This window comes from Actinomycetota bacterium, from assembly GCA_004297305.1.
GTDB lineage: Bacteria > Actinomycetota > Actinomycetes > S36-B12 > FW305-bin1 > FW305-bin1.
Genome location: SCTR01000007.1, coordinates 230687 through 288357, shown reverse-complemented (window position 1 = coordinate 288357; position 57671 = coordinate 230687). Strand labels below are relative to the sequence as shown.

Here is a 57671-nt window from a genome sequence, read left to right as displayed (position 1 = left end):
CGGACGGCCCCACAGGCAGCCGATCCCGGTGGGGCCCAGCATCTTGTGCCCACTCCACGCCACGAAGTCCACGCCGAGTGCCGCGACGTCGATCGGATGGTGCGGGACCGACTGGCACGCGTCGAGCAGCACCAGCGCGCCCACCTCGCGGGCGCGGGCCACGATCGCATCGAGCGGATTGATAGTGCCGAGAATGTTGGACTGATGCACCACCGCGACGATCTTGGTGCGCGGGCCGATGACGGAGCCGACGTCGGACAGGTCGAGGCGGCCGGAGTCGGTGAGGCCGAACCACTTCAGGGTCGCGCCGGTCTTCAGCGCCAGTTCCTGCCAGGGTACGAGATTGGCGTGGTGCTCCATCTCGGTGACGACGATCTCGTCACCTTCGCGCAGCGCGAACCGGTCCGCCCCGTCCGGCAACGCGGCGCGGTGTCGGGCCTTGTCGGTGGTGTTGGAGAACGCGTACGCGACCAGGTTGATCGACTCCGTGGCGTTCTTGGTGAACACGATCTCGTCCTCGGCCGCACCGACGAACGCCGCGACGCGGCGCCGCGCGGACTCGTAGGCCTCGGTGGCCTCTTCGGCCAACTGGTGAGCGCCGCGGTGAGCGGCGGCATTGTGCTGCTCGTAGAAGGCACGCTCGGCGTCGAGGACCTGCCGCGGCTTCTGCGACGTCGCGCCGGAGTCCAGGTAGACCAGCCGGCGGTCACCGCGCACCGTCCTGGCCAGCAGCGGGAAATCGCGCCGCAGCCGCTCGACGTCGAGCAGCCGGCCGGCGGCCGCGGTGGTGGCGGTCATGCCGGCGCTCGCAGGTAGCGCTCGTAGCCTTCGGCCTCCAGCCGGTCCGCCAGTTCCGGGCCGCCTTCCTCGACGATGCGGCCGTCGACGAACACGTGGACGAAGTCCGGCTGGATGTAGCGCAGGATCCGGGTGTAGTGGGTGATCAGCAGCGTGCCGGTCGTCCCGGTCGCCCGGACCCGGTTCACCCCTTCGCTCACCGCGCGCAACGCGTCGACGTCCAGCCCGGAGTCGGTCTCGTCCAGGATGGCGATGCCGGGGCGCAGCAGTTCCAGCTGCAGGATCTCGTGCCGCTTCTTCTCCCCGCCGGAGAAACCCTCGTTGACGTTGCGCTCGGCGAACTGGGCGTCGACCCCGAGCTCGTCCATCGCGGCCTTCATCTCCTTGACCCACAAGCGCAGCTTCGGCGCCTCGCCGCGGACCGCGGTGACCGAGGTGCGCAGGAAGTTGGAGACCGACACCCCCGGGACCTCGACCGGATACTGCATCGCCAGGAAGATCCCGGCCCGCGCCCGGGCATCGACGCTCATCGCCAGGACGTCGGCACCGTCGAGCGTGACCGATCCGCCGGTGACGGTGTACTTCGGATGTCCGGCAACCGAATACGCCAGCGTGGACTTGCCCGAACCGTTGGGTCCCATGATCGCGTGCGTCTCGCCGGCGCCGACGGTGAGGTCGACACCCCGGAGGATCTCGCGCGGACCCGTCTCGGTCGAGACCGTGACGTGCAGGTCGCGGATCTGCAGGGTGGACATCGAATCTCCTCAGTACGTGGATCGGCGCGGGCTTCCGGCCGTGGGTCAGTCGGTCAGGGGGTCCGGCCGGTCGTCGCCGGCTGCTGCGGCCGGGTCGGGTCCGAACCGCCCGAGCCGGTCGTCGACGTTGCGCAGCAGCCGATCCCGCAGGCCGTCGTCGCCGATCCGGGCGATGATGTCGGCGAAGAAGCCGTGCACCACCAGCCGACGGGCGACGTTCTCCGGAATGCCGCGGGCCTGCAGGTAGAACAGTTGCTCGTCGTCGAACCTTCCCGTGGCACTGGCGTGACCGGCGCCGACGATCTCGCCGGTCTCGATCTCCAGGTTCGGTACCGAGTCCGCGCGAGCGCCGTCGGTGAGCAACAGGTTGCGGTTCATCTCGTACGTCGAGGTGCCGACGGCTGACGCGCGGATCAGTACGTCGCCGACCCAGACGGTGCGGGCCTTCGCACCCTGCAGGGCGCCCTTGTACAGCACGTCGCTGCGGCAGTGCGGTACGGCGTGATCGACCAACAGCCGATGCTCCAGATGCTGCCCGGCGTCGGCGAAGCAGACCCCGAGCAGGTTCGCCTCGCCGCCGGGTCCGGCGTACCGGACGCTCGTGGTGACGCGCACCAGGTCGCCACCGAGGGAGACCACCACGTGCCGCAGCCGGGCGTCGCGACCGATCAGCGCCGCGTGCGCGAGGACATGGCTGCTGCCTTCGTCCCAGTCCTGGATGCTGACCACGGTGAGGTCCGCACCGTCGCCGACGGCGATCTCGACGTTGCCGCCGACGGTGCCCGCACCGGTGTGGTCGAGCACGACCAGACCGCTGGCGTGGGCCCCGGCCTCGATCAGCACGTGGGTGTACTGCACGCCGCCGGTGCCCCGCAGCGCCACCAGGGCGGAGGCGCCGGTCGCCTCTCGGGGGATGCGGGCCGCCAGCACCGAGCCGGCCCGCTCGTACGCCACAGCGGACGCGCGATCGGCAGGGGTGAGGACGGCCCCGAACGCCGGGTCGTCGCGCCGCACGGTCGCCACCGACGCGCCATCGGCCTGCCAGCTGACGTCCGGCTCGCCGTCAGCGGGCTGACCGTCCAGCAGCGGCCGCAGCCGGGACGTCGGGGTGAACCGCCAGTCCTCCTCCCGGCCGGAGGGGACCGGGTGGTCGGCGAGCTGGGCCGATACGACCCGGGTGGCCTTGGTCGCCGGCGGCGTCATGGTGGAAACCGACATCAGCCGACCGCACCTTCCATCTGCAGCTCGATGAGGCGGTTCAGCTCCAGGGCGTACTCCATCGGCAGTTCGCGGGCGATCGGTTCGATGAAGCCGCGCACGATCATCGCCATCGCCTCGTCCTCGGTCAGGCCGCGCGACATGAGGTAGAAGAGCTGGTCCTCGCTCACCTTCGACACCGACGCCTCGTGCCCCATCGACACGTCGTCCTCCCGGACGTCGACGTACGGGTAGGTGTCGGACCGGCTCACGTCGTCGACCAGCAGCGCGTCGCAGCGCACCGTGCTGCGGGAGCCGTGTGCCCCGGGCTGGACCTGGACCAGCCCGCGGTACGACGTCCGCCCTCCCCCGCGGGCCACCGACTTCGACACGATCGACGAGGAGGTGTTCGGCGCGGCGTGGACCATCTTCGAGCCGGCGTCCTGGTGCTGCCCCTCGCCGGCGAAGGCGATCGACAGGGTCTCGCCCTTGGCGTGCTCACCCATCAGCCACACCGCCGGGTACTTCATGGTGACCTTCGAGCCGAGGTTCCCGTCGATCCACTCCATCGTCGCGCCGGCGTGGGCGAACGCCCGCTTGGTGACGAGGTTGTAGACGTTGTTCGACCAGTTCTGGATGGTCGTGTAGCGGCAGCGGGCACCCTTCTTGACGATGATCTCGACGACCGCCGAGTGCAGCGAGTCGCTGGAGTAGATCGGTGCGGTACAGCCTTCGACGTAGTGCACGTACGCGCCCTCGTCGACGATGATCAGCGTCCGTTCGAACTGGCCCATGTTCTCGGTGTTGATCCGGAAGTACGCCTGCAGCGGGATCTCGACCTGCACACCCTTGGGTACGTAGATGAACGAACCGCCCGACCACACCGCGGTGTTCAGTGCCGAGAACTTGTTGTCGCCCGCCGGGATCACCGACCCGAAGTTCTCCCGGAACACGTCCTCGTGCTCGCGCAACCCGGTGTCGGTGTCGAGGAACAGCACGCCCTGCTCCTCGAGGTCCTCCCGGATCTTGTGGTAGACGACCTCGGATTCGTACTGTGCCGCAACGCCGGCGACGAGGCGCTGCTTCTCGGCCTCGGGGATCCCGAGCCGGTCGTACGTGTTCTTGATGTCCGCCGGCAGGTCCTCCCAGGAGGCGGCCTGCGACTCGGTGGAACGCACGAAGTACTTGATGGTGTCGAAGTGAATCCCCGACAGGTCCCCACCCCAGGCCGGCATGGGCTTGCGCTCGAAGATGCGCAGACCCTTCAGGCGCATCTGGAGCATCCACTCCGGCTCGCCCTTCTTGGCGCTGATGTCGCGGACGACCTCCTCGGACAGCCCGCGCCGCGCCGATGCCCCGGCGGTGTCGGTGTCGCTCCAGCCGTACTCGTAGCGGCCGAGGCCCTCGAGATCCTGCGATGCGGTCATGACGACGTGACCCTTCGACGTGGTGGAGCAGTACCGGCCTGGACGTGGGTGGTGCAGACACCGTCGCCGTGCGCGATCGTGGCCAACCGCAGCACGCGGGTGCCCAGCAGGCGCTCGAAGGCCTCGGTCTCGGCTTCGCACAACTGCGGGAACTCAGCGGCGACGTGCTCGACCGGGCAGTGATGCTGGCACAACTGGGCGCCTGCTCCCCCGACGTGAGCGACCGCGGCCGCCGCGTAGCCGTCGGCGCTGAGCAACTCGGCGAGGGTCTCGGCGCGTTCGATCGGATCGGCGACGGCGGCCAGCCGGGCCGCATAGCGGCGTTCCAGCTCGGCCACCCGGTGGCGGGCGAAGCCGGCGACGGCCTCGTCGCCGGCGGTCTCGGCCAGGTAGCGCAGCGCGCCGACCGCGAGGTCGTCGTACGCCTGGTCGAATGCCTCGCGACCGGCCGGCGTGAGCGAGTAGACCCGGGCTGGCCGGCCCCGGCCTCGTGACGGCGCCGGTCCGTACGGCGCCCGATCCCCGACATCGGCGTAGCCCTCGGCCACGAGCACGTCGAGGTGCCGACGCACCGCTGCGGCGGTCAGCTCGAGTCGCTCCGCGAGCGCAGCAGCGGTCGCCGGGCCCCCGTCCAACAGGACGCGGGCGACCCGGGCGGGTGCGCCGGCGAGGATTTTCACAACGCAAGTATGACCTAAATCCCGGTGAGGCGGGCCGCCGGGGGCGATCGGCCCGGCACAGAACGGGCACGGGCACCGAGTGAGCCCGGGCACCGAACGAGCCCGGGCACCGAACGAAGCGGCCCCTAGACTCGACCGCCGTGACCGACGGCCCCGCTGTCCGGGTGACCGGCCTGGTGAAGAGCTACGGCGACCGCGAGGTGCTGCGCGGGCTGTCGTTCACCGCGCCCCGAGGTGCGGTCACCGCGTTGCTCGGGCCCAACGGCGCGGGCAAGTCGACCGCCATCGAGGTGTGTGTGGGTCTTCGCCGGGCCGACGCGGGCTCGGTCAGCGTGCTCGACCGCGACCCGCAGCACGACGGCGCGCAGCTGCGGCCGCGGGTCGGGATGATGCTGCAGGCCGGCGGGATCCCCAGCGGCGCGCGCGCAGCTGAGTTCGTCGGGCATGTGGCGTCGTTGTACGCCGACCCGCTCGCGGCCGGCCCGCTGTTGCGCGTGCTGGAGCTGGACCGGCTCGGCCGTACGACGTTCCGCCGGATGAGCGGTGGCGAGCAGGCGCGGCTGCGGCTGGCCTGCGCGATCGTCGGCCGGCCGGAACTGGTCTTCCTCGACGAGCCCACCGCCGGGCTCGATCCGGAAGGACGAGACCTGGTGTGGGAGTTGGTGTTGGCGCTGCGGGCGGCGGGTGTCTCGGTCGTGCTGTGCACCCATCACCTGGACGAGGCCGAGCGGCTGGCCGACCACGTCGTGATCGTCGACGGCGGGGTCACAGCGGCTACCGGCGCCACGGCCGAGCTGACAGGCGCCGCGGCCACCGACTCCCTCAGCTTCCGGGCCGGCGCGCACCTGGACGTCGCCGGACTGGAACGGGCGCTGCCGGCCGGCCACGCCGTCCGTGAGACCGCCGTCGGTAGCTACCGCGTCGACGGTCACGTCGATCCGCAGACGCTGGCGGCCGTCACCGCCTGGTGCGCGCAGCACGGCGTGATGGCCGCGGACCTGCGCATCGGACGGCGCAGCCTCGAGGACGTGTACCGGGCCGCGACCGGCGGGACGCTGCCGTGACGGCCGGCTCGATGCCGGGGATGGGGTCGCTGCAGCCGTCACCCGGTGCCGCCCCCGCGGGCCGGATGGTGTGGTCGCAGGCGAGGTTCGAGCTGCGGCTGCTGCTGCGCAACGGCGAACAGGTGCTGCTGACCCTCGTCATCCCGCTGGTCCTGCTGGTCGTGCTGTCCAACGTCGGTGTCGTCGACCTCGGCGCGCCGGGCACCGGTCGCCGCGTGGACGTGGTGACCCCGGGGATCCTCGCGCTGGCGGTGATCTCGACGGCCTTCACCGCCCAGGCGATCGCGCTGGGCTTCGACCGGCGGTCGGGGGTGCTGCGGCTGCTGGCGACGACGCCGCTGCCGCGCTGGGCGCTGGTCGGCGGCCGCACGCTGGCGGTCCTGGCGATCGAATGCCTGCAGGTCGCCGTAATCGTCGTGGTCGCCTTGCTGCTCGGCTGGCATCCGCAGGGCTCACCGGTGGCCGTCGTCGGCCTCCTGGTGGCCGGCACCGCGGCGTTCAGTGCCTGGGGCATTGCCCTGGCCGGCCTGCTGCGGGCCGAGGCGACGCTGGCCGTCGCCAATGCCGTGTACCTGGTGTTCCTCTTGGGCGGGGCCACGGTGATCCCGTTGGCCAGCCTGCCGGCCGGCCTGGCGAACGTCGTTCGCTGGCTGCCGTCCGCCGCCCTCGGCGACGGGTTGCGCGAGGTGCTCGTCTTCGGCAATCCGGCCACTGCGCAGATCGGGCTGCTGCTGTTGTGGGCGGCCGGCGGAGCGCTGCTGGCGGCCCGCACCTTCCGGTGGGACTGACGGCCCGGTGGGACTGCGGGCCCGGCGGGACTGAGGGCCCGGTGGGACTGCGGGCCCGGCGGGACTGAGGGGCGGTCGGAGGCGGCGGGCCGGGCGGCGCGGGCCCGGGTGTGCTGTGCCGCCTACGATTCGGGCCGTGACTGCCAGCGACGTACGACCTCGCACTGCCCCGGTCGTCGTCGGGCCGGTCACCGCGGCCGTCCGCTGGATCTTCGTCGCGAACCTGGTGGCGCAGATCGCCATCGTGGTCACCGGCGGCGTGGTCCGGCTGACCGGATCGGGACTGGGGTGCCCGACCTGGCCCGCCTGCGTCGAGGGTTCCTACGTCCCGACGAACCGGCCCGAGGTCGGCTGGCACGAGTACATCGAGTTCGGCAATCGGACGCTCACGTTCGTCCTCGGCCTGCTCGCTCTGGCAGCGATCGCCGGGGTCGCCGTCGATGCGCGTCGCCGGCGACGGGCCGGTCTGCCGGCCCGGCCCGCGTTGATCGCCCTGGCCTGCGCACCGCTGCTCGGTTCGGTGGCCCAGGCAGTCCTCGGCGGCATCGTCGTGCTGACCGGGCTGCACCCGACGTTGGTGGCGATGCACCTGCTGGTGTCGATGGTCATCGTGGCGGCCTGTGCGGTGCTGGTCCAGCGAGCCGGTGAGCCCGGCGATCGGCCGGTCGTGGTCGTCGTCGTTCCGGCGGTCCGCTGGTTGGTGCGCGCCACGGTCGTGGTCGCCGCGGTCGTCGTGGTGCTGGGTACGGCGGTCACCGGCAGTGGCCCGCACTCCGGCGACGACGCCGCCGAGCACCGGTTCTCGTTCGACCCCCGGACGGTCGCGTGGCTGCACGCCGACCTCGTGCTGCTGCTGGTCGGCTTGACGATCGGCGTGCTGGTCGCGGCGTACGCCCTCGGCGGACCCGCCCCGCTTCGCCGGCGTGCCTGGCTGTTGGCCGCGGCGCTGCTGGCCAACGGCGCCATCGGCTACACCCAGTACTTCACCGGCCTCCCCTGGGCGCTGGTGGCCTGTCATCTGCTGGGGGCTTCGCTGGTGTGGTTGTGCGTCGTACGGCTCACGCTGGCGACCCGGACGCGCGGGGTCCGGTCGGCCTAGCGAGCGGCCCAGCGCGCGTGCCGCCACCGCAAGGCGTCGGTGACACGGAACGTCGGTACGCCGCCCTCGCAGCGGCAGGTGACCTCGGACCGCGAGTCGTCGGAATCCTGCGGCCGGAAACCGACCCGGACCGCCGAGGCGGACGTCTCGCGATCGGTCAACCGCCAGCCCGGCCGTGGATTCACGGTGCGCAGTGCCGGCCGGTCGCCCTGGCAGGACACCGTGACCGAACCCTGGGTGGTGGTGCGCGACAGCACGATCGTGCGCGGCGTGGCTGACCCGGCCGGGGCTGGGGCGCTCGGCGTGGCCGACGCGGTCGGGCTCCCGCTGGACTGCCCCGGGCCCGGCCCGCTGCTGCCGGACGCACTCGGGCTGGTCGGCTGGCTGGGCGTCGGCACCGGCGAGACGAACGCCCGGGTCGGCGTCGGCGACACGCCCGCCGGGGACTGTGCCGGGCTGCCGGCGGTCGCGGCCGGCGTCGGGGCCGGTCCGGCGCTGGTCGAAGCCGCAGTCGCCCCGGACAACGGTCCCGACGCACCGGGACCGGCGGCCTGGTGATCCTTGCCGGATCCCGGCTCGGACGGGCCGGCTGTCAGCTGCCCGCTGGTGGGTCCGGGGCTCGGCGATCCGTCAGCCGCATCGGTGGCCGCGGCACCCGAGGCGCGCAGGTCCCGGTCGTCGACCATCGGCAGGGGCGAGGGCGGCGGCGCGTCGCCGCGCAGCGCCGCATCGACCTGGGTCCCGGTCAGGACCTGGACCGCGCCGTCGGAGACCGCACCGCGGACGACGCCGACCGCGGCCAGCCCGACCCCGGTCGCCAAGAGGGCACACGCCACCCAGACCGCGAGCAGGGTGGTCGGCCGGCGCACGGCAGCATTCTCCCCGGCCGAGCCGCGCGGACCTGGCTAAGACGTCGATAAGCCGCCGCAAGCTCGCCGGCATGCGGTCGCCGCACCGCGGTGCCCGCACCGCTGTCGCCGCACCGCTGTCGCGGCACTGCCGTCGCCGGTCGTCGGCGGCCCGCGGTCGCAGGCACGGCGATCCCTGACCCGGAGGTACTAGGCCGGCAGGGTTATCGATCCGCGCTGTCATCGACGTGGCGGTGTCGCCGGGATGGCCGCGATGCCCTGTCCCACTACCGTGCTCCCATGGCGTCGCTGCTGCTGGTCGAGGACGATCCCGGCATCCGCAGCGCCCTCATCCGCGCGCTCGGTGAACGTGGCCACGTCGTCACCTCGGCGCCCACCGCCCTCACCGGACTGCAGGCCGCGATGGGCGGTGGCCCGGACCTGGTGATCCTCGATCTGGGTCTGCCGGACCTCGACGGCGTCGAGCTGCTGCGGATGCTCCGGGCGGTCAGCCGGGTCCCGGTGATCGTCGCCACAGCGCGCGACGACGACCCCACCGTGGTGCGCGCGCTGGACGCCGGCGCCGACGACTACGTCGTCAAGCCGTTCTCGGCGGCGACGATGGACGCCCGGGTCCGGGCCGTGCTGCGACGGTCCGGGCCCGAAGCCGAGGAGCGCCTGGTGCTGCGCGTCGGCGGCCTGGTGATCGACGTACCGGCGCGCGAAGCGGTCCTCGACGACCAGGTCCTGGAACTCAGCCCCCGGGAGTTCGACCTGCTGGTGTACCTGGCCGCCCGCCCTGGCGACGTGGTGACCAAACGGGAACTGCTGGCCGAGGTATGGCGGCTGCCGTACGGCGGCGCCGACAAGACCGTCGACGTGCACCTGTCGTGGTTGCGCCGCAAGCTGGGCGAGACGGCCCAGGAGCCGCGGTACCTGCTGACCATCCGCGGGGTCGGCGTGAAGCTCGTCGCGCCAGCGTGACCAGGCGGATCATCCTCACCCTCACGGCGTCCGTGCTGCTCGTCGTGGTCGCGTTCGTGGCGCCGCTGTGGATCTTCATCGGCGAGTTCGCCGTGGACCGGGCGCAGCGCCAGGCGGTGCTGCAGGCCCAATCGCTGGTCTCCGCGGTCAGTGTGGCGCCGCCGGCCGCGGTGGCCGCCACCGTCGACGACTTCGTCGCCTCACACCCGGGCACCGGCTACCAGGTGACGGTGTACCTGTCCGACGGCGCCCGCGTCGGCACCGACCGGCCGGCCGACAGCGTCGTCGGACTGGCCGAACGCGGCGGCGCCTTCTTCGCCGAAGCCGCCGGCGGCCGGGATCTGGTCATCCCCGCCGTGGACGGCGACGGCCGGACGGTCGTGGTCCGGCTGTTCGTCCCCGACGAGTTGTTGTCGCGCAACGTGACCCCGGCCCGGCTCGTCCTGCTGGGACTGGGTGCGGGGTTGCTCGCACTCGCCGTGGTGGTCGGGCTGCTGCTGGCCCGGTCCTTCCTGCGCCCGGTCCGGGCGCTGTCCACGGCAGCCGCCGCACTCGCCTCCGGTGACCTCGGCGCCCGCGTCGCGCCCGAAGGGCCGTCGGAGTTGCAGGCGGTGGCCGTGCAGCTGAATCGGCTGGCGTCGCGGGTCAGCGAGTTGCTGCGCGGCGAGCGCGAGGAGGTCGCCGACCTGGCCCACCGGCTCCGGACGCCGGTCAGCGCGCTGCGGCTGGACGTGGAGGCCATGCGGGACCCCGACGACCGGGAGCGGATCGGCGCCGACGTCGACCGGCTCGAGCGGATGGTCGACGACGTCATCCGCGAAGCGCGCCGCCCGGTCCGGGAAGGTGTCGAGGCCAGCTGTGACGCCGCCGCGGTAGTCCGGGACCGGCTGGAGTTCTGGCGCGTCCTCGCCGAGGACCAGGGACGCTCCGTCGCGTCATCGGTACCCGACGACGCGGTCCCGGTGCGGGCGACTGCCGCGGACCTCGGCGACGCGCTGGATGCTTTGCTGGGCAACGTGTTCTCGCACACCCCGGAAGGGGCGTCGTACGCGGTCACGGTGACAGCGACAGAGCCGACCGGGGCGCTGCTCACCGTCGACGACGAAGGGCCCGGCCTGCCGTCGACCGACGTGGTGGCCCGGGGGCGTTCGGAGAGCGGGTCCACCGGGCTCGGGCTCGACATCGCCCGCCGTACGGCGGAGTCCAGCGGGGGCCGGCTGATCGTCGCGCGCTCACCGATGGGTGGCGCGCGGGTCCGGTTGCTGCTCGGTGGGCCGGCCGTCGGCGGCGAGGCCGACGTCAGAAGTGCAGCAAGGGGTCGATCGCGACGGCGAGGAAGAGCAGCGACAGATACGTGATCGACCAGTGGAACAGCCGCATCGGCCGCAGGTCGGCTTCGCGCCGGCGTACCCGGCCGCGCAGTCCGTGGGCCTCGGCCAGGAACGCTGCACCCAGGACGACCGCGGCCACCGCGTAGCACCAGCCCATCGGCGCGACCGGGATCAACAGCAGTGACATGGCGACCATCGCCCAGCTGTAGCGGACGATCTGCCGGGTGACGACCGACGGCGCGGCGACCACCGGGAGCATCGGCACGCCGGCCGCGGCGTAGTCGGCGCGGAAGCGGAACGACAGCGGCCAGTAGTGCGGCGGCGTCCACAGGAAGATCACACCGAACAGGATGACCGGGGTCAGCGACAGGCTCCCGGTCACCGCGGACCAGCCGATGAGCACCGGCATACAGCCGGCAGCCCCGCCCCAGACGATGTTCTGGGCGGTACGGCGTTTGAGCGTGAGGGTGTAGACGACGACGTAGAAGAAGATGGCCGCCGCCGCCAGCGCCCCGGCCAGCGCGTTGGTGGTCACCGCGAGTTCGACGACGGCGACGACCGACAGTGCGAGGCCGAAGATCAGGGCACCCCGGGGCGACACGAGGCCGGTGACCAGCGGGCGATGACCGGTGCGGACCATGAGCCGGTCGATGTCGCGGTCGAAGTAGCAGTTGAGCGTGTTCGCGCCGCCGGCCGCCAGGGCGCCGCCCACGAGGGTCGCCAGCACGGTCCACAGCGGGGGCAGTCCCCCGGCCGCCAGGACCATCGTCGGCACCGTGGTGACCAGCAGCAGCTCGATGATGCGGGGCTTGGTCAGCGAGACGTAGGCGCGCAGCACGGTGACCGCGCTCCGACCCGCCGGGCGCTCGCCGTCCCCGGGGGCACCTGTGGTGGCACCGGCAGCGGCGACCGGGAGCGGACGCGGGTCGACAGCGGTCACGCGCACCTTCCGGCTTGACCTTGGAGCGAACGGCCTGGCGACGGGAGCCACCGAGCACCCGGAGTCTACTGTCCGCCGGCGGCGTGCCCCGGGCGGTCTGCCGCCGGCCGTCCAGAGTGTCGAACCTGCTGGGCAGCAGGCGGTCTGGCGACGCGGCGACCCGCCGGTCGGCGGTACGCCGGTGCGCCGGGCGCCATCGGGTGACTCGGGTGGCGCGGGCGGCGAGCTTGCCAGCCGCCCGGCGGCGGCCCTGTGCCGGCACTAGGCTCGCGCGCGGCTGCCCGCGCCCGATGCGGGGCCACCCGGTCATGGTCGGCTGGACCGATCTGCGGGGCCGATCGAGCGGCAGATGCGCGGCATTCTCCGGAGGAACGACTGTGACCACGAAGCTGGCCTGGACCGACCTCGACCGCCGGGCGGTCGACACGGTGCGGGTGCTGGCGATGGACGCCGTGCAGAAGGTCGGCAACGGCCACCCGGGTACGGCGATGAGCCTGGCGCCGGCGGCGTACCTGCTCTTCCAGCAGTTCCTGCAGCACGATCCGGCGGACCCGTCCTGGGTCGGCCGGGACCGGTTCGTGCTGTCCAACGGGCACAGCAGCCTGACGCTCTACATCCAGCTCTACCTGTCCGGTTACGGCCTGCAGCTGTCGGACCTGGAGTCGTTCCGCACGTGGGGCAGCCTCACCCCCGGGCATCCCGAGCACGGCCACACCGTCGGCGTCGAGACCACCACCGGACCGCTCGGACAGGGGCTGGCGACTGCGGTCGGGATGGCGATGGCGACCCGGTTCACCCGGGGTCTGCTGGACGCGTCGGCGGCGCCGGGCAGCAGCGTGTTCGACCACACCGTGTGGGTGTTCGCCGGTGACGGGTGCCTGCAGGAAGGCATCACGTCGGAGGCCAGTTCGCTGGCCGGCCACCAGCAGCTGGGCAACCTCGTCGTGCTGTACGACGACAACCACATCTCCATCGAAGGCGACACGGCCGTGTCGTTCAGCGAGGACGTGCTGGCCCGGTACGCCGCCTACGGCTGGGAGGTCCTGCACGTCGACCTGGCCGCCAACGGCGACCTCGACGTCGCCAGCCTCGCCGACGTCCTGAGCACCGCGCAGGCCATCACCGACCGACCGGTGATCATCCGGGTCAGGTCGATCATCGGCTGGCCGGCGCCGACCAAGCAGAACACCGGCGCGGCGCACGGGTCGGCGCTCGGCGACGCCGAAGTGGCCGCCACCAAGAAGATCCTCGGGTTCGATCCCGCCCTCACCTTCCAGGTCGACCCCGCTGTGCTCGAGCACGCCCGGGAGGTCGCGGCGCGCGGCGCGGCGGCTCACGCGGCCTGGGACGAGCGATTCGCCGAGTGGCGCGGCACTCACCCGGACTCCGCGGCGCTGTTCGACCGGCTGGTGGCCGGCGACCTGCCGGCCGGCTGGACCGACGTCCTGCCGAGCTTCCCGGCCGGTACCCCGGTGTCGACCCGCAACGCCTCGGGCAAGGTCATCAACGCGCTGGCGGGCGTGCTGCCGGAACTGTGGGGTGGCTCGGCCGACCTGGCCGAGTCCAACATCACCACCATCGAGGGGGGGATGTCGTTCCTGCCGGAGAGTTCGCGGGTCCCGCAGCGGTCGGCGTACGGGCGGATCCTGCACTTCGGCATCCGTGAGCACGCCATGGGCGCGGTCCTCAATGGCATTGCGCTGCACGGCTTGACGCGGGTGTTCGGCGGGACGTTCTTCGTCTTCTCCGACTACATGCGTGGCGCGGTCCGGATCGCGGCGATCATGCAGACCGACGTCGTCTACGTGTGGACCCACGACTCGATCGGTGTCGGCGAGGACGGGCCGACGCACCAGCCGGTCGAGCACCTGTGGGCACTGCGCGCCATCCCCGGCCTGTCGATCGTGCGGCCGGCGGACGCGAACGAGACCGCCGTGGCCTGGCGGGAGGCGCTGCGCCGCGGCGGCCCGGTGGGCCTGGTGCTGTCCCGGCAGAACCTGCCCACGGTCGACCGCGACCGGCTGGCGTCGGCGGACGGCCTGGCGCGCGGTGCCTACGTGCTGGCCGAGGCCGCGGCCACCGGGCCGCAGGTGATCCTGCTGGCCACCGGATCGGAGGTCTCGGTCGCGCTGGCCGCGCGGGACCTGCTGGAGGACGAGGGCATCGGCACCCGGGTGGTGTCCGCGCCCTGCCTGGAATGGTTCGAGGAGCAGGACGAGGCGTACCGCACCGCGGTGCTGCCCCCGGCGGTGCGCGCCCGGGTCTCGGTCGAAGCCGGGATCGCCCAGGGCTGGTGGAAGTACCTCGGCGACGCCGGCCGCGCCGTCTCGCTGGAGCACTTCGGGGCGTCGGCGGCGGCCGCGACGCTGTTCACCGAGTTCGGCTTCACCCCCGACCGGGTGGTGGCGCAGGCCAAGGAAAGCCTGGCCGCCGCGATCCGGTGAACATCAGGTGACCGCACCGGTCGATCGCGCCGCGACCGCGCACGGCGGTTAGGGTCGAGCCCTTGGGAGGTGCAGCTATGTCCGATCGCCTGCGCACGCTGTCCGACGCCGGGGTCTCGATCTGGCTCGACGATCTGGACCGCGGCCGGTTGCAGTCCGGTGGCCTGGCGGCCCTGGTACGCGACGACTCCGTGGTCGGCGTCACCACCAATCCGACGATCTTCGCCAAGGCCGTCTCGTCCGGTGCCGCCGAGTACGCCGAGCAGCTGGCCGGCCTGGCCGAGCGGGGCGTCAGTGTGGAAGAGGCGGTCCGGGCGCTGACGACGTACGACGTGCGCTGGGCCTGCGACGTGCTGCGCGAGGTGTGGGAGTCCACCGGCGGTGTCGACGGCCGGGTCTCCATCGAGGTCGACCCGCGGCTGGCGCGGCGTACGGCGGCCACCGTCGCGGAGGCCCAGTTCCTGGCGTGGGCGGTCGACCGGCCCAACGCGCTGGTGAAGATCCCGGCCACCCAGGAGGGCCTGCCGGCCATCACCAGCGTGCTCGGTGACGGCATCAGCGTGAACGTGACGTTGATCTTCAGCGTGGAGCGCTACCGCGGCGTCCTGGAGGCGTGGCTCGCCGGGCTGGAACGGGCCGACGCCGCCGGCCACGACCTGGCCACGATCGAGTCGGTCGCCTCCTTCTTCGTCAGCCGGGTCGACACCGAGGTGGACAAGCGGCTGACCGCCCTGGGCACCCCGGAGGCACTGGCGCTCAAGGGTGTCGCGGCCATCGCCAACGCCCGCCACGCGTGGTCGGCGTACCAGGAGGTTCTGGCGTCAGACCGCTGGAAAGCGCTGCAGGACAAGGGGGCTCATCCGCAGCGGCCGCTGTGGGCCTCGACCGGGGTCAAGGATCCGGCGTACCCCGACACCCGCTACGTCGTCGACCTCGTCGTCCCCGGCACCGTCAACACGATGCCGGAGGCCACCCTGCGCGCCGTCGCCGACCACGGCGAGGCCACCGGCGACCAGGTGACGCCCCACCAGGCGGCGGCCGCCGAACAACTGGCCGCGATCGGCCGCGCCGGTGTCGACCTGGCCGACGTCTACCGGGTGCTGGAGGACGAGGGTGTCGAGAAGTTCGACGCGTCCTGGCAGGAGCTCCTGCAGACGGTCGCCAAGGCGCTCGACGAGCGGCGGGGATAGCCGGCGGGCCACCGGCCGGAGGACGACGTGACCAATCCGCTGCGGGATCCGCGCGACCGCCGGTTGCCCCGCGTCGCCGGACCGTGCGGGCTGGTGATGTTCGGCGTGACCGGGGACCTCGCCCGCAAGAAGCTGATGCCGGCGGTCTACGACCTGGCCAATCGGGGGCTGCTGCCGCCCGGCTTCTCGTTCGTCGGCTTCGCCCGCCGTGACTGGGCCGACGAGGACTTCGCCGAGGTGGTCCACGCCGCGGTACGCGAGCACGCCCGGACGCCGTTCCGGGAGGACGTCTGGCGGACGCTGGCGCAGGGAATGCGTTTCGTGGCAGGTGATATCGCCGACGACGGCGCGTACGACGAACTGGCGCGGGTGGTGACCGACCTGGACCGGGTCCGCGGTACCCAGGGCAACCACGCGTTCTACTTGTCGGTGCCGCCGAAGATGTTCCCGGTGGTCATCTCCCAGTTGCGGCGGTCCGGCCTGTCGGCCACCGACGGTCACAACTGGCGGCGCGTGGTCGTGGAGAAGCCGTTCGGCCACGACCTGAACAGTGCGCGCGAACTGAACCGCATCGTCGACGAGGTCTTCCCACCCGGTGCGGTCTTCCGCATCGACCACTACCTGGGGAAGGAGACCGTCCAGAACATGATGGCGATCCGCTTCTCCAACAACCTGTTCGAGCCGGTGTGGAGCAGTCACTACGTCGACAGCGTCCAGATCACGATGGCGGAGGACATCGGTATCGGCGGCAGGGCCGGCTACTACGACGGCATCGGCGCGGCGCGCGACGTGATCCAGAATCATCTGCTCCAGCTGCTGGCGCTCACCGCGATGGAGGAACCGGTCTCGTTCCAGGCCGAGCATGTCCGGCAGGAGAAGGAGAAGGTGCTGTCCGCGGTCGTCCTGCCGCGCGACCTGGCCTCGCACACCTCCCGCGGGCAGTACTGCGAGGGGTGGCAGGGCGGGGTGCCGGTGCTGGGCTACCTGCAGGAGGAGGGCATCCCCGCCGACTCCACCACCGAGACCTTCGCTGCGATCAAGGTCGAGATCGACACTCGCCGCTGGGCGGGCGTGCCGTTCTACCTGCGTACCGGCAAGCGCCTGGGCCGCCGGGTGACCGAAGTCGCGATCATCTTCAAGCGCGCGCCACACCTGCCCTTCGCGGCGACCGCCACCGAGGAACTCGGCCAGAACGCCCTGGTGTTCCGGATCCAGCCGGACGAGGGCGTCACGATGCGGTTCGGCGCCAAGGTTCCCGGGACGGCCATGGAAGTACGCGACGTGTCGATGGACTTCGCGTACGGCGATTCGTTCACCGAGTCCAGCCCCGAGGCGTACGAGCGGCTCATCCTCGACGTCCTGCTGGGAGATCCGCCGCTGTTCCCCCGGCACGAGGAGGTCGAACTGTCGTGGCGCATCCTCGACCCGGTGCTCGACCACTGGGCGAGCAAGGGCCAGCCTGAGCAGTACGCCCCCGGCAACTGGGGACCGGCCTCCGCGCACGACATGCTGGCCCGCGACGGGCGCGTCTGGCGGCGGCCATGACGATCCGGCTCGACGACACCACGGCCGGTGCCGTCCAGTCGGCCATCCAGCGGGAGCGGCAGCGACTGGGGGCCACCGCCACCGGCATGGTGCTGACGCTGCTGATCGTCGCCGACGAGGACTCGCAGGCCGACGCGATGGCCACCGCCGTGGCGTCCGCCCGGGAGCATCCGATGCGGATCCTGGGACTGGTGCCGCGGCCGGGCCGCAGCGGGACGCCGGCGCGGCTCGACGCGGAGATCAGCGTCGGCGGGGACGAGGGTCCCGGCGAGGTGGCGCTGCTGCGGCTGCGCGGGCCACTGGCCAAGCACACCGACAGCGTCGTGGTCCCGCTGCTGCTGCCGGATACCCCGGTGGTCGCCTGGTGGCCGGCGGCCGCGCCCGCCGTGCCGGCCAGCGACCCGATCGGAGCGCTGGCGACCCGCCGGATCACCGACGCCGCCGCCTCGGGGCGGCCGGGCGCAGCGCTGGGCGTGCGGCGGCTGGGCTACCGCCCCGGCGATACCGACCTCGCCTGGACCCGGCTCACCCAGTGGCGCACGTTGCTCGCCGCGGCCCTGGATCAGCCGTACGACCCGATCCTGTCGGCCGAGGTCAGCGCGCAGCGGTCGAATCCCTCGGCGACGCTGCTGGCCGCGTGGCTGCAACGCAGCCTCGGCGTCCCGGTGCGCGCGGTGACCAGCCGCGGGCCGGGGGTCACCGGGGTCACGCTGCAGACCGAGCGGGGGGTCATCGACATCGCCCGGCCCGACGGGCGGCTGGCGACCATCGCTCGGCCCGGCTGGACGGCCCGCGACATCGCGCTGCCGCGCCGGGTCCGGCAGGAGTTGCTCAGCGAGGAACTGCGGCGGCTGGATCCGGACGAGGTGTATGGCGAGACCCTGGACTCGCTGACCGAGCTGGGGGCCGACGAGCCCGCCACGACGGGGGCCAGCGGATGACCGAGCTGGGGGCCGACGAGCCGGCCGCGTCGGGCGCCGGCCGATGAGCGTGCCCGAGGTCGTGGTCTTCCACGACGCCGCCGAGCTGGCCGCAGCGGCGGCCGGCCGGCTCGTCGTGAGCCTCGTCGAGGCGCAGGCGGCGCGCGAGGTCGCCCACGTGGTGCTGACTGGCGGTGGCATCGGTACGGCGACGCTCGCCGCCGTACGCGACACCGCCGCCAGCGACGCCGTCGACTGGAGCCGGGTCGAGGTCTGGTGGGGCGACGAGCGGTTCCTGCCGGCCGGCCATCCGGACCGCAACGAGACCGGCGCGCGCTCGGCGCTGCTGGACCACGTGGGTGTCGCGCCGCAGCGGGTTCACCCGATGCCGGCCAGCGACGGTCCGGACGGTGACGACGTCGCGGCGGCAGCGGCGCGGTACGCCGAGCTCCTGCGGGCCGCCGCGGTCGCGTCGGGCGGCGGCGACCAAGCGCCGGTCCCCCGGTTCGACGTCCTGCTGCTCGGGGTGGGCCCGGATGCCCACGTGGCGTCGCTGTTTCCCGAGCTGCCGGCGTTGCACGACACCCGTTCGGTCTGCGCCGTGCACGGGGCGCCGAAGCCGCCACCGACCCGGATCACGCTGACCGCACCCAGCATCCGGGCAGCCGCGGAGGTCTGGCTGCTGGCCGCCGGTGAGTCGAAGGCCACCGCGATGCGGTTGGCGCTGTCGGCGGACGCCGGCGAGTTCCAGGTGCCGGCGGCCGGCGCGCGGGGCGCCGTGCGGACGCTGGCCCTGCTGGACGCCGCGGCAGCGCGGCTGATCCCGCGGACCCTGCCGCGGCCGGCGTCCCCCTGACCGGGCGCGACCTGCCGCGGCCTGCCTCCCCCTGAGGGGGCGCGACGTCAGGGGCGGACGGCCCGGAGCCGCTCGAGTGCCTCGGTGAGGATCGCCTCGCCGTCGTCGTGGGAGCGTCGCTCCTTCACGTACGCCAGGTGTGTCTTGTACGGCTCGATCTTCGGCGGCGACGGCGGGTTGTGCTCGTCCTGGCCGGCCGGCCAGCCGCAACGCGGGCAGTCCCAGGAGTCCGGGACGGCGGCGTCCGAGGCGAAGCTCGGCCGGGTCTCGTGACCCTTGGCGCACCAGAACGACACCCGGAGCCGGGGTGCGGCATCGCCCCGCTCGGCCTCCCCCATGGGACCGGCACCGACGCGGCTCCCGCGAATTGCGCTTCCACCGGCCACGTCCGGCTCCTCTCCTCGTCGCCGGGCCTCGCCCGGCGGTCGACCTCGACGGCGTTCAGCCGGTGACGTTGGCCTTCAGCAGCAGGCCCAGGGCCACGATGTCGGCGGCCCAGACCAGCCCCACGGCGACCGTGATCCGGTCGAGGTTGCGCTCGGCGACGGAGGAACCGCCGACCGACGTGCTGATCCCGCCACCGAACATGTCCGACAGGCCACCGCCCTTGCCGCGGTGCAGCAGCACCAGCAGCACCAACAGCAGACTGGTGATGACCAGGAGGATTTCCAGCACCACCGTCACTGCAGGCACCCGCTCCCGGTCGTCGTCGGCCGTCGCCGGGCAACTCCCGGCAACGTGGCGAGGATACGCGACACCGGCACCGGATCAGCTCCCCGCGACCAGCTGCTGGAAGCGGCAGATCGCGACGAACTCGGCCGGATCGAGGCTGGCCCCGCCGACCAGCGCCCCGTCGACGTCGGCCTCCGCCATGATCGATGCGACGTTGGACGACTTCACCGAGCCGCCGTACAGGACGCGAACGGCGTCACCGACGCCGGGCCCGAATCGCTCGGCCAGCCGACCGCGGATCGCACCGCACACCTCCTGGGCGTCGGCCGGCGTCGCGACCTCGCCGGTGCCGATGGCCCAGACCGGCTCGTAGGCCACGACGATCGTCGCGGCCTGCTCGGCGGTCGTCTCGGCCAGGGCGGCGTCCAGCTGGGCCAGCGTGTGCGTCACGTGATCGCCGGCCTGCCGCACGTCCAGCCCCTCGCCGACGCAGAGGATCGGGGTGAGGCCGTGACCCAGCGCCGCGGCGACCTTGGCGGCCACCACGGCGTCGTCCTCGCCGTGGTACTGCCGCCGCTCGCTGTGCCCGACCACGACGTACGTGCAGCCGAGCTTGGCCAGCATCGAACCGGAGACCTCGCCGGTGTACGCACCGGACGGGTGACGGGACAGGTCCTGCCCGCCGTACGCGAGGTCGTACTTGTCGCCGGTGACCAGCGTCTGCACCGACCGCAGGTCGGTGAACGGCGGCAGCACCGCGACCTCGACGGCCGCCAGGTCGTCCTTGGACAACGCGTAGGCCAGCTTCTGGACCAAGGCGATGGCCTCGAGGTGGTTCAGGTTCATCTTCCAGTTGCCGGCCATCAGGGGGCGGCGTACGACAGCGGCCACGCGCGTCAGTTCTCCTCGAGCACGGCGATACCGGGCAGGGTCTTGCCTTCGAGGAACTCCAGGCTCGCCCCACCGCCGGTGGAGATGTGGCTGAAGCCGTCCTCGGGCAGGCCGAGCAGCCGTACGGCCGCCGCACTGTCCCCGCCGCCGACGACGGTCGTGCCGTCGACGGCGATGATCGCGACCGCCACCGCCCGGGTGCCCTCGGCGTACGGCGCCAACTCGAACACGCCCATCGGACCGTTCCAGACCACGGTGCGGGCGTCGGCGAGCTTCGCGGTGAACAGGTCGATCGTCGCCGGGCCGATGTCCAGGCCCATCCAGCCGTCGTCGATGTCGGTCACCGGAACCGCCTTGTGCTCGGCGTCGGCGGAGAACGCCGTCGCGACGACGACGTCGACCGGCAACACGAGATCGACACCGCGGTCGGCGGCGGTCTGCAGGAACCCCTTGACCGTGTCGACCTGGTCGGCCTCCAGCAGCGAGGCGCCGACGCCGTGTCCCTGCGCGGCCAGGAAGGTGAAACACATCCCGCCGCCGACCAGCAGCCGGTCGACCCGGTCGAGCAGGTGGGCGATGACGCCGAGCTTGTCCGACACCTTCGAACCGCCGAGGACCACGACGTACGGCCGGTCGGGATCGTCGAGCACCTTGCGGAAGACCGTGACCTCGGCGAACACCAGATCCCCCGCCGCGTTGGGAAGCAGCCGAGGCAGGTCGGTCACGCTCGCCTGCTCGCGGTGCACCACGCCGAACCCGTCGGACACGTACAGGTCGGCCAGATCGGCGTACTCGGCGGCCAGCGCGGCCCGAGCCGCCGGATCCTTGCTGTCCTCGCGCCCGTCGTAGCGCACGTTCTCCAGCAGCAGCACCGTGCCCGGTTGCAGCGCAGCGGCTTTCGCGCGCGCGTCCGGGCCGGTCACGTCGGCCGCCAGGGTCACCGGTACGCCGAGCAGCTCGGCCAGCCGCGCGGCCACCGGTGCCAGCGACAACTCCGGCTTCGGCTGGCCCTTCGGGCGGCCGAGGTGCGCGGCGACGATGACCTTGGCACCGGCGGCGATCAGCCGGGCGATGGTCGGCACGCTGGCCACGATGCGGCCGTCGTCGGTGATGCGGGCGGAGCCGTCCGGTGCGGACTCCAGGGGGACGTTGAGGTCGGCGCGGACGAAGACGGCCTTGCCGGCGACGTCGAGGTCGTCGAGCGAACGCACCCCGGCGCCTAGAGCTTCTCGGCGACGAAGACGGTGATGTCGACCAGCCGGTTGGAGTAGCCCCACTCGTTGTCGTACCAGCCGAGGATCTTCACCAGTTCGCCGGACACGTTGGTCATCGACGCGTCGAAGATGCACGAGGACGGATCGGTGACGATGTCGGCGGAGACGATCGGGTCCTCGGTGTAGGTGAGGATGCCCTTGAGGGGGCCTTCGGCAGCGGCCTTGAACGCCGCGTTGACCGACGCCTTGTCCGCCGGCCGGGTGACCACGGCCGTCAGGTCGGTCGCCGAACCGGTGGGCACCGGCACCCGCATGGAGAAGCCGTCGAGCTTGCCCTTCAGCTCCGGCAGCACCAGGCCGATCGCCTTCGCCGCGCCCGTGGTCGTGGGGATCATCGACAGCGTGGCGGCGCGGGCCCGGCGCAGGTCCGAGTGCGGCGCGTCGTGGATCCGCTGGTCGCCGGTGTACGCGTGGATGGTGGTCATCAGGCCGCGGGCGATCCCGAACTCGTCGTTGAGCACCTTCGCCATCGGGCCCAGACAGTTCGTGGTGCAGGAGGCGTTGGAGATGATCGTGTGCTTCGCCGGGTCGTACTGGTCCTGGTTGACGCCCATGACGATGGTGATGTCCTCGTCGGACGCCGGCGCCGAGATGATGACCTTCTTGGCGCCGCCCTCGACGTGCTTGACCGCCGCGGACGCCTTGGTGAAGAAGCCCGTGGACTCGATGACGATGTCGACCCCGAGGTCGCCCCACGGCAAGGCCGCCGGGTCGCGTTCGGCGAGCACCTTGATCGGGTGACCGTCGACGACGATCGCGTCGTCGGTGTGCTCCACAGTGCCGGGGAACCGGCCCAGGATGCTGTCGTACTTCAGCAGGTGGGCCAGGGTCTTGGTGTCGGTCAGGTCGTTGACGGCCACGACCTCGAGGTCGGCGCCCTGGGCTACCAGGGACCGGAAGTAGTTGCGGCCGATACGGCCGAACCCGTTGATGCCCACGCGGATGGTCACGAATGCTCTCCTGGGTGAGTCGGGGGCGGCGGTCGGCCACCCCGAGGTCGCCGTGACGACCCTACCGAAGGCGGTACGGCGTTCGCCGGGTCACGGAACTTCGAGCATCTCGGGAGTGAGCCCCGACTCCGTGTTGGGGATGCCGAGGTCCTCGGCACGCTTGTCGGCCAGGGCAAGCAGCCGGCGGATCCGGCCGGCGATGGCGTCCTTGGTCATCGGCGGATCGGACAGCGCGCCGAGTTCCTCGAGGCTGGCCTGCTTGTGTTCGATCCGCAGCTGGCCGGCCACGGCCAGGTGGGTGGGGACGTCGTCGCCGAGGATCTCCAGGGCTCGCTGCACCCGGGCACCCGCGGCGACGGCGGCACGCGCGGAGCGGCGCAGGTTCGCGTCGTCGAAGTTGGCCAGCCGGTTGGCGGTCGCGCGGACCTCGCGGCGCATCCGCCGCTCCTCCCAGGCCAGCACCGACTCGTGGGCACCCAGCCGCGTCAGCACCGCGGCGATCGCGTCGCCGTCGCGGATCACCACCCGGTCGACACCGCGGACCTCCCGGGCCTTGGCGGCGATACCCATCCGGCGCGCGGCGCCGACCAGCGCCAGCGCGGCCTCCGGACCGGGGCAGGTGATCTCCAGCGCCGAGGAGCGGCCCGGTTCGGTCAGCGAGCCGTGGGCGAGGAAGGCGCCGCGCCACGCCGCGATCGCGTCGCACACCGACCCGGCCACCACGTGCGGCGGCAGGCCGCGCACCGGCCGGCCGCTGGCGTCCACCAGTCCGGTCTGCCGCGCCAACGCCTCGCCGTCGGCCACTACCCGCACCAGGTAGCGGTTGCCCTTGCGTAGGCCGTTGGGGTGCACCACCGCAAGGTCACTGGTCTGGCCGAACACCTCGCCGATGTCCTTGCGCAGCCGGCGGGCGGTCGCCCCGGTGTCGACCTCGGCCTCGATGACGATGCGGCCGCCCACGATGTGAAGACCGCCGGCGAAGCGAAGCACCGCGGAGACCTCGGCCTTGCGGCAGCAGGGCTTGGTGATCTCGAGGCGGCTCAGTTCGTCCTTCACCGTCGACGTCATCGCCATGGCGCGATCCTGCCACGGTCGAGCACGTCACCGAATGCGGCGGCGAGCAGATCCGGGTCGTGACGGGACGCGTCGCGGGAGTCGGCCAGTCGCTCCAGCACCAGCGTCGCCCCGACCCCGCTGCAGGCGGCCTGCAGGGCCGCGACATCGGGCACCTGGGCGCGGTCGGCCAGCACGGTGTCGATCTTGACGTCGGGAAACTGGGCGGCCAGGACCTCCAGGTGGGTCTCCGGGGCGAAGCCGGACGTCTCTCCCACCTGTTCACCCAGGTTGAGCACCAGGATCCGCGTGGCGGTCGACCGGACGAGCGCCTCGCCGATCTCCGGCACCAGCAGGTGCGGCAGCACGCTGGTGAACCAGGAGCCCGGGCCCAGCACCACGACGTCGGCCTGCTCCACCGCCTGGACAGCTTCCGGGCAGCCGGGCGGCCGGTCCGGTTGCAGCCGCAACGCCACGACCTCGCCCGCGGTGGTCGCGACCTGCACCTGACCGCGGACCTCGACCACCTCGGCCGGCCGATCCGGCCGCGTGCCGCGGACGTCGGCCACGATCTCCAGCGGCACCGTGGACAGCGGCAGGACGCGGCCGTGGGCGCCGAGCAGCGCGGCGACCCAGTCCAGACCGGCGACCGGGTCTGCGGTCTGCTCCCACAACGCGGTGATGAGCAGGTTGCCCAGCGAATGGCCGGCGAGGTCGCCGTCACCGGTGAACCGGTGCTGCACGACGCGGGCCCAGGTCCGCCCCCACGAGTCGTCGCCGCACAGCGCCGCCAGCGCCATCCGCAGGTCGCCTGGGGGCAGCACCCCGAACTCCTCGCGCAGCCGGCCGCTGGAACCGCCGTTGTCGGCGACGCCGACCACGGCGGTCAGCCGGTCGGTGACGCGGCGCAGCGCCCGCAGACTGACCGCGAGGCCGTGCCCGCCGCCGAGCGCCACGACACGGGGTCCCGAGCCAGGCGCGTCGCGGTGGGTCCGCGCGCTCACTCCGTCCCCAGATCGCGGTGCAGCACCAGCGTTTCCACGCCGGCCTTGACCAGCCGTACGGCGAGGTTCTCGGCCATCGCGACGCTGCGGTGCTTGCCACCGGTGCACCCGACGGCGACGGTCACGTACCGCTTGCCTTCCCGCAGATAGCCGTCGGCGACGAGGTCGAGCAGTTGCGTGTACCGGTCCAGGAACATCCGGGCAGCCGGGTCGTCGAGGACGTAGTCGTTGACGTCGGCGTCCAGGCCGGTGTGGGGCCGCAACTGCGGGACCCAGTGCGGGTTGGGCAGGAAGCGGACGTCGGCCACCAGGTCGGCGTCGACCGGGATGCCGTACTTGAAGCCGAACGAGATGACGGTGGCGCGCAACTGGATCCGCTCGACGTCGTGGAACGCGGCGTCCACCTTGCGGCGCAGGTCGTGGACGTTCAGCGTCGAGGTGTCGATCACGAGGTCCGCCGAGCCGCGCAGCTCGGCCACCAGGCTGCGCTCGATGGCGAGACCGTCGAGCAGCCTGCCATTGCCCTGCAACGGATGCGGCCGTCGGCTGCTCTCGAACCGCCGGACCAGGACCTCGTCGGCGGCCTCCAGGAACAGGATCCGCAGGTCGACCTGGCGGGCCCTGACCCCGTCCAGCGCGTGCTGCAGCGCGTCGAAGAACACCCCCCCGCGGGCGTCGACCACGACTGCGAGCCGGGCCACGTCGCTGCGGGTGGCCATGAGGTCGACCAGGGTCGTCAGCATCGACGGCGGCAGGTTGTCCACGACGAACCAGCCGAGGTCCTCCAGCGCCCGGGCCGCGGTGCTGCGGCCGGCACCGGACATCCCGGTGAGCAGCACGAGTTCGAGGTCGGGCGCGGTCACGATCCTGCTCCGGTCACCGGGTGCACCCGGTCATCGTCGCCGAGGACCTCGCCGGTCGTCAGGTTGACGGCCCGGTCGGGTGACGCGTCGGTCAGAGCGGCCAGGACGGCGGTCGCCGTGGCCGGACCGACTCCGGGGACCGCGGCGATCTGCGCCACCGATGCCTGCCGGAGCCGTCGCAGCGAACCGAACTCCCGCAGCAGGGCCGCCTTGCGGACCGACCCGAGACCCGGGATGTCGTCCAGCACGCTGCGGGTGAGCCGGGCCGATCGGCGCTGCCGGTGGTAGGCGATGGCGAACCGGTGCGCCTCATCCCGGACCCGTTGCAGCAGATACAGACCTTCACTGGACCGCGGCAGCACGATCGGGTCCGCCTCACCGGGCAGCCATACCTCCTCCAGCCGCTTGGCCAGGCCGCACACCGCGATGTCGTCGATGCCGAGTGCGTCCATCGCGCGACGCGCGGCGGCTACCTGGGGCGGGCCGCCGTCGACGACGACCAGCTGGGGCGGGTAGGCGAACTTGCGAGGCCGGCCGCTGTCGGCGTCCAGCCCGAAGTCGGGGCCGCCGTCGTCGGACTGCTCCTCGAGGTAGCGCCGGAACCGGCGGGTCAGCACCTCCGCGAGCGCCCGGACGTCGTCCTGGCCCTCGACGTTCTTGATCGCGAACCGGCGGTACTCGGACTTGCGTGCCAGGCCGTCCTCGAACACCACCATCGACGCCACGACGTCGGTGCCCTGCAGGTTGGACACGTCGTAGCACTCGATCCGCAGGGGCGCCTCTCGCAGGTCCAGCGCTTCCTGCAGTTCCTGCAATGCCTGGCTGCGAGCCGTGAGGTCGCCGGCGCGCTTGGTCTTGTGCAGCGTCAACGCCTGGGATGCGTTGCGCGCCACCGTTTCCAGCAGGGCACGCTTGTCGCCCCGCTGCGGTACTCGCAGGTCGACGTGCGAGCCGCGCAGGCTGTCCAGCCAGGCGCCGGCCAGGGCCGGGTCGCCGGGGAGCTGCGAGACCAGCACCTCCCGCGGGACCGGCTCGCCGGCCGGTCCGCCGTACAGCTGCTGCAACAGGTCCTCGACCAGGTCGCCGGCGTCGACGTCCTCGACCTTCTCCACGACGAAGCCGCGCTGTCCGGTCACCCGGCCGCCCCGGACGTGGAAGACCTGGACCGCGGCCTCCAAGGGGTCGTCGGCCAGGGCGATGACGTCGGCGTCGGTGCCGTCGCCGAACACCACCGCGGTGCGTTCCAGGGCCCGGTCGAGCGCCTTGAGGTCGTCGCGCAGCCGCGCGGCCCGCTCGTAGTCGAGTTCGGCTGCGGCCTCACGCATCTGTCGTTCGATCCGCCGCAGGTAGGTGGCGGTGTTGCCGGCCAGGAAGGCGCAGAAGTCCTCCGCCAGGGCGCGATGGTCCGCCTCACTGATCCGCTCCACGCACGGCGCACTGCACTTGCCGATGTAGCCCAGCAGGCAGGGCCGGCCGACCTGCGCGGCGCGCTTGAACACCCCGGCCGAACAGGTCCGGACGGGGAAGACCCGCAGCAGCAGGTCGACGGTCTCCCGGATCGCCCAGGCGTGCGCGTACGGGCCGAAGTAGCGCACCCCGGGCCGTTTGGCTCCCCGCATCACGGTCACCCGGGGCACCGGCTCGCCGAGGGTCACCGCGAGGTAGGGATAGGACTTGTCGTCGCGGTACCGGACGTTGAACCGGGGGTCGTACTCCTTGATCCAGGAGTACTCCAGCTGCAGCGCCTCCACCTCGGTGTCGACGACGACCCAGTCCACCGCCGCAGCTGTGGTGACCATGGCCTGGGTGCGCGGGTGCAGCGTCGCCGGCTCGGCGAAGTACGACGACAGCCGCTGCCGCAGGCTCTTGGCCTTCCCGACGTACACCACCCGGCCGCGAGGGTCCCGAAAGCGGTAGACCCCCGGGGCGTCCGGGATCGTCCCCGGCGCCGGTCGGTAGCTCGAAGGGTCGGCCACTCCGAAACCCTACTGAGCACGTCGGACAGCGACGCCCGACGAGGTGACCGGCCTGGCCGACGAACCCGGTTCAGCTGCTGGTGCGTGACGTCTGCCGCGTCGGGGGCGGCTACTGCTTGACGACCTGACCGCCGGATACGGCCACCGCGATCTCCGCCAGAGCGCGGGGGGCCGGGCCCATCACGACCGCGCCGGTGGCCGCGTCGTAGCGGGATCCGTGATGCAGGCAGATGATCTGGCCGTCCTGCACGCGGCCGACCGTGAACCCCTGGTGCGTGCACACCGCGGTGAAGGCCTTGATCGTCCCGGCGGTCGGCTGCGTGACGACGATCTCGGCGTCGGTGAGCACGACCCCACCGCCGACCGGGACGTCGGCCACCGCGACCAGTCCTTTCGCCGTCGCCGTTGCCGGTCCGCTCGACGTGGTCCCCGACGACGATGTGGCACCCGCCGAGGACGGGGACCTGCTCGAGCCGGCCGAACTCGAGGCCGCTGAACTCGAGGCCGCCGAACTCGAGGACGCGGGGCCGGCCGCGGTCGAGCCGCCGCACGCGGCGAGCGCGCCGGTGGCGCAGACGCCGCAGACCCCGGCCAGCACGGCGCGGCGTGACACGCCCCCGGTGGCGGCCGGTGGGAGCGGCGGAGCGGGCGGCGCTGTCGACGGTGCGGTCACCGGTCCTCCTGGAATCGTCGGACGTGCTGCGGTAATCGTCGGACGTGCTGCGGTGGGCGGAGCGGCTAGGCCACCGGTCGCGCCCGGCGCTTGCGTGCCGCGGTGCGCCCGGCCGGTCGTGTCGCCGCTGGCCGTGTCGCCGCGGCGGCGGGCCGGTCGGCCAGCGAGTCGCGGAGAAACGATCCCGTGTGACTGGAGCCGACGAGTGCGACCTGCTCCGGAGTTCCCGTCGCCACCACGAGTCCTCCCCCGGAGCCGCCCTCCGGGCCCATGTCGACAATCCAGTCCGCAGTCTTGATCACGTCGAGATTGTGCTCGATGACGATCACGGTGTTGCCGGCGTCGACGAGCCGGCCCAGCACGCCGAGCAGTTTGCGGATGTCCTCGAAGTGCAGCCCGGTGGTGGGTTCGTCGAGCACGTAGACGGTCCGGCCGGTCGACCGCTTCTGCAGTTCGGCGGACAGCTTCACCCGCTGCGCCTCGCCGCCGGACAGCGTCGGTGCCGACTGCCCCATCCGGACGTAACCCAGCCCGACCTCGACCAGGGTCCGCAGATGACGGGCGATCGGCGGGATGTGTTCGAAGAAGTCCAGGGCCTCCTCGATGGGCATGTCGAGGACCTCGGAGATCGTGCGGCCCTTGTAGTGCACCTCGAGGGTCTCGCGGTTGTAACGGGCGCCGTGGCAGACCTCGCACGGCACGTAGACGTCCGGCAAGAAGTTCATCTCGATCTTGATCGTGCCGTCGCCGGCGCAGGCCTCGCAGCGGCCGCCCTTGACGTTGAAGGAGAACCGGCCGGGCAGGTAGCCGCGGACCTTGGCCTCCTGGGTCTCGGCGAACAGCCGCCGGATGTGGTCGAAGACGCCGGTGTACGTCGCCGGGTTGGATCGCGGCGTACGGCCGATCGGGCTCTGGTCGACGTGGACCACCTTGTCCACGTGCTGCAGTCCGGTCACGCGGGTATGGCGGCCCGGCACCGTGCGGGCGCCGTTGAGCTCCCGCGCCAGGACGTTGTAGAGCACGTCGTTGACCAGGGTGGACTTCCCCGACCCGCTCACCCCGGTGACCGCGACGAAGCAGCCGAGCGGGAGTTCGACGTCGATGTCGCGCAGGTTGTGCTCCCGCGCGCCCTTGATCGCGAGGCTGCGCCCGGGGGTCGGCGGCCGGCGTACGGCGGGTACCTCGATCGACCTCCGGCCGCTGAGGTAGTCGCCGGTGAGCGAGCCGGTGGCGGCCAGCAGATCGTCGACGGTGCCGCTCACCACGACCTGCCCGCCGTGCTCGCCGGCGCCGGGCCCAATGTCGACGATCCAGTCGGCAGCGCGGATGGTGTCCTCGTCGTGTTCGACCACGATCAGCGTGTTCCCGATGTCGCGCAGCCGGATCAGCGTCTCGATGAGCCGCCGGTTGTCACGCTGGTGCAGGCCGATGCTCGGTTCGTCCAGGACGTACAGCACGCCGACCAGCCCGGAGCCGATCTGGGTTGCCAACCGGATCCGCTGCGCCTCGCCGCCGGCGAGGGTGCCCGCCGCCCGGTCGAGGGTCAGGTAGTGCAGGCCCACGTCGACGAGGAACCGCAGCCGCTCGTGGACCTCCTTGAGGACCCGTTCGGCGATCTGCTTCTCCCGGGTGCTCAGGTCCAGGTCACCCAGGAACTGCGAGCACTCGCCGATCGGCAGCGCCGCGACCTGCGCGATCGAGCGACCGCCGATGGTGACCGCGAGGCTGATCGGCTTCAGCCGCGATCCCCCGCAGGCGGGGCAGGGCACCTCCCGCATGAACCCCTCGACCCGTTCCCTGCTGGTGTCGGACTCCGCCTCGGCGTACCGGCGGGTCAGGAACGGGATCACGCCCTCGAACGACGTGTAGTACGACCGCTCCCGGCCGTACCGGTTGCGGTAGCGGACGTGCACCTGGGTGGAGTGCCCGTGCAGCACGGCCTTGCGGACCTTGGCCGGCAACTGTCGCCACGGGGTTGCCAGGTCCGCACCCAGGTCGTCGCACAGCGCTTCGAGCAGACGTCCGAAGTACTCCGCGGTCGCTCCGCTCGACCACGGCGCGATGGCCCCGTCGAGCAGACTGCGGTCCGGGTCCGGGACGACAAGGTCCGGGTCGACCTCCATCCGCATCCCCAGCCCGGTGCACTCCGGGCACGCCCCGAACGGGGAGTTGAACGAGAACGACCGCGGTTCGAGCTCCTCGAAGGACAGGTCGTCGTAGAGGCAGGCCAGGTGCTCGCTGAACATCCGTTCGCGGTGCGGGTCGTCGTCGGGCAGGTCGACGAAGTCCAGCGTGACCAGTCCGCCGGACAGTCGTAGCGCCGTCTCGACGGAGTCGGTGAGCCGTTGCCGCGCATCGGGTTTGACGGCCAATCGGTCGACCACGACCTCGATGGTGTGCTTCTCCTGCTTGCGCAGCCGGGGCGGGTCGGCCAGCGGATGAACCGTGCCGTCGACGCGCGCGCGTGAATAGCCTTGGGCCTGCAGGCTGCGGAAGAGCTCGGCGTACTCGCCCTTGCGTTCCCGGACCACCGGGGCCAGCACCTGAAAGCGTGCGCCTTCGTCCAGCTCAAGGACCCGGTCGACGATCTGCTGCGGCGTCTGGCGGGCGATGGGCCGACCGCAGATCGGGCAGTGCGGGTGACCGATCCGGGCGTAGAGCAGCCGCAGATAGTCGTAGACCTCGGTGATCGTGCCGACCGTCGAGCGCGGGTTGCGCGACGTCGACTTCTGGTCGATCGAGACCGCCGGCGACAGGCCGTCGATGAAGTCGACGTCGGGCTTGTCCATCTGGCCGAGGAACTGCCGGGCGTACGCCGACAGGCTCTCGACGTACCGGCGCTGGCCCTCGGCGAAGATGGTGTCGAACGCGAGGCTGGACTTGCCCGAGCCGGACAGTCCGGTGAAGACCACCAGGGCATCCCGGGGCAGATCGAGGCCCACGTCCTTGAGGTTGTGCTCGCGGGCGCCACGGACGACGAGGCGGTCAGCCACAGGGGTTCCTTGTCGGGCTCGGGGGGAAGCTCGTGGGTGCGGTGGGACTCGGTGGGTGCGGCCGCGCGGCTGGCGGGAAGCAGACCCGTCGCGGCCACGCCAAGGCTAACCGCGGGGTCCGACAGCGGCCGGCCGGTCGCCAGGACAGCGGGTAGCCTGCCGCAGGTGACGTACCACGGTGCCGTCCACGTCGGCGGGCCTGCACAGGTCCGGGAGTTGACCGCGCTGACGGTCTCCAAACTGGCCGTCGGACCGTACGACAACAACGTCTACCTGCTGCGCTGCCGGGATTCCGGCGACCAGCTGCTCATCGACGCCGCGGCCGAGCCCGGCCGGGTACTGGACCTGATCGGCGCGGGTGGCCTCGCGACGGTCGTGACGACCCACCGGCACCCGGACCACTGGCAGGCCCTCGCGCCGGTCGTCGCCGCTACCGGCGCCCGCACGGTGGCCCATCCCGTCGATGCTCCCGAGATCCCGGTCGCGACCCGGACGGAGGTGCGCGACGGCGACGAGATCGCGGTGGGCGCCGTCACCCTGCGGGTGATCCACCTGACCGGCCATACCCCGGGCTCGATCGCCCTGGTGTACGACGACCCGACGGGGCACCCGCACGTCTTCACCGGCGACTGCCTGTTCCCGGGCGGCGTGGGGCGCACCACGAACCCCGCCGAGTTCGCGTCGTTGTACGACGGCGTGGTCGCCCGGCTGTTCGACGCGTTGCCGGACGAGACCTGGGTGTACCCCGGCCACGGCAACGACACGACGCTGGGCGCCGAGCGTCCGCACCTGGCGCAGTGGCGCGAGCGGGGCTGGTGAGCGACCCGGCGGCGACGGATCCGCGGGCCCGGCTGGACGCGGCGATCGCCGCGGTCCGCTCCGACGTCGTCGCCCGGCAGCGCGAGGTCGACGGCATCGTCGAGGCCGCGCGCGACTCGAACGCCGACGACGAGCACGATCCGGAGGGCGCGACGATCGCCTTCGAGCGCGAGCAAGCCCGAGCGCAGCTGGACCTCTCCCGGACGCGGCTGGCCGAGCTGGACCGGGCCGTCGAGCGGCTCAGGGCGGGTCACTACGGGGTCTGCGAGACCTGTCGGCAGCCCATCGCCGCCGACCGCCTTATCGCCCGGCCGGAAGCCCGGCAGTGTGTGGCCTGTGCCAGCAGAGCAGCGGGGCGCTGAGGCCCTCCCGACTCCCCTACTCCTCGGGCCGGTCGGCTCGGTGGGTGGCGTCATAGCCGCGCAGCCGCTGCAGTTCCTCCCCGTCGTGTGCCGCAGCCTCGCGAGCGGCGTCGGCCGCCATCCCCACATGCGACACCGCGGACGGGTCGCGGCTCACCTTGATCAGGCTCGCGACGGTGGTGATGATCAGGACCCCGATGATCACCGCCAGCGACACGCCGATCGAGACCTCGGGGACGTCCAACGACGTCGTCTCGTGAATCGCGTGGAGCACCAGCTTGACGCCGATGAACGCCAGGATGACCGCGAGGCCGATCGACAGGTACACCAGCCGGTCGAGCAGGCCGCGGACGAGGAAGAAGAGCTGCCGGAGGCCCATCAGGGCGAAGGCGTTCGCGGTGAAGACCAGGAACGGCTCGTGGGTGAGGCCGAAGATCGCCGGGATCGAGTCGAGGGCGAACAGGACGTCGGTCGTCCCGATGGCGATCATCACCAGCAGCATCGGCGTGGCCAGGCGCCGGCCGTCGATGCGGGTGAACAGCCGGGATCCGTCGTACGTGCGGGTCGTGGGGATCACGCGCTCGGCCAGCCGGAGCAAGGGGTTGTTGCCCGGCTCGGGTGTCTCGTTCCTGCTGCGGAGGAGTTGGACGGCGGTGAACAGCAGCAGCGCGCCGAAGAGGTAGAACGTTACGGCGAAACGCTCGATCGCCGCGGCGCCCACCACGATCAGCACCGCGCGCAGGACCAGGGCGATGACGACACCGAACAGCAGCACGCGGTGCTGCTGTTCGAGCGGCACCGCGAACGTCGCCATGATCACGATGAAGACGAACAGGTTGTCGACGCTGAGGCTGTACTCGGTGATGTAGCCGGCGAAGAACTCACCGGCGTACTGCGAGCCCGCCCAGATCCAGATCCCGATCCCGAACGCCACCGCCAAGGCGACGTACACCAGGACCCAGCGGGTCGCCTCCTTCACTCCGAACGAATGCGGGTGGCTGTCCACCAGGATCAGGTCGATGGCGATGATCGCCACCAGGCCGACGAGGGTCGCGACCCAGAGCCAGACGGGCACGTTCACGGTGAGGGAGCCTCCGGGATGCGGCGGGAGTGGGTCGGGTCCTCCACGTTACGGGTTCCTGAGAACGCTGCCGAACCGACGGCCGGCCCGTCCGCCGCGCCACGGCGCCGAGGCCCGGCGGCTCCCGAATGGTGAGCGCGCGTCGACGAGTCAGCCGACGCCGGCAGCGCGCATCCCGCGCAACTCCTTCTTCAACTCCGCAACCTCGTCGCGGTACCGCGCAGCGAGCTCGAACTGCAGTTCGCCGGCCGCTGCGTGCATCTGGGTGGTCAGCTCGGCGATGAGCGCCGCCAGGTCGGCCGCGGGCATCGACCCTTCGCCCCGGCCGGCACCGCCGGACCCTCGTGATCCCATGCCCGGCACCGGTGCCTTGCCGCGGGACTGCGCCCGGCCCGAGCCCCCCAGCAGTTCCGCGGTGTCCGCGTCCTCCCGGGCGATGAGGTCGGTGATGTCGGCGATCTTCTTGCGGAGGGGCTGCGGATCGACCCCCCGCTCACGGTTGTAGGCCACCTGCTTGGCGCGGCGGCGATTGGTCTCGTCGATCGCCGACGCCATGGACGGCGTCACGGTGTCGGCGTACATGTGCACCTGGCCGGACACGTTGCGGGCGGCACGGCCGATGGTCTGGATCAGCGACGTCCCCGAACGCAGGAAGCCCTCCTTGTCCGCGTCGAGAATGCTCACCAGCGAGACTTCCGGCAGGTCGAGACCCTCCCGCAGCAGGTTGATCCCGACGAGGACGTCGAACGTCCCCAGCCGGAGCTCGCGCAGCAGCTCGACCCGGCGCAGTGTGTCGACCTCCGAATGCAGGTAGCGCACCCGGATCCCGTGTTCGAGCAGGTAGTCGGTGAGGTCCTCGGCCATCTTCTTGGTCAGCGTGGTGACCAGGACGCGCTCGTCCCGGTCGGTCCTCGTCCGGATCTCGGCCATGAGGTCGTCGATCTGGCCCTTGGTGGGCTTCAGCACGATCTCCGGGTCGACCAGGCCGGTCGGCCGGATGACCTGCTCGACCACGTCGCCGCCGACCCGGCCCAGCTCGTACGCGCCCGGCGTGGCCGACAGGTAGACCGTCTGGCCGATCCGGTCGAGGAACTCCTCCCACCGCAACGGCCGGTTGTCCATCGCGCTGGGAAGCCGGAATCCGAAGTCGACCAGGTTGCGCTTGCGGCTCATGTCGCCTTCGTACATGCCGCCGATCTGCGGCACGGTGGCGTGCGACTCGTCGATGACCAGCAGGAAGTCGTCGGGGAAGTAGTCCAGCAGGCAGTGCGGTGGCGTCCCGGGCGCGCGACCGTCGATGTGCCGGGAGTAGTTCTCGATACCGGAGCAGAAGCCGACCTGCCGCATCATCTCGACGTCGTAGCTGGTCCGCATCCGCAGCCGCTGCGCTTCCAGCAACTTGCCCTGCCGTTCGAGCTCAGCGAGCCGCTGCTCCAACTCGGCCTCGATAGTCGTGATCGCGCGCGCCATCGGCTCGGGCCCGGCGACGTAGTGCGTGGCGGGGAAGACGTACACCTCCTGGTGCTCCTCGAGCACCTCGCCGGTCACCGGATGGAGCGTCAGCAACTGCTCGACCTCGTCGCCGAACATCTCCACCCGGATCGGATGCTCCTGGTAGACCGGGAAGATCTCCACGGTGTCGCCGCGCACCCGGAAGGTGCCGCGCTGGAACGCCAGGTCGTTGCGGGCGTACTGCACCGAGACGAGGTGACGCAGCATCGCGTCGCGGTCGGTGGACTCGCCGACTTTCAGGCGCAGCATGCGGTCGAGGTACGCCGCCGGGGCGCCGAGGCCGTAGATGCACGAGACGGTCGCCACGACCAGCACGTCGCGGCGGGTCACCAGGGAACTGGTGGCCGAGTGCCGGAGCCGTTCGACCTCCTCGTTGATCGAGGAGTCCTTCTCGATGTAGGTGTCGGTCTGCGCGATGTACGCCTCGGGCTGGTAGTAGTCGTAGTACGAGACGAAGTACTCCACCGCGTTGTGCGGCAACAACTCTCGGAACTCGTTGGCCAGCTGGGCGGCCAGCGTCTTGTTGTGTGCCATGACCAGCGTCGGGCGTTGCAGCCGCTCCACCAGCCACGCCGTGGTGGCACTCTTGCCCGTGCCGGTGGCTCCCAACAGCACCGCGTCGCGGGCGCCCCCCTGGATCCGCCGGGCCAGCTCCTCGATCGCGGCGGGCTGGTCGCCGGAGGGCTGGAACTCCGACACGACCTGGAAGGGATGGACGGCCCGCAGGTGCGGGTTGACCGGGCGCGGCATGCCGACCACGGTACGACGCCGGACCGACAGCCTTCGTCCGCGGCCGCAGGGGCCGCAGCGGGAGGGTCGGCCGGAACCGGACAGCGGCAGTGGTCAGCGCAGATGTCACTCCGGCCCGGTCAGCGGCGGTCGTCAGTCCGGAAGTCATTCCGGCCCGGTCAGCGGTGGTGGTGGCCGGCCCGGTCAGCGGGCCGTGGTCAGCTCTGCCCAGACCTCGTCGACCCGCCGTCGCAGGTCAGCCGGCTCACCGCTGTTGTCGATGACGATGTCCGCAAGCGCGATCAGGTCCGCCCTGTCCGGCTGCGACGCCATCCGCGCTGTCGCGTCCGCACGGGCCAGGCCGCGGCCCGCCAGTCGTTGCAGCCGCGCCTCCTCCGGTGCATCGACCACGACGACGACGTCGAATCGAGCCGCGGACTCCGGTGCGAGCAGGGGCACGTCGTACACCAGGACGGCGTCCGGTGACGCTGCCGCGGCCAACTCGTCGCTGCGCGCCACGATCCGCGGGTGGGTGATCGCGTTCAGCTTGGCCAGCCGGGCACGGTCGGCGAAGACGATCGCTGCCAGCGCGGCGCGATCGAGCCGGCCGTCCGGGCCGACGACCTCGGGGCCGAACTCCGTGACGATCTCGGCGAGCGCCGGCTGGCCGGGCTCGACGACCTCCCGCGCCACGGCGTCAGCGTCGATCACCGCCGCCCCCAACTCGGCGAACCGCCGGGCGACCGAACTCTTGCCCGAGCCGATGCCTCCGGTCAGCGCCACTCGCAGCACGGGGTCACCCTAGGCGGCCGGTCCGGCAGGCTCCGAGAGGCGCATGCCGGACCGGGGTGTCTGAGGGCGGTACCAGGCGCTTTGAGCGCATTGCGCCCGACAGCAAACGAGGAGCCCCGGACCATCAGGTCCGGGGCTCCTCGTCGTGCTGGTCGACCGTCAGGCGTCGCCGGTCAGCTTCTCCCGCAGCGCCTGCAGCGCTTCGTCGGATGCCAGCGTGCCCGACGCGCCGGGGGCCTCCGACGAGTACGAGGACGGAGCAGCGTCGCCGGCAGCCGCGGCGTCGGCGGCTGCCGCCTCCGCGATCTGCTTCTTGTGAGCCTCCCAGCGCGCGTGGGCTTCGGCGTACTGCTTCTCCCACGTCGCCCGCTCGGCGTCGAAGCCTTCCTTCCACTCCCCTGTCTCGGCGTCGAAGCCTTCCGGCCCGATGTAGCCGCCGGCGTCGTCGTACGACGGAGCCATGCCGTACAGGTAGGGGTCGAAGTCGTCGGCAGCTGCGCCGCCGGAGGTCGACTCGTTGGCCTGCTTGAGCGACAACGAGATACGGCGCCGCTCCAGGTCGATGTCGATGACCTTGACGAAGATCTCGTCGTTGACGCCGACGACCTGCTCGGGAATCTCGACGTGGCGTTCGGCGAGTTCGGAGATGTGGACCAGGCCCTCGATGCCGTCGTCCACCCGGACGAACGCGCCGAACGGGACCAGCTTCGTGACCTTGCCCGGCACGACCTGGCCGATCTGGTGCGTCCGAGCGAACTGCTGCCACGGGTCTTCCTGAGTCGCCTTGAGCGACAAGGAGACGCGCTCTCGGTCCAGGTCGACGTCGAGCACCTCCACGGTGACCTCCTGGCCGACCTCGACCACCTCGGACGGGTGATCGATGTGCTTCCAGGACAGCTCCGACACGTGGACCAGGCCGTCGACGCCGCCGAGGTCGACGAAGGCACCGAAGTTCACGATGCTCGACACGACGCCGGACCGGATCTGGCCCTTCTGCAGTTGGGTGAGGAAGTTCTGCCGGACCTCACTCTGGGTCTGCTCGAGCCAGGCCCGGCGGGACAGCACCACGTTGTTCCGGTTCTTGTCCAGCTCGATGATCTTGGCCTCGAGGGTGCGGCCGACGTACGGCTGCAGGTCGCGGACCCGCCGCATCTCGACCAGCGATGCCGGCAGGAAGCCCCGCAGGCCGATGTCGAGGATGAGGCCGCCCTTGACGACCTCGATGACGGTGCCCTCGACGACGCCTTCCTCGTCCTTGATCTTCTCGATCGTGCCCCAGGCGCGCTCGTACTGGGCGCGCTTCTTGGACAGGATCAGCCGGCCCTCCTTGTCCTCCTTCTGCAGGACCAGGGCCTCGATCTCGTCGCCGACGGTGACGACCTCGTGCGGGTCGATGTCGTGCTTGATCGACAGTTCACGCGAGGGGACGATGCCCTCGGTCTTGTAGCCGATGTCGACCAGAACCTCGTCGCGGTCGACCTTGACGACGGTCCCGCTGACGATGTCGCCGTCGTTGAACGGCTTGATGGTCAGTTCGATGGCGGCGAGGAAGTCCTCAGCGCTGCCGATGTCGTTCACCGCGACCTGGGGCGCGGTTGTCGCGGGGTTGATGAGCGTGCTGGTGGCGGATGGGGTCATGGAGGGTGTTCGCTCCGGGCGGGTTGGGTCGAGATGGGACGCCATGGACCCGTCGTTCACCTGCCGCGCTGTCAGGTCGGAACGGCGTGGGACGGCCACGGGCGTACAGAACCGGCGGAGACGACATGAACGACGCGGGCCTACTCGGTCTGAGACTCGCGCGGGACCCACGGCGCACCGGCCAGGATAGGGAGGTGGCGTTGACAGGGTCAAACCCGGCGGCTACGCCCGGTGATCGCGACGACGACGGACACGGCGTGGCTGACAGCTGGGACGACACCAGCATGGCTGACAGCGGGGACGACACCAGCGTGGCCGACAGCGGGGACGACAGCAGCGTGGCCGACAGCGGGGACGACACCGGCAGCGCGGCGCGCACCCGGCTGGACCAGGCGGCGTCGACGCGGGCATCGCGTCACTACTGGGACACCACCGCCGACGCCTACCAGGCCGATCACGGGAGCTTCCTCGGTACGGCTCGCTTCGTGTGGGGGCCCGAGGGCCTCGACGAAGCCGAGGCGGGCCTGCTCGGGCCGACCGCGGGGCTGCGCGTGCTGGAACTCGGCTGCGGCGCGGCGTCCTGCGCCCGCTGGCTGCGCGGCCAGGGGGCGGAGGCGGTCGGCCTCGACCTGGCGGCCGGACAGCTGCGGCACGCCCGGCAGATCGACGCCGAGCTGGGTTCTGCCGTCCCGGTCGTGCAGGCCGACGCCGTCGCCTTGCCCTTCGCCGATGGCGTCTTCGACCTGGTCTGCTCGGCGTACGGCGCGGTGCCGTTCGTCGCCGACCTGGCCCAGCTGTTCGCCGAGGTCGGCCGGGTGCTGCGGCCCGGCGGCCGGTGGGTCTGGTCGCAGACCCACCCGATCCGCTGGTCGCTGCCGGACGACCCGGGCCCGGCCGGCCTCACCGTGACCATGTCGTATTGGGACACCCGCGCGTACGTCGAGTTCGACGCCGCCGGGACACCGACGTACGTCGAGCATCACCGAACGCTGGGCGAGCTCGTCAGGCTGTTGCGGGACACCGGCTTCGTCCTGGACGACCTAGTCGAGCCGCCGTGGCCGGACGGGCACGACGGCGTCTGGGGCGGCTGGTCGGCGTTGCGCGGCCGGCTGGTGCCGGGCACCGCGATCTTCTGCACCCACCGGCGCTGAGGGCCCAGCGGGGTCGCGGCGCCGACGGCACCACGGGAGCGCCAGCATGACGGCCGCACGGCGGGGCTACGGCCGCAGTGGGGCTACGGCTGCAGTGGGCTACGGCTGCAGTGGGCTACGGCTGCAGTGGGCTACGGCTGCACGGTGGGGTCGCCGGCTGGCCAGGGTGGCAGCACGTACGCCGGATCCAGCCCGGAGTCGGGCCCGAAGGCCGCCGTCGCCTGGCTGTCGGTCGGCGCGACGCCGGAACGAACCCAGGAGTCGAGGAGGTTCACCGCGCCGGTCCAGGTCTGGTCGGTGACGTTGCAGTGGCCGGCCCCGTACGGCGCTCCCGGCTGCTGTGGATAGCTGGCCGGTGGCACCGTCACGTACTGGCGCAGCCGATCGGCGGCACCGGCCGCTTCCGCGCGGGTCCGGTACCACGTCTCGTTGGGGACGATGACGACCGGATCGGCCGCGGTGTGGACAGTGACCAGCGGCAAGGTCAGGTCGCCCTGCGGATCGCCCAGCGACGCTGCCGCCCGCACCGCTGCCGGATCGGCCGCAACCCGCGCGCCGCCGGCCAGGGCCGCGAGCGCGCGCTGCGTGGCGCCGGCATCGGAAGCGTCGATCACGGCCGCTTCGGCTGCGGTCACCCGGGCCGCGTAGTCGGTCCCGACGTTGCCGGACAGGTTGCCGCCGAGCCGCTGCTCGACCTCGTACCGCCCGACCGTGCCGTAGGCCAGCGCGCCGACGACCGTCTCGGCGGCAGCGGACACCTGGGAGCTGCGGTCGTGGCCGTCGAAGTTCAGCGTCCGGGTAGGCCCGTCGCCCAGGGCGTCGAGCAGCAACAGCGTCGCCCCGCCGGGACCGGCCGGGTCGCGGGCGGCCTGCATCACGGCGGTCGCCGCGGCGGACAGGGCACTCACCGCGTCGGCGTAGCTGGCGAAGCCGGTCAGCTGCAGGGATGGCACCAGCAGCTGCCGGACGCCGTACGCCACGTCGAGGCCCAGATCGAACAGCGGGACGACGCCGGCCAGCGGCGCGCAGACGGCCACGGCACCCTGCAGCAACTCGGGTTCGCGCTCGGCCAGTTCCACGGTGATGAGGCCGCCGAGCGACTCGCCCCAGCCGTACACCCGCTGCGGCGTGCCGACCTGCGTGCGGAAGAAATCGATCAGCGACGCGCCCGCCGCCACACCGTCGGCGACAGCCCACCCGTTGGCCGGGTACGCCGAACCGGCCAGAGCGTAGCCGGCGTCCAGGAGCTGCTGCCCGATCTCGCGACGGCCACTGCTCCAGCCCGGCGCCGGTTCCGGCTCGGTGCTGACCGGAGCGAATGCCGGGGGCCATGGCTGCGCCGCGCGGTAGCCGTGGGAGAACAGCAGCAGGGTGCCGTTCCAGGCGCCGCGTGGCAGCAGGATCTCGTAAGCCGCCCCGTCGAGAACCCCCGTGCAGGCCACCTGCTCACAGCTGTGCAACGCCGGAGGCCCGCTGCTCGGCTCCGGCCCTGCTGTCCCGGTGCAGGCGCTCAGCGCGACCAGGGCGATCGCCGCGAGGCAGCCGGCCAGTCCGCGGCGCACCGCGCGGAACCGGGCAGTTCCGGTACGCCGGAACCGCGTCGTACCGGCGCGCGGCCCCGGCCACCGCTGGCGAGCTGCCATCAGTGGCCGGCGTCGTGCCAGGTCGAGCCCACGCCGATCGAGACGTCGAGCGGCACCTTGAGGAGGTAGGCGGCGCCCATCTCGGCGCGGACCAGCTCCTCGACTGCCGCCCGCTCCCCCGGCGCGACCTCCAGCACGAGCTCGTCATGCACCTGCAGCAGCAGCCGCGAGGCCAGCCCGCCGTCCCGCAGGGCGCGGTCGACGCCGAGCATGGCGACTTTGATGATGTCCGCGGCCGAACCCTGGATCGGCGCGTTCAACGCCATACGCTCGGCCATCTCGCGACGTTGCCGGTTGTCGCTGGTCAGGTCGGGTAGGTAGCGCCGCCGACCGAGCACGGTCTGCGTCCAGCCGGAGACCCGCGCCTCGTCGACCACCTCGCGCAGGTAGTCGCGGACCCCGCCGAAGCGCGCGAAGTAGTCCTCCATGAGCACCTTGGCCTCGTCCGGGGTGATACCGAGCTGCTGCGAGAGCCCGTACGGCGACAGCCCGTACGCCAGGCCGTACGACATGGCCTTGATCCGCCGGCGCATCTCGGCCGACACCGCCTCAGGGGCAACGGCGAACACCCGGGAGGCGACCGTCGTGTGCAGGTCTTCTCCGGAGTGGAACGCGCTGATCAGCCCCGCGTCGTCGGACAGGTCGGCCATGATCCGCATCTCGATCTGGCTGTAGTCGGCGGTGAGCAGGCACTCGTAGCCCTCCCCGACGACGAAGCAGGACCGGATGCGGCGGCCTTCCTCGGTCCGGATCGGAATGTTCTGCAGGTTCGGATCGGTGCTCGACAGCCGGCCGGTCGCGGCCACCATCTGGTTGTACGAGGTGTGGATGCGGCCGCCGGAGTCGGCGAGCGGGATGAGACCGGCGACCGTCTGCCGCAGCCGTGACCAGTCGCGCCAGCGCAGCAGCGCCGCCAGCAGCGGATCCTCGGTCTGCGCGAACAACGCCGCCAACGCGTCGGCGTCGGTGGTCCAGCCGGTCTTGATCCGCTTGGTCTTCGGCAGGTTCCGTTCGCCGAACAGGATCTCCTGCAGCTGCTTGGGCGACCCGAGGTTGAACGGGCGGCCGACCAAGCCGTGCGCGTCGGCTTCGGCGGCCCCCATGGCCTTGGCGAAGACACGCTCCAGGTGCTCCAGCCCCTCGACGTCCACCGCGATGCCGGCCTGCTCCATCCGGCTGAGCACGCCGACCAGCGGCAGTTCGACCTCCCGCAGCAGACCGGTACCGCCGCGGACCTCCAGTTCGGTGTCCAGCGCCGCGGCCAGGTCCAGCACGGCTCTGGCCTGCAGCCCGAGGGTGTCGGCGAGGCCCGGCCCGGTATCGGTGCCGTCGAGGGTCAGCTGATCCGACGGCGTGTCCACGGCCCGCAGATCGCGGCCCAGGAACCGAGCGGTCAGGTCGCCGAGGTCGAAGGTGCGCTGACCGGGCAGGACCAGGTAGGCGGCCAGCGCCGTGTCGGCGACGATGCCGCGCAGCTGCCAGCCGCGGGCCGCGAACGCCAGCATCGGACCCTTCGCGTCGTGCAGCACCTTGGGCTTGTCCGGGTCGGCCAGCCACGCCGCCAGCGCAGCGTCGTCGGCGGGGGTCAGCGTCAGCGGGTCGACGTACGCCGTCGCCCCGGCGTCGGCCGCCAGCGCCAGCCCGGTGATGTCACCGGTCCCGCGGCCCCAGCTTCCGGCGACCGCGACGCCCGTCCGCTTCGTCCCCAGCTCCTTGGCCAGCCAGTCACCGACCGCGCCGGCGGCCAGTTCCACGACCGCGACCTCGAACGCCGGACCGCCGACGGTCGCCGCGGTGTCGCCGTGCAACTCGAACAGGCGGTCGCGCAGCACCCGGAACTGCAGGGCGTCGAAGACCTCGTGGATGCGGGTCCGGTCGAAAGGCTTGCGCTGCAACTGGTCCGGGGTCAGCTCCAACGGGACGTTGCGGACCAGTTCGGTGAGACGACGATTCACCAGGACCTGCGGCAATGCCGCCCGCAGCGCATCGCCGGCCTTGCCCTTGACCTCGTCGACGCGGTCCACCAGGTCGGCCAGGGACCCGAAGTCCTGGATCCATTTGGTGGCGGTCTTCTCCCCCACCCCGGGGATGTTGGGCAGGTTGTCGCTGGGATCGCCGCGCAGCGCGGCGAAGTCCGGGTACTGCGCGGGCGCGAGCCCGTAGCGCTGCAGCACGGCAGCCGGGTCCATGCGCGCCACCTCCGACACGCCACGCTTGGGGTACAGCACGGTCACGTGCTCGTCGACCAACTGGAACGCGTCGCGGTCACCGCTCAGGATGAGCACGTCGTACGACTCGGCCGCCGCCGCGGTCGCGATGGTCGCGATGAGGTCGTCGGCCTCGTAGCCCTCCTCGGCGACGGTGACGATGTCCAGCGCATCCAGGACGTCGCGGATCAGGGCGACCTGCCCACCGAACGCATCCGGCGACGCCGTGCGGGTCGCCTTGTACGCCGGGAACGCCTCGCTGCGGAAGGTGGTGCGCGACACGTCGAAGCAGACCGCGAGGTGCGTCGGCTGCTCGTCACGCAACGCGTTGATGAGCATCGAGGTGAAGCCGTAGACGGCGTTGGTGGGCTGTCCGGTGGTGGTCGAGAAGTTCTCGACCGGCAATGCGTAGAAGGCTCGGTACGCCAGCGAATGCCCGTCGAGCAGGAGCAGCCGGGGTGTGCTGGTCGGACCGTCGGACGGCGTCACAGCCAGCGATCCTAAGGTGGCCCGGTGACTCTCCCGAGCGACGATGTGGCCGCTGACGCCAGGCCGGCCGCGGCTGACCGCGGCACTGCACCCGACGACGGCGCGGTGGCTGACCCTGCCGTGGCGCCTGACCCTGCTTCGGCGGCGGACGACGACGCCGCCGCTGTCATCGCCTGGCTTCGGGCGAACCGTCCCGGCACGCTGCTGGAGCGGCTGGGCATCGAGGTCGCGCACGCGGACCGTTCCCGAGTGGTCGGCAGCATGCCGGTGGCCGGCAACACCCAGCCCCACGGCCTGTTGCACGGCGGGGCGAGCGCGGCGCTGGCCGAGACTCTCGGCTCGATCGCCGCGAGCCTGCATGCCGGACCGAACGCGGTGGCGGTCGGCATCGAGTTGTCGTGCACGCATCATCGGGCCGCGCACGGCGGCCGGGTCACCGGTGTGGCGACCCCGATCAGCGAAGGCCGGACACTGGCGACGTACGCGATCACCGTGACCGACGAGGCCGGCGCGCTGGTCTGTACCTCGCGGCTCAGCTGCCTGATCCGGGCCACCGTGCCCGGCAAGGACGGGTCAGGCCCGCGGCGCGTCTGATCGCAGCGTCGCCGCCTGCAACAGGCGGCGACGTACCGATGCCCGTGCCCGCAGGTCCAGCAGCCGTCCGGCCGCGGCGTCGGGGACCAGTCGACGGCGCAGGGCGCCGACGGCGGCCGACCGCCGCGTCACGACGGGCGCGAAGCCGAGCCGGGCGTAGAAGCGGTGGACGTCGCGAGCCTGCGGCGGCAGTTCGACAGCCAGGGTGGGCGCGCCACGCTCCTCGGCCACCCCGACCGCGGCTGCCAGCAGTTGCCGGGCGACACCACGTCGCCGGTGCGCCGTGACGACGTGCAGCAGGCTCACCACCGCTGACGGGGAGGCCGACCAGAGGCTGTCGTCGCTGACGGCGACCGCCGCAATCCCGACCGGAGTGGCCCCATCCCAGGCGACCAGCAGCCGGAACCGCCCGGCGCCGTCCTCGGCTCGGGCACGCATCCGGTCGACCAGAGCGACCGCACCGGGGGCCGGCGCGGGGTCATAGCGAGCCCGCAGGTCCTCCCAGACCGGGCCGAGGCGCTCGCAGTCCTCGGGCGTGGCGGGGCGAACGTCCACGACTATCCGGGCCACCAAGCCTCCCGAAATCCGCTCCGGGCCCGGCCAGTTCGATCCGTCAGCCGCGCGGGCCGCGCGGCACGAGGGACGTCCCCCGTCCGAGCATCCGCGCAGCCTACGGCGATGATCGTCCGGCGTCGACCGGTTGCCCACCAATCAGCGGCGTCACTGGACATTCAGCGACGCCGGACCCGGGACGTCGTGACCCCCGGGAGTACCGACTACCGGCTGCGCAGTCAGCCGGTCGTGGTCTCCTCGCCGGCCTCGCGCAGTACGACGCGGGCCACTTCGAGCATGGACAGCCGGCGGTCCATCGCGGCCTTCTGCATCCACCGGAACGCCTCCGGCTCGGACAGGCCGTAGCTGGACTGCAAGGCGCCCTTCGCGCGTTCGACGATCTTGCGGGCCGCCAGCCGCGCTTGCAGGTCGGCTACCTCGGACTCCAGCGCGTGGGCTTCGGCGTACCGGCTCACGGCGAGTTCGATGGCGGGCGCGAGGTCAGCCTTGGTGAACGGCTTCACCAGGTACGCCATGGCCCCCGCGTCGCGGGCGCGCTCGACCAGGTCGCGCTGGCTGAACGCGGTGAGCATCACCACGGGCGCGAGCCTCGCCGCGGTGATCCGCTCGGCAGCGCTGAGACCGTCGAGCACGGGCATCTTGACGTCGAGGATGACCAGATCCGGGCGCAGCTGCTCGGCCAGCGCAACGGCCGCTTCGCCGTCGCCGGCCTGCCCGACGACGTCGTAGCCCTCCTCCGCCAGCATCTCGGCGAGATCGAGCCGGATGAGCGACTCGTCCTCGGCGATCACCACTCGCCGGGGCTGCTCGGTGGTGGCGGGCTCGGTCATGACCGGCAGCCTACGGGCCGGGCCGGGCTTGTCCGGTCGCTAGCATCTGCGGCGTTGCCCCGGTACTCCAACCGGTAGAGAGAGCGGTCTCAAACACCGTCCAGTGTGGGTTCGAATCCCACCCGGGGCACCCACCGCGCCGGTCCGAGGTCGGCCGACGAGACCGGGCCGGTGTCTGGCCCGTGGTCCGGTCGCGCAGCGGCGTTGACGGTCAGGCTTCGGGGATGACGCGCTCGAACAGCCTGTGGCGCGGAATGTCCGGGTCCGGGCCGTTGCGTACGCCGCGGTCGAGGGCGTCGATCCGGGCGAGCTCATCGTCGGCGAGCGCGAAGTCGACGACGGCGAGGTTCTGCGCGATCCGCTTCGGATTCGTGGACTTCGGGATTGCCGAGCGGCCCCGCTGCAGGTGCCAGCGCAGCATGATCTGAGCCGGCGTCCTGTCGTGGCTGCGGGCGAGATCGCGGAGGACCGAGTCGTCCATGACGCTGACACGCTGATCGCCCCAGCCGGGGTAGAAGGTGATGCCGCCGATGGGCGACCACGCTTGGGTGAGGATGTCCAGTTCGGCGTTCGCGGCTTGGACGTCGGGCTGCGTGAAGTAGGGGTGCAGCTCGATCTGGTTGACCGCCGGGACCACGGCGACGTCGGGGGCCTGCGCCATCAGCAGGTCGAGCTGCTCGACGCCGAGTTTGCCGGCAGCCTTGTCGAAGGCGTGCAGCGTCTCCTCGTACCCGTAGTCGCTCACCCAGACCTTCGTCTCGATGAACACCTCGGAGCGATCGAGGCCCGAGCGGCGGATTCCTTCGCCGACCTCGCGCTCGTTGCCGTAGGCGGCCGCGGTATCGACAAGCCGGTAACCGAGTTGCAGCGCTGTCTCGACCGCGGCGGTGGTCTCCTCGGGCGCAGACTGGAACACGCCGAGGCCCAGGGCGGGCATCACCACGCCGTTGTGCAGCGTCACCGTGGGCACGGCCGTGTGGGCGGATGGATCACCGGTACCGAATGCTGGGGTCGGTCTCATGACTGCCAGCCTGGCCTGCCGCGGGCGAAATGCGGGAGAGGAACACCCTTTTCAAGCAACGCCAGTGCCTGCCTCGGCCACCGCCACGCTGCAAGCACCTCTGCATGCTTCTGCTGTCGGCAGAACCGCTGAGGCGTCACCGATTGTCGCCCTACCCTCAAGCATGGCTGAAACTGCTCCGCGTCCGCGCTCAGTGCCCATGCCGGATGATGCGCCGACCGCCGCATATTTCCCCGCGGCGGCCAAGCAGGAGCCACTGTGGCGACAGCTTCTCGGCGACCAGTTGAGGCAGTTGCGTCATGGACGAGGCGAAACGCTCGGTGACACCGCGCGCCGCGCGGGGGTGTCACCGCAGTATCTTTCTGAGATTGAGCGAGGCATCAAGGACCCGTCGAGCGAGATGATTGCGGCTGTCGCCGGCGCGTTGGACGTCACCTTGATCGATCTGACGTTGGCTGTGTCAGAGAGCTTGCGGACCATTCGGGCCAGCGTTGCTCCGCTTCCGTCGCGCCGAACGGTCCTCGCGCTGGCGGCGTGACCTGCGACGTATCGCCGCAACCGGCATACGCCTTCACCTGTGCTCGATCACATGGTCGAGCAGGCCGTACTCGCGCGCGCCGCGGGTAGTGAAGATGCGGTCGTGATCTGTATCGGCGCGCAGTGTTTCCACGGTCTGGCCGGTGTGCCTGGACAGCACATTCTCGATGTCCGCACGGATACGGACTACCTCGTCGGCCTGCAGGATGAGGTCCGGAATAGTGCCACGTCCTTGCGCCGCGGGCTGGTGCAAGATGACCCTCGCGTGGGGCAAGGCAGACCGCTTTCCTTCCGCACCTGCGGCCAGCAGTACAGCCCCGACGGCGATGGCTTCTCCGACGCAGATCGTCGCGACGGGTGAACGGATGTATTGCATGGTGTCGTAGATCGCGAGCATCGCGCTCGGATCGCCGCCTTCGCAGTTGATGTAGAGCTGGATATCCCGCTCTGGATTGTCCGACTCCAGGTAGAGCAACTGTGCGATCAGCGCATTGGCGACTCCGGCGTCGATTCCAGTGCCGAGGTAGATGATTCGCTCGGTCAACAAGTGTGAATACACGTCCATGATCCGTTCGCCACGCGGATGCTGGGCTATCACATTCGGGATGGTGTAGCTGCTCACGATGCAGCCCCGCCGTGTCCGGCACCAAAGCCGGCGCGCTCGCGGCCACGTGGGCTGATCTCATCGAAGCCCTGCACGATCGTGTCGATGAATCCGTACTCACGCGCCTCCTCGGCGGTATACCAATGATCGTGCAGGGAATCCTCGAAGATCCGCTCGATCGGCTGGCCGGTGTCCTGGGCGATGAGCCCCAGGACCGTGTCGCGAGTATGACGGAGATCGTCCGCCTGTAACTCGATGTCGACCGCCGTACCGCCGATCCCCGCGGAGCCCTGATGCATCAGAACACGAGCGTTCGGCAGCGCTCGTCGCTTGCCGGGGGACCCTGCCGAAAGGAGGAACTGGCCGGCGCTGTAGGCAATACCCAACACGAGTGTCGATACGTCGTTAGGAACGATCCGCATGACATCGCGAATGGCCAGCATCGATGGCACTGATCCTCCGGGAGAATGAATCCACAGCGCGATGTCCGCCGACGAGTCCGCCGCGGCGAGGGCGATCAACTGCGTCGACAGCAGGATCCCGTTGTCGTCGTCCAGCGGACCGTCGAGAACGAGCACGCGCTGCTCGTACAGCTCACGTCGGGCACGTTCGTTGAACAGTGGTGGTGTCGGGCAATCGGTCATGGCTCGAGCTTGCCCCGCAGCACAGGTCGTCCGCCGTTCGTTCTGCTCACAGCAGGTCCGCCCTCAGCAGCCTCAAAAGACGGTCCTCCGCAACGAGAGCAGAGATGAGGGCGGGCGTCCAGCGCGCGCCGGTTCGAACTCGCGGCTCCCGCGCTACGCCGCGAGTATCACGGAACCGCCAGTGCTTCGGTGGGCGGCAGCGTGGCGGCGCGGGTCGCGGGATACAGCCCGGCGATTCCACCGATGGCCAGGGTGACGGCGAAACCCAATGCCATCGACCACGGCGGAACGACGGTGGGCCAGCCCTGCACGGTCGCGTACGCAGTGGTAACGACGATGCCGAGGAAGAGCCCGCCGATGCCGCCGAGCGCGGACAACAGGAGCGCCTCGGTGAGGAATTGGCCACGGATGTGCGCCCGGGTGGCACCCAGGGAGCGACGCAGTCCGATCTCACCGCGGCGCTCCAGGACCGAGATGATCATGGTGTTGGCCACGCCGATGCCGCCGACCAACAGCGCCACGGAACCGAGTCCGAGGAGCAAGGCGTTCAACGTGGCGTCGGCGGCGTGTTTCGCGGCCAGGGCGTCCGACGGCCGGGACACGTCAACCTCGTTGGGAGCAACGGGGTTGGCTGCACGGGCCAGCATGCCTTGCACCGTGGTGACGTCGGACGGGTCGGCGACCGCGTAGACGGTGGTGGGATGTCCGTCGAAGCCGAGCGGCCCGGCGGCGGACCAGCCGACGAGCGCGGCGACATCCAGTTCGGGCGCGAGCGGTGCCGGCGCCAGGATGCCGACGACGGTGAACCATTGGCCCGCAAGGAATACCTGCTGGTCGGGTCCGACCGACCCGACGCCGAGCCGGTCAGCGGCGACGGCCCCGAGGACAACGGCCGGGTAGTGCGCGGTGGCCTCGTTCAGGAACGAGCCCACGGCGATCTTCCCCGACACGGCGTCGATCAGGTTCAACTGGGCCGCCATGACAGCGATGCCGCCGGATTCCGCCTTGGGTACCTTGTCGTTGCGGTAGACCTTGGCGCCGGGGATGACGCCGACGGCGCTGGTCACCTCCACACGATCAAGATTGTCGATCATGGCGACTGACTCGTCAGGCAGCTGGGCAGCCTCGCCGAGCAGACTCTGGCCGGGGCTGACCGTGAGCAGATTGGTGCCGAGCTCGGCGATCTGCCGGTTGAAGTCCTCTCGGCTGGAAGAGGAGATGCCGACGACCGAGATCATCGCGGCGATCCCGATCGCGATTCCGAGCGCAGACAGCAGGATTCGGGTGGGCCGGGAACGGAGGCCCGCCGACCCGACCCGGACCATGTCGGCCGGCGCGAGACGGGTACGGCGTAGAGCCGGCCGACGATCCGTGATGGTCGTACCGGCAGTCATGCGGGAACTCCGATGCGGTCGTTGGTGTCGCCCGAGGGATCCTGTGCGGCGCTGTCGGCGACCTTCTGGCCGTCGCGCATCTCGATCGTGCGCGGCAGCGACGCGGCGATGTCCCGGTCGTGGGTGATGATGACGACGGTGGTCCCCGCCTCGTGCAGCTCGTGGAGGAGACCCATGACGCCGTCGCCGGAGGCCGTGTCGAGATTTCCCGTCGGCTCGTCGGCCAGCAGCAGCCGCGGCGTGCCGACCACGGCCCGTGCGACGGCGACCCGCTGGCGCTCACCGCCCGAGAGTTGGTGCGGCCGATGGCCGGTGCGGTGAGCCAGGCCGACCCGGTCCAGCGCCGCTCGCGCCCGCTTCAGCCGTTGCGGTCGCGGTACGCCCGAGTAGAGCAAGCCGTCCGCGACGTTGTCCACGACAGGTACGCCGGGTGCCAGGTGGAACTGTTGGAAGACGAAGCCGATGAGCTGCGCGCGCAGCGCCGACAACTCCGCGTCGGTCAAGGTGTTTGCGTCGTACCCGCCAATCGCCACCGTGCCCGACGTGGGTCGGTCCAGTGTCCCGAGCATGTTCAGCACCGTGGACTTGCCGGACCCCGAGGGCCCGACGATACCGACCAACTCTCCTTCGCCGATGACCAACGAGACGTCGCGAAGTGCCTGCACCCCACCGGGATAGTCCTTGACGACGTGCTGGAGTACGGCCACCGGCACACTGGCGGCAGGGGGTTGCAGCGTCATGTCGCCACCCCCACCGGCGTGCCCGGGCCGATGCCGTCGCCGCTGATCTCCACCTTGCCCTGCGCGAACATCCCGGTGGTCACTTTGACGAAGGAGGCCTTGTCCCCGGTCACGACCTCGACGGCGTACCCGCCGTCCGGGGAAGCGACGAGGGCCGTGATCGGGACGATCAACACGTTCTGTTTGACGCCGCTGGTGATCGTCAGCGACACCGGTGCGGAGTCGTATCCCCCGCCGAGGGCGTCCTTGTCCTTGATCGAGACGATCACGGTGACGAAGTGGGTCTTGCCGTCATCGATGGTCTGGGCGACGTTCCCGACACTGGTGACGACGCCGTCCAGGGTGCTGCCGTCGGGCAGGGTGATCGTGGTCGGGTCGTCCTTGTGCACCAGATGCTGTTTCGCCACGTCCAGCGGGACCGTCACGACCGGCGTGATTCCGCTGTAGGTGAGGACTTGCTGGTTCGGCTCGGCACCGAGATGGCTGCCGGCCACGACGGCGGGCAGCGCGACCCGGATGTCGCCATCGTGCACGAACACCTGCTGCGGGCTGACCTCGCCCGTGGGCTGCCAGCCCAGCTTCTGCTGCCAGTCCTTCACCGCCGCGACCGTGGTCGCGTCGTAGTGCCCATCCACGACGACCTTCGTGTAGCCAAGGTCATGCAGGCTCTGTTCGAGTTGCTGGACGTCCTGCCCCGTCGTGCCTTCCCGCAGGGTCCGGTACGCCGGCACCGTGCCATGGATCAGCACGGTCGGCTTGCCGTCCGTACGGTAGATCGGCTTCCCGAGCCCGATCGTGGCGCCCGGTGCGGCGACCCAGGTCACCGTCCCGGCGGTCTGTTGCGACACGAGCGCGACGGGCTCGCCGTAGGAGATCAAGCCACCGACCTGCTCGGTCTGCGTCAAGGTCCCCTCGGTGACCTTCGCGGTCGCCGGCGGCAGGCCCTGCGGGGCGGCCGCACTGTCCGTCGCTCTGCCGCCGAACCCGATTGCCGCCGCGGCGATGACGACGACACCGCCTGCCACGACGACGCCGGTGAGCAACCGCCGAGGGGTGCGCAGCGGCGCGGGGCGCTGCGCCGCGTCGTCGGCGACCATCAGCCCTCACCGCCGAGGATGTGCTGGCAGGCCTGCGCCGCCTTGTGGAACGCCGGGTCGTTGCGGTCGACGCCAGTGTCGCCGAACACGCCCTTGTCCGAGCCGGGTTGCGGATCGGGGAAGTCAGGCAAGCCGTTGTCCCGCATGCATTGGGAGAAGGCGAGGTAGGAGTCCTTCTTCTGGTCGCCGGCCTGCTTCCTCGCGCCGGACGGCAGCAGGTCCTGGCAGGCCTTCATCGCCTGCTGTACGGCGGGGCTCGACGGGTTCACGCCGTCGCCGAACTTCGGCAGCCCGGTCGCCGGGTCCGGATCTGCCATCTCGACATCGTGATCACGCATGCACTGCGCGTACGCCTGTCCGTCCGGCGGCTGCGCGCCTTTGCTGGTCCCCGGCTGGGCCGAGCCGGACGGCGTCGATGCGGACTGGCTCGATCCGGACGGGGTCGATGCTGTGGTGCTCTGTTGTCCGGCACATCCGGTCAGCAGCAGTGCGGCCAGGAAGGCCACCAGCGCGGGCCCGAGCAGCGCCTGTTTCGTCTTCACGATCGTTCTCCGATCTGGCGTGAGGCAGCCACGAGTCCTGTGGTCGTGACGTATCGGTCGAGCTCAGTAGACGGGGCGCCGCATAACCTCGCCGTAACCACGCAGACGGTGGTTATCTGGGCGTTATCCGCAGGCCGGCAGACTGTTTCTGGCCACGAGGGGAGGCGATCGTGCGGCTACTGGTGGTCGAGGACGAGCCACGACTGGCTCGTGCCGTTGCCGAGGCGCTGACACGCGAGGCGTTCGCCGTGGACGTCGCTTTGGACGGCGCACAGGCACTGCAGAAGGTAGCGGTCAACGACTACGAGGTCGTCGTCCTCGACCGGGACCTGCCGGTCGTGCACGGCGATGAGGTGTGCCGGCAGATCGTGGCAGGGCCCAGTACGGCGAAGGTGCTGATGCTCACGGCCGCTTCGGCTGTCCGGGCGCGTGTGGAAGGCCTCGCGATCGGCGCCGACGACTACCTCACCAAGCCTTTCGCCCTCGCCGAGCTCGCCGCGCGCGTCCACGCCTTGACCCGGCGCCCCGCCACATCGCTGCCACCGACACTCGAACGCTCCGGCATCCGTGTCGATCAGGCCACCCGCACCGTCACACGCAACGGAACGCCGGTATCGCTGGCCAACAAGGAGTACGCCATGCTCGTCCAGCTGCTGCGCGCCGACGGCGCGATTCGTTCCGCGGAGTCGTTGCTGGAGCAGGTGTGGGACGAGAACATCGATCCCTTCACGAACACCGTTCGGGTGACCATGATGAAGCTGCGCCGCAAACTCGGTGACCCACCGGCAATAGAAACCGTGACTGGCGCCGGATACCGCATTCCATGAGGCGCCTGGGCCTTCGAGCGCGCTTGACCCTCCTGTACGGGGCCCTGTTCCTCGTCGCCGGCGCGGCGATCCTGGCCGTGCTCTACGTGGTCGTGCAGGACCGTCTCGAACGGGAGATCGGCGTCGAGGCGGCTGATGAACGCCTCCTGACGCTGCGCCAGCAGGCGGCCGCCTCCGGCCACAACACGGTCACCCTTCCCGACGGAACCACGATCGACGTCAACGATCTGGTCGCCCAGGTCAGGAAGGACCGTGAGGACATTAAGGACGCTGCCCTGCAGTCCCTGCTCTGGCAGGGCAGCGTGGTCGTCCTCGTCATCGGCGTGGTCGCGGGCGCCACCGGCTGGCTGGTGGCCGGTCGCGGACTGCTGCCACTGCACCGGGTCACGGTGGTCGCCGAGCACATCGCGGCCGCCAGCGGACCAGAGCGTGATCTGGCCCAGCGCATCGGCACCACCGGCAGACGGGACGATCTGGACCGGCTCACCACAGCGTTCGACGCCATGCTCGCGGCGCTGCAGCAGGCCTTCGACTCGCAGCGTCTCTTCGTCGCCAACGCTTCCCATGAGCTGCGGACACCCATCGCCGTCGAACGAGCTCTGATCGAGCTCGAACTCACCAGGCCCGAGGCTCCGACGGAAACCGTCGCGTTCGCGCAGCTGCTTCTCGATCTCAACCGCGCCAACAGTGAGCTCATCGAACGACTGCTCCTGCTGGCCGACAGCACGAATGCCGTCGAACACGCTGAGCCGGTCGACCTCGCCACCGTCGCCGGCGAGGCCCTGGTCACGGTCGCGGCCACCCGCGACACCAGCGTGACGGTGACGACGGAACTCTCCCCCGCCGTCACCAGCGGCGACCCCGTCCTGATCGGGCAATTGGTCCGCAACCTCGTCGACAACGCGATCGTTCACAACACCGACGACGGTTGGGTGAGCGTCGCTACGGTAACCCGCGACACGACGGCTGTGATCCGAGTCAGCAACAGCGGCCCTCGTCTGGCGCCGGAGGACGTCAGCGGGCTGTTCGAGCCCTTTCGCCGTAACCGGGCAGACCGGACGCACGACACCCGAGACGGCTTCGGTCTGGGACTGGCCATCGTTGCGGCCGTAGCGGCGGCCCACCGTGGCACCATCACCGCGAATCCGCGTTCCGAAGGCGGCCTCGATATCACCGTCGAGTTCGCGACGACGGGAAACCACTGACCGGGCTGGTCTTGCTGGGCCCTCGGTCTAGCCGGGCCGTTTGGGTCTGCCGGGCCTCAGCGCAGTCGGGTAGCTCGCAGGTGATCGCCGAGGCGCAGCGCCATCGCGACGATCATCAACGTCGGATTGCCGTGGCCGGCAGTCGGAAAGACGGAACTGCCGGTCACGTAGAGACCGTGGATACCGTGGACCTGACCGTCGGGATCGACAACGCCGGACTTCGGATCGGACGACATCCGGGTGCTGCCGGTCGGATGAGCGCGATCGGTGAGGTTGTCCCGCCAGTCGTCTCGGCCCAGCCAGGACGCGATGCGGGGCCGGGAGAGCCCGGCGCGGCCGAACTGGTCGGACACCAGTTCCGCGAGCCGGCTCAGGGTATGGCGCTCCTGGTCGTGCAGTCGCCAGTCGATACGGGACAGCGGCATACCGAACGCATCCCGCTTCTCCGACAACGTGATCCGGCTGTCCGGGTCGGGACGTTGCTCGATCAGGGAGTACAGGTCGACCCGGCGCGCGCGGAACAGCGGCGGACGGTGCTCGCGCGTCATTCGCAGCAGGCCGCCGGCGATCGTTCGTGGATGGCGAAGCAGGCTCGCGACGTCCTGTGCCGCTGTGGGTTCCGGCGGTTCGTCGTCGTTGATGGCCCGCCAGAAGGCGGCCTGGTCAAAGGCCGGCAGGTCGGTGTCGGCGGTGACCGGACGACCGCGGTGGCGGACTCGTCCGGCGAGGCGCTGCCCGGCGTGCCACGGGTCGTCGACGGCGGGATACTCCTCCAGGAATACCGCCGCATTGAGCAGTTCTTCGCGTTCTTGAACCTGCGGACTGAGCACCAGGCCGTGCAGGTACTGCGCCTGACCGAGGCGGTACCGGCCGAAGCGGCTCCGTACGTCGTCGCTGTGCCGCGGGTCGAACGATCCGATGACGGAGCCGGGATGGTCCATCAGGTACCGGCCCACCAGATCGTGACCGTTGCCCAGCCCGGCGGGGAAGCGGTCGCGAGACGCCAGCAGCAGCCGGGCGTTCTCGATGCCGCCGCAGGCCAGCACGATCGTGCCCGCCCGGACCAGCAACGTCCGTAGGTCAGGCAGCGTGACCTGGACCGCGGTCACCGCCGTACCGGCCTCGTCGACCTCGACCTGCGTCACGGTGGCGTGCAGCAGCAACTCGATCCCCGCGCCCGGAGGATCGATGTCATTGCGGCCGAAGCGGACCGGCGACGACGGATCGTGCGGGCTCTGGCTGGCCTGCCAGAATCTGGGCAGGAGCAGGTCGGGATCCAGCTGCGGTGTCGGCGCAGGCATGCCGAGCCGCCGCCACAGCCGGTCGTCATAGTCGTTGGGACCCAGGCCCAGGACCCCGCGGGCGGCCTCCAGCGAGCCGGTGAGGTCCGCCGGCCGGAGCGGCCAGCCTGACGCCGGCACCCAGGGGCGCGCGGCGAAGTCGATGTCGTCGAACGCGGTACAGCGGCCGGTCCAGAGGAACGAGGCGCCACCGAGGATGCGCGATCGCATCACCGACTGGTCCTCGATACGGCGTGCCCCGACGTTGTCGACCTCGTTGAGGGCGTCCGCGTCACGGTCGGGCCGGCGCCCGCCGCTCTCCAGCACCAGCACCCGCACGCCCGTCCCGGCGAAACGCCGGGCGACGGTCAATCCCGCCGGTCCGCTGCCGACGACGACCAAGTCGCGGTCGAGGACGGTGCCTGACTCGAGCCCGGACGGCTCCAGGACGGTGATCGGCAAAGGTCCTCCGGAGGCCGCCGGCTGCGCGGGCGGAGCGACGCGTCGGGGCTCCGCGGTGGTGGGCGCCGCGCAGCCTAGACCGGGCGCCTTCGGCTCGCGCGTTCTCCACCGGCTGCGCCGGGCGCCTTAGCGCGGGCTTAACCGGCTGGGGGCACCGCTGACCGTGAACGGCGGCCGCGACTCATAAGAACTCTCAGCGGAGCCTCAGCCGGTGAGGCGCGGCTTGAGGCCGAGCAGCCGCGCCAGCAGGCCGTTGACGAAGGCCGGGGATTCGTCGGTCGACAGCTCGCGAACCAGCGTGACCGCCTCGGAGATGGCCACCGCGTCAGGGACGTCGTCGCACCACAGCAGTTCGTAGACGCCGATCCGCAGCGCATTGCGGTCGACGGCGGGCATCCGGTCCAGCGTCCAGCCGACCGCGTACGTCGATAGCAGTTCGTCGATGCGGTCGCGGTGGGACGTGACTCCCTGGACCAGCTCGGCGACGTAGGGGTTCAGCGGCGTCGGGCCGGTCGAGCGGTCGGCGAGGACCACCAGCGGATCACTGCCCCGCAGGTCGGCCTCGAACAGCACGTCCAGAGCCCGCTTGCGAGCCTTGCCGCGCGCGGACACCCGCGTCAGCCGGTGCGGCCGAGGTACGAACCGTCCCGGGTGTCCACCTTGACCTTGGTCCCGGTGTCGACGAACAGCGGGACCTGGATCTCCGCACCGGTCTCCAGCGTCGCCGGCTTCGTGCCCCCGGTGGAACGGTCGCCCTGCAGGCCGGGCTCGGTGTACGTGATCGTGAGTTCCACCGACGCCGGCAGTTCGACGTACAACGGGTCTCCGTCGTGCGTCGCGACCACGGTGTCCTGGTTCTCCAGCAGGAAGCGGGCGGCATCGCCGACCGTGGCGTTGGACACCGACAGCTGGTCGAAGGTCTGGGTGTCCATGAAGACCCAGTCGTCGCCGTCCCGGTAGAGGTACTGCATCGCCCGCTTGTCGACGTTGGCCGTCTCGACCTTGACCCCGGCGTTGAACGTCTTGTCGACGACCTTGCCCGACAGCACCGCCTTCAGTTTCGTCCGCACGAACGCGGGACCCTTGCCCGGCTTCACGTGCTGGAACTCCACCACGGTCCACAGCTGGCCGTCGATACTCAGGACGATCCCGTTCTTCAGGTCGTTGGTCGTGGCCACTGCTGCGCTCTCCCGCGTTGCTCGGTCGACCCGCGTTGCTCGGTCGACGTTGTGTGGTCGATCTCGATCGGACAGTTCGTCATACGGTGTGCCAGGCCGAGCCGGCATACCGCGCGGTCAACCCAGCACGAGCAGGTCTCGCGGCGACGCGGTGAGCGACTCCGAACCCGGACCCGTCACCAGCAGGGTGTCTTCGATCCGGACACCGCCGCGACCCGGCAGGTACACCCCGGGCTCGATGGTGACCAGCGTGCGGTCGCACAGACTACCGGGGACGCCCCGGGCGAGCAGCGGCGCCTCGTGGATCTGCAGGCCCACGCCATGGCCGAGGCCATGCCCGAAATGGTCGGCGTGTCCGGCCGCGGCGATGACCTGCCGAGCAGCGGCGTCAACGGTCGCGACGTCCGCTCCGGCGGCCAGCGCCGCTCGCCCGGCCTCCTGCGCCGCGGCCACCAGGTCGTGGAGCTCCTGCTGCCACGGCCGGGCCGGGGCCCCGACGACGAAG

The 57671-nt window shown here is 71.2% G+C and carries 54 protein-coding genes and 1 tRNA gene (2 of these 55 running past the window's edge); 18 read left to right on the top strand and 37 right to left on the bottom strand.

Annotation, left to right across the window (positions count from 1 at the left end; all coding sequences use genetic code 11):
• The 5 genes in view from EPO13_06995 to EPO13_06975 are tightly spaced (at most 45 nt apart) and all read right to left on the bottom strand, a layout consistent with a single transcriptional unit that may run on beyond the window.
• A protein-coding gene (locus EPO13_06995; protein ID TAK69604.1) for a cysteine desulfurase crosses the window boundary here: on the bottom strand, positions 1 to 798 show its 5' portion. The gene continues 513 nt to the left of window position 1, outside the view; 798 of the gene's 1311 nt are visible here — the first part of the coding sequence; it begins with the start codon at positions 796 to 798; its stop codon lies beyond the left edge, outside the window.
• Positions 795 to 1553, bottom strand: coding sequence for a Fe-S cluster assembly ATPase SufC (gene sufC, locus EPO13_06990; GenBank protein ID TAK69603.1), 759 nt, complete (start codon positions 1551 to 1553; stop codon positions 795 to 797). The genes EPO13_06995 and sufC overlap by 4 nt, the downstream gene beginning before the upstream one ends.
• Before the next feature lie 45 nt (positions 1554 to 1598).
• Complete coding sequence (gene sufD, locus EPO13_06985; GenBank protein TAK69602.1) at positions 1599 to 2771, bottom strand: Fe-S cluster assembly protein SufD; 1173 nt, start codon at positions 2769 to 2771, stop codon at positions 1599 to 1601.
• Positions 2771 to 4177 carry a Fe-S cluster assembly protein SufB gene (sufB, locus tag EPO13_06980; GenBank protein TAK69601.1) on the bottom strand — a complete coding sequence of 469 codons (1407 nt, stop codon included), beginning with the start codon at positions 4175 to 4177 and terminating at the stop codon, positions 2771 to 2773. Before sufB ends, sufD begins: the two co-directional genes overlap by 1 nt.
• Entirely contained in the window at positions 4174 to 4905 is a 732-nt protein-coding gene (locus EPO13_06975; protein ID TAK69765.1) for a transcriptional regulator, read from the bottom strand. The genes sufB and EPO13_06975 overlap by 4 nt, the downstream gene beginning before the upstream one ends.
• A 92-nt stretch (positions 4906 to 4997) precedes the next feature.
• Between EPO13_06975 and EPO13_06970 the strand changes: the two genes are divergently transcribed.
• From EPO13_06970 to EPO13_06960, 3 genes are all read left to right on the top strand, one after another.
• Positions 4998 to 5921, top strand: a complete 924-nt coding sequence (locus EPO13_06970) for an ABC transporter ATP-binding protein (protein TAK69600.1) — start codon at positions 4998 to 5000, stop codon at positions 5919 to 5921.
• 11 nt (positions 5922 to 5932) lie between these two features.
• Positions 5933 to 6709, top strand: a complete 777-nt coding sequence (locus EPO13_06965) for an ABC transporter permease (protein ID TAK69764.1) — start codon at positions 5933 to 5935, stop codon at positions 6707 to 6709.
• A 136-nt stretch (positions 6710 to 6845) separates the two neighbouring features.
• Positions 6846 to 7808: a heme A synthase gene (locus EPO13_06960; protein TAK69599.1), complete on the top strand. Its 963-nt coding sequence runs from the start codon at positions 6846 to 6848 to the stop codon at positions 7806 to 7808.
• Here EPO13_06960 and EPO13_06955 read toward each other — a convergent pair.
• Positions 7805 to 8677, bottom strand: coding sequence for a hypothetical protein (locus tag EPO13_06955; GenBank protein TAK69598.1), 873 nt, complete (start codon positions 8675 to 8677; stop codon positions 7805 to 7807). The two genes, EPO13_06960 and EPO13_06955, sit on opposite strands and share 4 nt — an antisense overlap.
• A 279-nt stretch (positions 8678 to 8956) precedes the next feature.
• Between EPO13_06955 and EPO13_06950 the strand changes: the two genes are divergently transcribed.
• Together EPO13_06950 and EPO13_06945 are read left to right on the top strand one after the other, a co-directional pair.
• Complete coding sequence (locus tag EPO13_06950; GenBank protein TAK69597.1) at positions 8957 to 9640, top strand: response regulator transcription factor; 684 nt, start codon at positions 8957 to 8959, stop codon at positions 9638 to 9640.
• Entirely contained in the window at positions 9637 to 10998 is a 1362-nt protein-coding gene (locus EPO13_06945) for a HAMP domain-containing histidine kinase (GenBank protein TAK69596.1), read from the top strand. Before EPO13_06950 ends, EPO13_06945 begins: the two co-directional genes overlap by 4 nt.
• Here EPO13_06945 and EPO13_06940 read toward each other — a convergent pair.
• Entirely contained in the window at positions 10940 to 11917 is a 978-nt protein-coding gene (locus EPO13_06940) for a protoheme IX farnesyltransferase (GenBank protein TAK69595.1), read from the bottom strand. The genes EPO13_06945 and EPO13_06940 overlap by 59 nt on opposite strands.
• Positions 11918 to 12219: 302 nt before the next feature.
• Between EPO13_06940 and EPO13_06935 the strand changes: the two genes are divergently transcribed.
• From EPO13_06935 to pgl, 5 genes are all read left to right on the top strand, one after another.
• Positions 12220 to 14355 carry a transketolase gene (locus EPO13_06935; GenBank protein TAK69763.1) on the top strand — a complete coding sequence of 712 codons (2136 nt, stop codon included), beginning with the start codon at positions 12220 to 12222 and terminating at the stop codon, positions 14353 to 14355.
• A 77-nt stretch (positions 14356 to 14432) separates the two neighbouring features.
• Positions 14433 to 15545 carry a transaldolase gene (gene tal, locus EPO13_06930; protein ID TAK69594.1) on the top strand — a complete coding sequence of 371 codons (1113 nt, stop codon included), beginning with the start codon at positions 14433 to 14435 and terminating at the stop codon, positions 15543 to 15545.
• Between the two features lie 27 nt (positions 15546 to 15572).
• Positions 15573 to 17090: a glucose-6-phosphate dehydrogenase gene (locus EPO13_06925; protein TAK69593.1), complete on the top strand. Its 1518-nt coding sequence runs from the start codon at positions 15573 to 15575 to the stop codon at positions 17088 to 17090.
• Positions 17087 to 18031, top strand: coding sequence for an oxidoreductase (locus EPO13_06920; protein ID TAK69592.1), 945 nt, complete (start codon positions 17087 to 17089; stop codon positions 18029 to 18031). The genes EPO13_06925 and EPO13_06920 overlap by 4 nt, the downstream gene beginning before the upstream one ends.
• A 43-nt stretch (positions 18032 to 18074) precedes the next feature.
• Entirely contained in the window at positions 18075 to 18866 is a 792-nt protein-coding gene (gene pgl / locus EPO13_06915) for a 6-phosphogluconolactonase (protein TAK69591.1), read from the top strand.
• Between the two features lie 47 nt (positions 18867 to 18913).
• On the opposite strand, the gene EPO13_06910 is transcribed toward pgl, so the two are convergent.
• The 11 genes from EPO13_06910 to uvrA form a co-directional block, all read right to left on the bottom strand.
• Positions 18914 to 19252: an RNA polymerase-binding protein RbpA gene (locus tag EPO13_06910; GenBank protein ID TAK69590.1), complete on the bottom strand. Its 339-nt coding sequence runs from the start codon at positions 19250 to 19252 to the stop codon at positions 18914 to 18916.
• A gap of 55 nt (positions 19253 to 19307) precedes the next feature.
• Complete coding sequence (gene secG / locus EPO13_06905; protein ID TAK69589.1) at positions 19308 to 19559, bottom strand: preprotein translocase subunit SecG; 252 nt, start codon at positions 19557 to 19559, stop codon at positions 19308 to 19310.
• Between the two features lie 75 nt (positions 19560 to 19634).
• Complete coding sequence (locus tag EPO13_06900; protein TAK69762.1) at positions 19635 to 20402, bottom strand: triose-phosphate isomerase; 768 nt, start codon at positions 20400 to 20402, stop codon at positions 19635 to 19637.
• Between the two features lie 32 nt (positions 20403 to 20434).
• The gene (locus tag EPO13_06895) at positions 20435 to 21640 is read right to left on the bottom strand and encodes a phosphoglycerate kinase (protein TAK69588.1); all 1206 of its coding nucleotides are present in this window, start codon (positions 21638 to 21640) and stop codon (positions 20435 to 20437) included.
• Between the two features lie 8 nt (positions 21641 to 21648).
• A complete protein-coding gene (gap, locus tag EPO13_06890; GenBank protein ID TAK69587.1) occupies positions 21649 to 22653 on the bottom strand; it encodes a type I glyceraldehyde-3-phosphate dehydrogenase in 1005 nt (334 codons plus the stop codon).
• Positions 22654 to 22743: 90 nt separating this feature from the next.
• Complete coding sequence (whiA, locus tag EPO13_06885) at positions 22744 to 23727, bottom strand: DNA-binding protein WhiA (GenBank protein ID TAK69586.1); 984 nt, start codon at positions 23725 to 23727, stop codon at positions 22744 to 22746.
• Entirely contained in the window at positions 23718 to 24710 is a 993-nt protein-coding gene (gene yvcK, locus EPO13_06880; protein ID TAK69585.1) for a uridine diphosphate-N-acetylglucosamine-binding protein YvcK, read from the bottom strand. Before yvcK ends, whiA begins: the two co-directional genes overlap by 10 nt.
• A complete protein-coding gene (gene rapZ / locus EPO13_06875; GenBank protein ID TAK69761.1) occupies positions 24707 to 25534 on the bottom strand; it encodes an RNase adapter RapZ in 828 nt (275 codons plus the stop codon). Before rapZ ends, yvcK begins: the two co-directional genes overlap by 4 nt.
• Before the next feature lie 35 nt (positions 25535 to 25569).
• Positions 25570 to 27549, bottom strand: coding sequence for an excinuclease ABC subunit UvrC (gene uvrC / locus EPO13_06870; protein ID TAK69584.1), 1980 nt, complete (start codon positions 27547 to 27549; stop codon positions 25570 to 25572).
• A gap of 109 nt (positions 27550 to 27658) precedes the next feature.
• Entirely contained in the window at positions 27659 to 28147 is a 489-nt protein-coding gene (locus tag EPO13_06865) for a Rieske (2Fe-2S) protein (GenBank protein ID TAK69760.1), read from the bottom strand.
• Between the two features lie 140 nt (positions 28148 to 28287).
• On the bottom strand, positions 28288 to 31215 hold the full coding sequence (uvrA, locus tag EPO13_06860) for an excinuclease ABC subunit UvrA (GenBank protein ID TAK69583.1): 2928 nt from the start codon (positions 31213 to 31215) through the stop codon (positions 28288 to 28290).
• 165 nt (positions 31216 to 31380) lie between these two features.
• On the opposite strand from uvrA, the gene EPO13_06855 reads away from it, so the two are divergent.
• Both EPO13_06855 and EPO13_06850 read left to right on the top strand, forming a co-directional pair.
• Positions 31381 to 32034 (top strand): MBL fold metallo-hydrolase, encoded by a 654-nt coding sequence (locus EPO13_06855; protein TAK69582.1) that lies wholly within the window; start codon positions 31381 to 31383, stop codon positions 32032 to 32034.
• Complete coding sequence (locus tag EPO13_06850) at positions 32031 to 32396, top strand: TraR/DksA family transcriptional regulator (GenBank protein TAK69581.1); 366 nt, start codon at positions 32031 to 32033, stop codon at positions 32394 to 32396. The genes EPO13_06855 and EPO13_06850 overlap by 4 nt, the downstream gene beginning before the upstream one ends.
• Before the next feature lie 16 nt (positions 32397 to 32412).
• Here EPO13_06850 and EPO13_06845 read toward each other — a convergent pair whose 3' ends face one another.
• The 4 genes from EPO13_06845 to EPO13_06830 all read right to left on the bottom strand — a co-directional run bounded on the left by EPO13_06845 (position 32413) and on the right by EPO13_06830 (position 38148).
• Positions 32413 to 33477 carry a TerC family protein gene (locus EPO13_06845; protein TAK69580.1) on the bottom strand — a complete coding sequence of 355 codons (1065 nt, stop codon included), beginning with the start codon at positions 33475 to 33477 and terminating at the stop codon, positions 32413 to 32415.
• Between the two features lie 150 nt (positions 33478 to 33627).
• Positions 33628 to 35739 carry an excinuclease ABC subunit UvrB gene (uvrB, locus tag EPO13_06840; GenBank protein ID TAK69579.1) on the bottom strand — a complete coding sequence of 704 codons (2112 nt, stop codon included), beginning with the start codon at positions 35737 to 35739 and terminating at the stop codon, positions 33628 to 33630.
• A 183-nt stretch (positions 35740 to 35922) separates the two neighbouring features.
• Entirely contained in the window at positions 35923 to 36510 is a 588-nt protein-coding gene (locus tag EPO13_06835; GenBank protein TAK69578.1) for a dephospho-CoA kinase, read from the bottom strand.
• A gap of 159 nt (positions 36511 to 36669) precedes the next feature.
• Positions 36670 to 38148 (bottom strand): 30S ribosomal protein S1, encoded by a 1479-nt coding sequence (locus tag EPO13_06830; protein ID TAK69577.1) that lies wholly within the window; start codon positions 38146 to 38148, stop codon positions 36670 to 36672.
• 284 nt (positions 38149 to 38432) lie between these two features.
• On the opposite strand from EPO13_06830, the gene EPO13_06825 reads away from it, so the two are divergent.
• Positions 38433 to 39299: a class I SAM-dependent methyltransferase gene (locus EPO13_06825; protein ID TAK69759.1), complete on the top strand. Its 867-nt coding sequence runs from the start codon at positions 38433 to 38435 to the stop codon at positions 39297 to 39299.
• A 131-nt stretch (positions 39300 to 39430) separates the two neighbouring features.
• On the opposite strand, the gene EPO13_06820 is transcribed toward EPO13_06825, so the two are convergent.
• Positions 39431 to 40942, bottom strand: coding sequence for a hypothetical protein (locus EPO13_06820; protein TAK69576.1), 1512 nt, complete (start codon positions 40940 to 40942; stop codon positions 39431 to 39433).
• Positions 40942 to 43602 (bottom strand): DNA polymerase I, encoded by a 2661-nt coding sequence (gene polA, locus EPO13_06815; protein TAK69758.1) that lies wholly within the window; start codon positions 43600 to 43602, stop codon positions 40942 to 40944. The genes EPO13_06820 and polA overlap by 1 nt, the downstream gene beginning before the upstream one ends.
• A gap of 141 nt (positions 43603 to 43743) precedes the next feature.
• Here polA and EPO13_06810 point away from each other — a divergent pair, with 141 nt between their 5' ends.
• Positions 43744 to 44232: a hotdog fold thioesterase gene (locus EPO13_06810; protein ID TAK69757.1), complete on the top strand. Its 489-nt coding sequence runs from the start codon at positions 43744 to 43746 to the stop codon at positions 44230 to 44232.
• On the opposite strand, the gene EPO13_06805 is transcribed toward EPO13_06810, so the two are convergent.
• Positions 44212 to 44787 (bottom strand): GNAT family N-acetyltransferase, encoded by a 576-nt coding sequence (locus EPO13_06805; GenBank protein ID TAK69575.1) that lies wholly within the window; start codon positions 44785 to 44787, stop codon positions 44212 to 44214. The genes EPO13_06810 and EPO13_06805 overlap by 21 nt on opposite strands.
• Before the next feature lie 236 nt (positions 44788 to 45023).
• On the bottom strand, positions 45024 to 45635 hold the full coding sequence (locus tag EPO13_06800) for a response regulator (protein ID TAK69574.1): 612 nt from the start codon (positions 45633 to 45635) through the stop codon (positions 45024 to 45026).
• A 56-nt stretch (positions 45636 to 45691) separates the two neighbouring features.
• Between EPO13_06800 and EPO13_06795 the strand changes: the two genes are divergently transcribed.
• A tRNA-Leu gene (locus tag EPO13_06795) sits at positions 45692 to 45768 on the top strand.
• Between the two features lie 78 nt (positions 45769 to 45846).
• On the opposite strand, the gene EPO13_06790 is transcribed toward EPO13_06795, so the two are convergent.
• The gene (locus EPO13_06790) at positions 45847 to 46656 is read right to left on the bottom strand and encodes an aldo/keto reductase (GenBank protein ID TAK69573.1); all 810 of its coding nucleotides are present in this window, start codon (positions 46654 to 46656) and stop codon (positions 45847 to 45849) included.
• Positions 46657 to 46819: 163 nt separating this feature from the next.
• Here EPO13_06790 and EPO13_06785 point away from each other — a divergent pair, with 163 nt between their 5' ends.
• On the top strand, positions 46820 to 47194 hold the full coding sequence (locus tag EPO13_06785) for an XRE family transcriptional regulator (GenBank protein ID TAK69572.1): 375 nt from the start codon (positions 46820 to 46822) through the stop codon (positions 47192 to 47194).
• Between the two features lie 33 nt (positions 47195 to 47227).
• On the opposite strand, the gene EPO13_06780 is transcribed toward EPO13_06785, so the two are convergent.
• The 6 genes from EPO13_06780 to EPO13_06755 form a co-directional block, all read right to left on the bottom strand.
• A complete protein-coding gene (locus EPO13_06780) occupies positions 47228 to 47815 on the bottom strand; it encodes an ATP-dependent Clp protease proteolytic subunit (protein ID TAK69571.1) in 588 nt (195 codons plus the stop codon).
• Positions 47812 to 48441 (bottom strand): ATP-dependent Clp protease proteolytic subunit, encoded by a 630-nt coding sequence (locus EPO13_06775; GenBank protein TAK69570.1) that lies wholly within the window; start codon positions 48439 to 48441, stop codon positions 47812 to 47814. The genes EPO13_06780 and EPO13_06775 overlap by 4 nt, the downstream gene beginning before the upstream one ends.
• A gap of 167 nt (positions 48442 to 48608) precedes the next feature.
• A complete protein-coding gene (locus tag EPO13_06770; protein TAK69569.1) occupies positions 48609 to 49835 on the bottom strand; it encodes an ABC transporter permease in 1227 nt (408 codons plus the stop codon).
• Positions 49832 to 50575 carry an ABC transporter ATP-binding protein gene (locus EPO13_06765; GenBank protein ID TAK69568.1) on the bottom strand — a complete coding sequence of 248 codons (744 nt, stop codon included), beginning with the start codon at positions 50573 to 50575 and terminating at the stop codon, positions 49832 to 49834. Before EPO13_06765 ends, EPO13_06770 begins: the two co-directional genes overlap by 4 nt.
• Positions 50572 to 51672: a peptidoglycan-binding protein gene (locus EPO13_06760; protein TAK69567.1), complete on the bottom strand. Its 1101-nt coding sequence runs from the start codon at positions 51670 to 51672 to the stop codon at positions 50572 to 50574. Before EPO13_06760 ends, EPO13_06765 begins: the two co-directional genes overlap by 4 nt.
• Positions 51672 to 52214 carry a hypothetical protein gene (locus tag EPO13_06755; GenBank protein ID TAK69566.1) on the bottom strand — a complete coding sequence of 181 codons (543 nt, stop codon included), beginning with the start codon at positions 52212 to 52214 and terminating at the stop codon, positions 51672 to 51674. Before EPO13_06755 ends, EPO13_06760 begins: the two co-directional genes overlap by 1 nt.
• Before the next feature lie 170 nt (positions 52215 to 52384).
• Here EPO13_06755 and EPO13_06750 point away from each other — a divergent pair, with 170 nt between their 5' ends.
• A complete protein-coding gene (locus EPO13_06750; protein TAK69565.1) occupies positions 52385 to 53041 on the top strand; it encodes a response regulator transcription factor in 657 nt (218 codons plus the stop codon).
• Positions 53038 to 54246: a HAMP domain-containing histidine kinase gene (locus tag EPO13_06745; protein TAK69564.1), complete on the top strand. Its 1209-nt coding sequence runs from the start codon at positions 53038 to 53040 to the stop codon at positions 54244 to 54246. Before EPO13_06750 ends, EPO13_06745 begins: the two co-directional genes overlap by 4 nt.
• Positions 54247 to 54302: 56 nt before the next feature.
• Here the strand turns inward: EPO13_06745 and EPO13_06740 are convergent, their stop codons facing one another.
• The 4 genes from EPO13_06740 to EPO13_06725 form a co-directional block, all read right to left on the bottom strand.
• The gene (locus EPO13_06740) at positions 54303 to 55982 is read right to left on the bottom strand and encodes a GMC family oxidoreductase (GenBank protein ID TAK69756.1); all 1680 of its coding nucleotides are present in this window, start codon (positions 55980 to 55982) and stop codon (positions 54303 to 54305) included.
• Between the two features lie 210 nt (positions 55983 to 56192).
• Positions 56193 to 56600, bottom strand: coding sequence for a transcription antitermination factor NusB (nusB, locus tag EPO13_06735; protein ID TAK69563.1), 408 nt, complete (start codon positions 56598 to 56600; stop codon positions 56193 to 56195).
• A gap of 5 nt (positions 56601 to 56605) precedes the next feature.
• The gene (efp, locus tag EPO13_06730) at positions 56606 to 57166 is read right to left on the bottom strand and encodes an elongation factor P (GenBank protein ID TAK69562.1); all 561 of its coding nucleotides are present in this window, start codon (positions 57164 to 57166) and stop codon (positions 56606 to 56608) included.
• Between the two features lie 117 nt (positions 57167 to 57283).
• Positions 57284 to 57671, bottom strand: partial view of an aminopeptidase P family protein gene (locus tag EPO13_06725; GenBank protein TAK69561.1) — the 3' end only. 695 nt of this gene lie beyond the right edge of the window; the window shows 388 of its 1083 coding nt (coding positions 696-1083); its start codon lies off the right edge, out of view; the stop codon is at positions 57284 to 57286.

Excerpts from the sequence above, each read along its gene's own strand:
- EPO13_06800 (TAK69574.1), bottom strand. The coding sequence starts at position 45,635 with ATGACCGAGCCCGCCACCACCGAGCAGCCCCGGCGAGTGGTGATCGCC.
- EPO13_06760 (TAK69567.1), bottom strand. The coding sequence starts at position 51,672 with ATGGTCGCCGACGACGCGGCGCAGCGCCCCGCGCCGCTGCGCACCCCT.
- EPO13_06820 (TAK69576.1), bottom strand. The coding sequence starts at position 40,942 with ATGGCAGCTCGCCAGCGGTGGCCGGGGCCGCGCGCCGGTACGACGCGG.
- EPO13_06920 (TAK69592.1), top strand. The coding sequence starts at position 17,087 with ATGACGATCCGGCTCGACGACACCACGGCCGGTGCCGTCCAGTCGGCC.
- EPO13_06790 (TAK69573.1), bottom strand. The coding sequence starts at position 46,656 with ATGAGACCGACCCCAGCATTCGGTACCGGTGATCCATCCGCCCACACG.
- EPO13_06900 (TAK69762.1), bottom strand. The coding sequence starts at position 20,402 with ATGGCCGGCAACTGGAAGATGAACCTGAACCACCTCGAGGCCATCGCC.
- sufC (TAK69603.1), bottom strand. The coding sequence starts at position 1,553 with ATGTCCACCCTGCAGATCCGCGACCTGCACGTCACGGTCTCGACCGAG.
- EPO13_06775 (TAK69570.1), bottom strand. The coding sequence starts at position 48,441 with ATGACCGATTGCCCGACACCACCACTGTTCAACGAACGTGCCCGACGT.
- EPO13_06745 (TAK69564.1), top strand. The coding sequence starts at position 53,038 with ATGAGGCGCCTGGGCCTTCGAGCGCGCTTGACCCTCCTGTACGGGGCC.
- rapZ (TAK69761.1), bottom strand. The coding sequence starts at position 25,534 with ATGTCCGGTGCCGGCCGCAGCACCGCGGCCCGGGCGCTGGAGGACCTC.
- EPO13_06830 (TAK69577.1), bottom strand. The coding sequence starts at position 38,148 with ATGACCCCATCCGCCACCAGCACGCTCATCAACCCCGCGACAACCGCG.
- EPO13_06825 (TAK69759.1), top strand. The coding sequence starts at position 38,433 with ATGGCTGACAGCGGGGACGACACCAGCGTGGCCGACAGCGGGGACGAC.
- EPO13_06770 (TAK69569.1), bottom strand. The coding sequence starts at position 49,835 with ATGACTGCCGGTACGACCATCACGGATCGTCGGCCGGCTCTACGCCGT.
- EPO13_06765 (TAK69568.1), bottom strand. The coding sequence starts at position 50,575 with ATGACGCTGCAACCCCCTGCCGCCAGTGTGCCGGTGGCCGTACTCCAG.
- EPO13_06965 (TAK69764.1), top strand. The coding sequence starts at position 5,933 with ATGCCGGGGATGGGGTCGCTGCAGCCGTCACCCGGTGCCGCCCCCGCG.
- EPO13_06785 (TAK69572.1), top strand. The coding sequence starts at position 46,820 with ATGGCTGAAACTGCTCCGCGTCCGCGCTCAGTGCCCATGCCGGATGAT.
- sufB (TAK69601.1), bottom strand. The coding sequence starts at position 4,177 with ATGACCGCATCGCAGGATCTCGAGGGCCTCGGCCGCTACGAGTACGGC.
- EPO13_06935 (TAK69763.1), top strand. The coding sequence starts at position 12,220 with ATGGTCGGCTGGACCGATCTGCGGGGCCGATCGAGCGGCAGATGCGCG.
- uvrB (TAK69579.1), bottom strand. The coding sequence starts at position 35,739 with ATGCCGCGCCCGGTCAACCCGCACCTGCGGGCCGTCCATCCCTTCCAG.
- sufD (TAK69602.1), bottom strand. The coding sequence starts at position 2,771 with ATGTCGGTTTCCACCATGACGCCGCCGGCGACCAAGGCCACCCGGGTC.
- tal (TAK69594.1), top strand. The coding sequence starts at position 14,433 with ATGTCCGATCGCCTGCGCACGCTGTCCGACGCCGGGGTCTCGATCTGG.
- EPO13_06950 (TAK69597.1), top strand. The coding sequence starts at position 8,957 with ATGGCGTCGCTGCTGCTGGTCGAGGACGATCCCGGCATCCGCAGCGCC.
- pgl (TAK69591.1), top strand. The coding sequence starts at position 18,075 with ATGAGCGTGCCCGAGGTCGTGGTCTTCCACGACGCCGCCGAGCTGGCC.
- whiA (TAK69586.1), bottom strand. The coding sequence starts at position 23,727 with ATGGCGATGACGTCGACGGTGAAGGACGAACTGAGCCGCCTCGAGATC.